The following is a 57671-nucleotide window of genomic DNA, read 5'->3' on the forward strand; positions in this document are numbered from 1 at the left end:
GTTCACGGCGGCGACTCCGCCGTCATGCTTGAGCAGCGTGGAGAGGATTCTGACAACCGTTGTCTTGCCTGCGCCGTTGGAGCCGAGGAGGGCGAATATACTGCCTTTTTCCACCTCGAAATCTACGCCCTTCAGAACATCAAGCTGCTTGTAAGACTTTTTCAGACCTTTCACTTCGATTGCATGTCCCATCCCGGTATCCCCCCCCTTTTACTTTGTTTTATCCGTCACCTTTTTCACGGCCTTGTTCACTTCTCGGTTAACGGATTCTTGATAGATGTCCGCGTAAGTTTTCGAATCTTTGATGAGATCGTCGCAGAAAGCCGCGACGTTACTGCCCGTCACTTCGAGCACGCCTTTCCCCGAGGCCGCGCCTTCTTCGAAAAGATCGACAATCCCCGAGAGCAAACCCGTTCCTTCGGTCAGTTCGACAGGGCCGACCTTAAAGAGATATTTTTGAATCTCTCGATAAACGATCTGATAATCTTTCGGGAGCGCTTTGACGCGCGCCACGTGCGCACGCCACTCTTTTTTGCCTTTGAGGATATCTTGTATTTTCATCGTTTGGTCCTCCCCCTATTTGCCTAATTTTTTCGCGATATTATGGTTGAGTTGCTCGCGCCACTTGTCTCGGTAAGATTTTGCTCCTTCTTCGCCGGCCAACGCCGAACAGAAGCCTTTGATATCGTCGCCCAAAACCTCTCGGACACTCTGACCGTCCGCCGCCGTCTCTTCGAGCAGGCCAACCACGCCATCGAGGATCGGCATGAGGTTGCGACCGGTGAAATCCGCGTGCGGCCAAAGATTGGCCTGAATCTCTTCCCATGCCGCTTGATAATCAGCCGGCAGCTTTCGGACGCGCGATTCGAAATTTTTCAATTCCTTCGTCATGTCGCTGCCGGTGATTTTTTCCCAAAAATTCATTGTTTCTCCTCCTTTAACTCGTTCATTTTTGAAGATACGAACTCCCATTTTTCCCAGAACTTCCGCAGCTCTTCTCGTCCCGCGTCGTTGAGCGTGAAAAATTTTCGCGGCGGCCCCATGTCGGAGGGCTTCTTGGCGATCTCTACCAGCTTGTTTTTTTCAAGCCGGATCAGGATCGTGTACACCGTTCCTTCCACAACGTCCGTGAAGCCGAGGGCGTTCAGCCGCCGCGTGATTTCGTAGCCGTAAGTTTCGTCGCGGCTTATGATTTCAAGGACGCAGCCCTCAAGGACGCCTTTGAGCATTTCCGTCAGGTTCTCCAGTACGATCACCTCCTGCTATTCTGTATGACTGATATTAAGTATTACTAACTACCACTATATTGTAATACGCAGTAGTTGGTCTGTCAATCGCGTCCCTTAAATAACCGTGATTTTTTTAAATGTCGAATTTTCGATTTCCCGGGTAATGACAAGGCACGCCCATGCGATTTTTACGGGTCGGACGGCCGATGTGCGCGATTCCCCCATAAACTGTATCCGATTGCCCCCTGACGGTTTCACCCCCTCCTTCTATAATCGAGTTGAAGCTGTCGGGATCGGCTGCTTTGCTCCATTCGAAAGGGAACGTGCGGAACTTCCTGGACTGCCAGACGGAGGACGGCTACATCCCGATGATGGTGGCCACCTTGGACCGCAACTCCGATCTTCCCGAGCCTTATTTGATCCAGAAGTGCAAGGAAGGCTTCATCACCAACATGCGCAAGCCGTTCCTGTGCCAGCAAAGCGGGCAAACCGCCGATGTGCGCCTTTTGGCTGAAGTAAGTTCGGGTTCTCGCCGTATTTGGATTTCGGGGTGACGAAATGGGGACGGTTTATTGCTCGAACGCAATAAATCGTTCGGCGCCTGCCTCCCTGAGTCGAAGTTATTTGATTTGGGTAATAAAAAGCCGTTTTTAGACAGCCCGCTTGAAAATACGTAACCAAGGCGCGCGTCGGGGCCGCTGAAGGAGTAACCGGGACGAGCCCAAGGAAAACGTTGAATAACATACGCTGGTCCGGCCGATTCGAGTAATCCGGCAACTTTAACGGACACAGCGGCCGCTATTGGGCTCATTTCTCGGCCTGCCCGATTTTAACGGACACCGATGCTCTTATTTGGGGAAAAATACCTCGTGCAGCCGTGACTGGATACCGATAAGAGCTCCTCTGTCCGTTACATTTTGCGAATGTCCGATATATCGCAAATAACGGCCGAGATGTCCGTTAGAATCATCACCACCGGCCCTCGCAATCCCATCCCTGCGAAACAGGCCCCCAACACCTTGATCGTGGATTTTGGGGTCCTTTCGTGTAGGAACGCGGCCAACGGATCGAGCCTATGGTTCCTGAAGCCTTGTCGGGTGCCCGCAACGGAACGGCTTCCCGTCTCGCGCGAGCCCTGTTCGGACAGTCCGTCATTTGGAGATCTTCCGGATCCGGACGGCCTGATACACCTTGTCCGGCAGCTCCAGGAGGCTGAGGCCGGAAGCCCGGATAGCGTTCCGTCCACCTCGGTGATCGTCATGTCCCAAGTGTCGATGAACTCGGCTTTATACGGCGACGTCCCGGATATAGGCCTCCGCCGGCCCGGCTACGAGATAGACGTCACGGAAAATGCCGCTCATCCGCCGTTGTCTTGGCTTTCCAAATAGCTGCCGTCCGACCATTGTTAGACTTTAACGGCCAGCACGTTCTCGCCGGAACCCATAACCCGCCGATCCGGAACTCGCTCGAATAGCGGCTTCCTTGGGCGTCACCGGCCAGTTCGCCGTTCACCCAACACGGACAGCCGAGCCCATGCCGCCGAACAGCAGGCGGATATCCCGTCCAGCCCAGTCCTCCGGTACGGCGAACGTTGTCCGATTAGCAGCCGACCGGCGTGTCCGGCACGTGGGGCGGGTCGATGAGACACATAAAAAGGCAAGGAGGCCGGACTATCGAAAATTCCGACCTCCAATGGAGAAAATTCCGAGGTATGCAAAGAACGGTTCACGGAGAATCATGAAACATGCTGCCCCGCAGCTGGCAACAACAAGGAGATCGCGGTCCCTTGGCCTACGGCGCTCGTAACGGCAAGGCGGCCCTGATGGTCTTCGATGATTTTCCTGCTCACCATGAATCCGAGACCCGTGCCGTTTTCTTTCGTGGTATAAAACGGGGAGCCGAGCAGCTTCAGCTTATCCTCCGGGATTCCGACGCCGTCGTCCCGAATCTCGATTCGCAGACGGGTCCTTTCGTTCTCGGCGCGGATCCGGAGCGTTCCGCCGTCCGGCATCGCCTCGATCGCGTTTTTCACGAAATTGATGAACGCTTGCTTCAGTTTGTTCTCGTCGCAGAAGATCCGAAACGGGTCGGCGGCGTAATGCGTTTCGATCGCGATGTTCTCCAGGTTCGCCTGCGCTTCCATCAGGGAGACGACTTGCTTGAGCGCGAGAATGATGTCGGCGTCCCGGTACAGATTCCGATTCGGTTTGGAGAACAACAGAAGCTCGGTGACGATCTCCTCGATCCGATCCATTTCCGCGGAGACGATCCCGAAGTACTCCTCTTTGGGATTCGCCTGGATGAGTTTCAGGAATCCTTTCATCGTGGTCAACGGGTTCCGGATTTCGTGGGCGATTCCCGCGGCCAACTGCCCGGAGACGCTCAGTTTCTCCGCCTGGATCAGCAGATCCTGCTCTTTCTTCCGGTGGGTGATATCCCGGATGATGGTATGAATGGCGGTTTCTCCGCGGTATATCGTAGGAATGGACAACGTTTCCGCCAGAAAGGGCTCCCCGTTCGCTTTCAAGAGAACCTGCTCGGTCAATTCCGCCGTACGGCCCAGTTCCACCTGGTTCAACCGCCGATTGATCTGCTCGATATAATCCTCGTGGACGAACCGGTAAGACGGCGTGGACAGCAGCCGTTCCTTGTCGCTCCCGAACAGCTCGGCCAACGCGTTGTTGACGAACACCCATTGCCGGTCCTTCGAAATGGCGACGGCGTCCGGCGATTCCTCTACCAGCCTGCGGTACACCTCTTCTCGCAGAATCAATTCCCGGTTGGCCCGTTTTTTCTCCAGGCTGGCCACGATCAACCTCGCAATGACGATAAACGAGCAATCGACCGCGAGGATAAAACCGATGAATGCGCCAACGTTAAAGTGTAACGACCGATTGAAATGATGGATATAGACGTAATCGGACAGCGCGTAAAGCAGCAAGCCTGCGGCGAATCCCGCCGCCCGCCGCGAGAATGAGAGACGTCGGGTGGCAACGGAACAGGCGCACATGATCAATCCGAAAACGCAAATGATGCCCAAACCTTGCGGAAGCATGGAAACGACCGTCTTAAACGTCTGCAGCGTAACGTGGCCTTGGGAAAGTTTCCAGAGGGAGTATAGCATTCGGTAGAGGACAAATAGCAGCAGCACGAGAAGACCCATGCGCCAAGTGAGCACGAAAAACCCCATCGTTAAAGGCAAGATGCTGAGATTGAGGACCAGCCCCTCCGATAATCGGAAGTCGAACAGGGTACACAGAATGGAAGAAGCGAACAAAGTGGCAGCCAGCCAGACGTGATTCCAAGTCGTCTTCATCACCGGCTGCCCGCTCGAATTCCCCCAGATTTCGATTCCGAACAACGGAAAAAACACGCAAAGCAAATTAGCCAAAAGATAGCTTGCGTCCAACAAATTCCTTTCGCCCCTTGACTGGTTGATACCCTAAATTACACCGGTATTCGACAAGCGAAACGCTTATTCGACGCCCATGGGGTTTAGGTCTGCCTTCGCGGACTGCGAACGAATCCGCGGATTCGCGGGCGATCCGCCGACAAAACGGATTCCAAATTAGAGGAAAAAATGAATAAATGTCGAAAGAGGTAAAAACGGCTTCGTTATCATATGGAGCACAGAATCCGTCGTTGTCGACTGTTGCAGAGGAGGAACTTCGTCGTGGGCCAAAACGAAAAGCCCTTTATTCACGGCGCGATCGTCGTTCTTGCGTTGATGGTCTTTTTTCCCGTTGGGATCGTTCTGATCATTGCCCGGCTCATCAAGCATCGGAACGTGACGCATCTGAAAATTTTGGACAGGAAACTTTGCGCTCATCTCCTTTTGATCGTTTTTCTTATGATGAGCATCGTTTTCTTAAGCACGATGTCCTCCGACGATCAAGGCGGGACACTGCCCGCATTCTTCGTCTGTATCGTGATTTTCCTCTTGCCAAGCCTTTATCTCTACTTTAGGGCCTATCAGTTGAAACGGATGATGCACGCGCGCTTCGAGCGGTACCTTTCCATGATTTATACGGAAAGGCTGACTTCCATCGCGCAAATGGCCGCGAACGTGCAGTGCGATTTGGCTGTCGTCGTCCATGAATTGCAGCACATGGTCTTTTGGAACAAGCTTCCGGGCGTATTCGTCGATGCCGCCCTTGGTCAAGTCGTATCGCTGCAGAACGGCATGCAGAACGGCGTGCAAAACGTCATGCAAAACGTCATGCAGAACGTCATGCAGAACGGCATGCAAAACGGCATGCAGAACGTCATGCAGAACGTGCCAAACGTGCAAAGCGTGACCCAGTCCTTCGTCACGATTACGGAATACCTGGTCACCGATAAGGATAAGGAGAAGGACGAAGCCGCCGCCGCCGCGGAAAGCCCGCCGGTTCCGAAAACGGTCGAATGCACGAACTGCGGAGTCAAGATCCTGTTGCAGCCCGGGGAGAGCCGGGAATGCGAGTATTGCCATACGGCCGTCAGTTACGCTTAGAATTTCGGAATGATCGTTCCAGCGCATACGCCCGGAAGCAGAAAGGCGACCCCATCAGGGTCGCCTTTCTGCCTTTCATTCCGCCTTACAGCTTCGCCAGGTCCGCCAATACGGCGTCCATCGCGCCGGGGGGCACGCGGGCCATGCCGTTCTCGGCCACTTGCTTGAGGCTGGACGTGCTCATGAACTTCAGCATCGGGCCTTCGAACAGATGGGGCAGATGTTTCTTCAGCACCTCCGTCGCGGCCTCGTCGTTCAGCACGTCGCTGAGCACCGTGTCGTACGTGTACGCGGTGCGGAACAGGTCCGCGTTCTCATAGCGGAACGAATAGCTGCCGGAGCCGACCGTCAGCGTGACGCCGCCTTCATGCTGCGATACGGACAGGATGCCGTCCGCCGCGTCAAGCGGCTTGCCGCTCTCCGTCAGGCCGGCGGCGGAAGCGCCTCGCAAGACGACGATCGCCGTCGCGTTCGCGGGCACGGCCGCGTTCACTTCGATGCGGGCTCCGTCCGCTTTCCAGCCCGCCTCGATTTTCCCGTAAGGAGACAGATGCGATGCCTCGGCGTACGACAGCGACTTGCCGCCGAACAGCGGCTCGATCCGGATGCGCTTGAACGCGGGTACCGCCGGGTCCATATCGAGCCCCGCGATCTTGCGGTACATCCAGTCGCCGATCGCGCCGTACGCGTAGTGGTTGAACGAGTTCATGTCGTCGCTCCAGAACGAGCCGTCCGGCTTGATGCTGTCCCAATGCTCCCAGATCGTCGTGGCGCCCTTGGACACCGAGTACAGCCAGCCCGGATAGCTCTCCTGCAGCAGCAGCCGAACGGCGGTGCCGTGATAGCCGTGGTTCGACAGCGTGAAGCACAAATACGGCGTGCCGACGAAACCGGTCGTCAAATGATACCCGTTCTCCACGATCAGATCGTTCAGATCCTTGGCGACGCGGGCTCTTACGCGCTCTTCCGCCAAGTCGAACATGAGCGTCAGCACGTGCGCCGTCTGGGTCGGCGCCGCGACCCGCCCGGTCGCCGTCAGGAACTCTTCCCGGTACGCCTGGACCACGCGTTCGTACAGTTCCCCGTACTTCGCCTCGTCTTCCGCGTAACCGAGCGCCTTCGCCGCTTCGCGGACCAACCGGGTCGAATACGCATAATAGGCGGTCGCGATCAACTCCCGCGGCGTCGCGCCTACGTAGCTGTCTTCCTTGGCGTCGAGACCGAGCCAATCCCCGAAGTGGAAGCCCGTGTTCCACAAATATTCGTTGTCGCCCTGCGCCCGGATGTAAGCCACCCAAGCCTTCATGCTCTCGTATTGTTCGGCAAGCAGCCGCCGGTCCCCGTAGTACTGGTAAACGGTCCAGGGACAGATGACCGCGGCGTCGCCCCAAGCGGCCGAGCTGGCTCCGCCGGCCACGTCCGGGATGACGAACGGCACGCCGCCGTCCGGATGCTGCTCTGCTTTCAAGTCGCGTAGCCACTTCGTGAAAAAGGGCGCTCCTTGGAAATTGAACAAGGCGGTCGAGATGAACACCTGCGCGTCGCCCGTCCAGCCGAGCCGCTCGTCGCGCTGCGGGCAGTCGGTCGGCACGTCGAGGAAGTTGCCGCGCTGGCCCCAGCGGATGTTGCTCTGCAATCGGTTGACCCGGCTGTCCGAAGTCTCGAACGCCCCGGCCGGCTCCATGTCCGAATGCAGCACTTCGCCGACGAACGCATCCAGCGGAAGCGAATCGCCCGGATACCCTTCCACCTTCACGTATCGGAAACCCATAAACGTAAAATGGGGAGCGTAAGTTTCCGTTCCTTTCCCTCGCGCCGTGTACTCCACCGTCTGTTTCGCCGGGCGGAGGTTGCCGAAGTAGACGTTGCCGTCCTTGTCCAGCACCTCGGCGTGCCGCAGAGTGATCTTCGCGCCGGCAGGAGCTTGCACCGTCATCCGAACGCGTCCCACCATGTTCTGCCCCATGTCGAGCACGCGGTCGCCCGCCGGAGTCACGAAAGCGGACACCGGACGAACCGTCTCCGTCACGCGGGTCGGCCAATTCTCTTGGGGCACGAGCACGTCTATCGGCAAATCGAGCGCTTCGGCGGGCTTCCATTCCGCGTCCTCGAACCCGCCCTCGCTCCAGCCGTCCTGCTCCAGCCGGGCGTCGTACGTCTCGCCGTGATAGATCGTGGCGTACAGGACCGGGCTGAGGGCGCATTTCCAGGACGCGTCGGTGACGACGACCTCTTCCGTGCCGTCTTCATACCGCACGTGCAGTTGCAGCAGCGCCGCTTTCCGGTTGCCGTACCGGAAATTCCGGTTCTCGAACCCCATGCCGCCCCGGTACCAACCGTCTCCGAGATGGATGCCGATGGCGTTCCGCCCCGGCTTCAATAACTCCGTCACGTCATAAGTCTGAAACTGCAAGCGATGCTGATAGCTGGTCCAGCCGGGGGCCAGAACGTCGTCCGACGCCTTCTTGCCGTTGGCAAACAGCTCGTACACGCCCGCTGCCGTGGTATAGACGCGGGCCGATGCGATCCCGTTCTTCAGTTCGAATTCCTTGCGCAGCAGGAAACCGCCCTGCGAGTCGGGATCAATTCCCGAAGCGTGCGGCGCAATCCAATTCGCCCGCCACTCCGACCGGTCCAGCAGCGTCGTCTCGAACCAAGCCGCTTCGCTCCAATCCGATTCACGCCCCGCGATATCCCAGACTTTCACCCTGTAAACGTAACGAGTGCGGGGCTCCAGCGAAGGTCCGCCATACTCCACTTGAATGGAAGCGTCGCTGTCCGTATCCCCGGAATCCCAGATCGGCTCCTCGAAATTCCCGTCCGCCCCGGCGACGACGATCCGGTACCCCTTCTGCATCGTGCCGCGCGTATCCGAAACGAGCCGCCACCCGAAGCGCGGGACGCGCACCCCGATCCCCAGCGGATTCCGGCGGTATTCGCAGGTCAGATCCGCAACTTGCAAAACGCCCATCGAACATTCCCTCCATCCCATGCCCGCATTCGGCCTGCCGATTCAGCCTTTCACCGAACCGGTGGTCATGCCGGCCACGATTTTTTTATTGAAGAAGATAAACAGCAGCAGCGGCGGAATCGTGATCAGCAAAATGTCCGTGAACAGCAGATTCCACTGCGAGAGGAACTGGCTCGTGAAGTTGTACAACGTCAGCTGTACGGTCGCGTTCTTCGCGCCCGGAAAGAAATACAGCGGATTCGTGAAGTCGTTGAACACGAACACCGCCTGCGTCACGACGATCGTGGCGGTCACCGGCTGCAGCAGCGGGAAAATGATCGTGAAGAACAATCGGTACCCGCCGTATCCGTCCACGACCGCCGCCTCGTCGATTTCGCGCGGGATCGCGGCCATGAACCCCCGGTACAGCATCACGCAGAACGGAAAGCCGAGCGCGACCTCCACCAGGATCAGTCCGATCATCGTTTTGAACAGATGGATCTCGTTCAGCACCCAGATCGTCGGCACGATCGCCGGCGGAATGATCAAACCGGCCAGCACGAAGAAGCTGATCCAGGGCGTCGCCCGGTCGTTCCGGCGCTGGATGACGAAGGCCGCCATCGAGCAGACGACGACCATCGCCGCGAGGGACAGAACCGTAAGCACCGTGCTGTTCCAGAACGCGCGAAGCAGCATGTGGTCGCGGAACGCGACGACTTCCTTGACGTTCTGCCACAACTGGATTTTCGACGGCCACGCCAGGTTCATTTCCGATGCCTCCGGCGCGCTCTTCATCGCGGTCAGCAGCACGAAATACAAGGGAATCCAGAAAATGACGACGCTGGCGAGCACGGCGAACGTTTCGACGCCGATTCGGCGCAGGCTGCGGCTCACAGGTCCACCTCCTTGCGCGTCAGGTAGCGCGACAGCGGATAGACGATGGCCGTGACGAACAGGAACAGGATGACGTTGCCGGCCGTCGCCAAGCCGTAAAAGCCGCCTTGATATTGTTTATAGATAATCGAGGCGATCACGTCCGTCGCGAAGCCCGGTCCGCCTTTGGTCATGGCCCAAATCAGGTCGAACGACCGCAGGCCCCCGATGAAAGCGAGAATGATGACCGCGTTGGCGGCCGGACGGCTGAGCGGCACGGTGATGTTCCAGAACTTGTTCCAAGCGTTGCCGCCGTCGATCTGCAGCGCCTCGCTGTATTCTTCCGGAATGGCCAAAATGCCGGCGATGTAAATCACGGTGGCCAGTCCGACGCCTTTCCACACGTCGACCGCCGCGACCGACAGAAGCGCGATGCGCGTGTCCCCAAGCCAATCCGGTCCTTCGATGCCGAACAACGCCAGCGTCGTGTTGATCAGGCCCGTCGTCGGATGCATCATCATGCCGAACGCGATGCCGACGGCGATCGTGCTGACCAGCACGGGGAAGAAAACGACGGAGCGGAGATAGTCTTTCGTGCGGATTTTGCCGGTCAGGAACACGCCAAGCAGCAACCCGGCGACGACCTTGAGCCCGCAGGTGACCGCCGCGTAGATCAGCGTGTTTTTGAATCCGATGCTTAAGGACGGCTCCTGGAAGAACGTCTTGAAGTTTTCAAGCCCGATGAAATCCCATTTGAACAGCGTCCACCGGGTCAAGCTGAAGAAAAAGGACATGACGGTCGGAACGATGAAAATGACGGTGTAGACGATGGCCGCGGGCAGCAGAAAGTTGTAGGTATAGATCCTTTTGAATACCTTGGTCATCCCGATTCCTCCTCTTACGGCGAAACAGCCGGCCCCGCTATTGGCTGGCAGGGCCGACTTTCTTGTTTCCCGCTGGGCAGTTCAGCGATTACCAGCCCGCAAGACCCAACTGCTGCGCCTGCTTCTTGACGTCTTGGTCGTAGAGGGCGGCCGCGTCCGCCGCTTTCCGCTTGCCGGATCCGACTTCCACCGTGATCTGCTCGAGGCTCGGACCTTTGACCGGGGACAGGAATTCGAGCGCCGGAGCGGTCTGGTTATTGTCGAAATACGGAAGCATGTCTTTCACGACTTGCGGCGTGTCGTCCGGAAGCGCGGCGCCTTTGATCGCGTACGGGCCGGACGGCTTGGAGACCGTGCCCATGATGCTGACGCCTTCGGCGGAAGCGACGAACTCCACGAACTTCTTCGCTTCTTCGGGATGTTCGGTGTTCTTGTAAATATAAGCGCCTCCCGGCATCCAGACGGTCAGGCCGTTCTGATCCGCGCTGTCCCCCGGCTGGGCGAAAAATCCGATGTCGTCAATCTTGTCGGGATTGTTCTGCACGAGAGCCGGGACGGCGAAGGTCAACATCGGATAATGGGCGCCTTTGCCTTCCGCCAGCATCTTGAGGCCCGCGTCGTACGTCGTCGCCAGGAAGTCCTTGTTGTAATAGCCGACGGTTTCCTCCAGCTTCTGGAAGCCGCGGAGCGCGGCAGGCGTCGTCGCGTACTTCGCCTTGTTCCCCGTGTAATCCGCGGCGAAATTCGGCACCTGCGCTTGGACGTTGAAGTAATCCGCCAGCATGATCAGCTGGGACGTCCACGTGTCCTTGTAGGACCCGATCATCGCCGTAATGCCCGCTGCTTTGATTTTTTTGTTGTTCTCCATGAGTTCCGCCCACGTTTTCGGTACGGACAGGCCGAGCTGGGCGTAAATTTTCTTATTGTAGAACCAGCCGCCGCCCATCGTGGAGCCGACCGGGGCGCCGTAAATTTTGCCGTTGATCGAGACGGTCGGCTTAAACGAGTCGATGACGTTCGCTTGGAACGGCTCGTTCGTCAAATCGATCATGTTTTGCTCCGGGTTGAGCGCTTGCATGAGAGAACCGGAGTTGTAGAAGAAAACGTCGTTCATGTCGCCGGTGGCCAGTCTCGTCTTCACGAAGTTGTCGCCTTCGCTGCCGGTAGGGCGGGTTTCCGTTTCGATCGTGATGTTCGGGTATTTGGCCTGGAACGCGTCCACCAGCGCTTTCGTGTAGATGACGGTGTCCTGGTTGTTGTCCACCAGCAGCGTCAGCTTGACCTTCTCTTGCGATTCGCTCGGCGCGGGCGCGCTGGCGGAAACCGAAGCGCTGCCGGACGGCGAAGCGCCGGAGGCGGAAGGCGAGGATTCGTTTTCCTTGTCCGACGAACCGCCGCCGCATGCGGCGAGCAGGCCGGAGAGCATCAGAACGCTGGACAGCAAAGCGAAAAATTTCCTGGGTTTGCTCATTCGTTGGTCCCCCTGATCGTTCGAAGTGAGTTGCCGCGCAAGGGCCCGGGTACCCTCGATCCCAGTGTAAGACGAAAGCGCATTCGCCGGACAGTGCCGCCTTTTTTGGATTCCGGTTCCGATTTTTTTGGATCGGATGTTCACGATTCTTTGTACTGGCCGGGGGTGCAGCCCGCGTATTTCTTGAACACCTCCGTGAAATGGCGGTGCGTCAAGTAGCCGACTTTCTCGCTGACCTCGTTCACTTTATGCCCTTGGCGAAGCAGCGTCTTCGCCAGCTCCATGCGGTACCGGGTTAAATATTTAATGTACGTCTCCCCCATCACTTCTTTGAACAGCACGCTCAAATAAGTGGCATTCAGACCGACGTGCTCCGCCGCTTCCTGCAGGGAAACGTCGCGGGAGACGTTCTTCTCGATGTACAAGCGGGCCTTCTCCACGGCCGCGTGTTTGGTCAACTCGCGCGCCTTCATCCAGCTGTCCGCGATCGTCTCGATTTGACTCCGGAACCAGTCCGTCAGCTTCCCCCGCCTCGCCGCATCCCGGATCTCGACGTGCGGCATGTAAGAATCCCCGGACGAGGGGCCGAAGTCGGGCAACGCTCCGTGCTCCCGGGCGGTCTCCAGCGTCAAATAAATCAGCTTGAGCATTTCGCGTTCGGCTAAATCCGGGTCCACCCGCTCCGTCCGGATCCAATCGGCGAATCGATCCACCTGTTCCATCAGCAGCGCCTTGCTGCCCGCGCGCATGCTGAGGATGATCGCTTCCTCCCGCTCCGTCAACTCTCCCGGTGAAGCCGTCCGTTCGCCGAGTTCGCTGAACGGAAGAAATCCTTTGATGCCCAGAAACAAAGCGGATTTCAATGCCCGCAGCGCCTCATTGCAGCTGTCCGGCGCTTCTCCCGCTTCCGTCCGGGCCGAGCCCAGTCCTACGGCGATCTCCGCGTTTTCCAATTCTCCGGATATATCGTCCCAGTACGAATTCGATAATGGAACCAGGCAAAATACGACGGCCAAATAATTTTGCCCGCTGCGCAAATAGACGGTGCGGTACGCCGGATTTTCCGGCAGCGCGAACGGTTCCGCCGCAGCCAGCACCGTGAACTCGCATACGCTCGCGGCTTCCGGACCGAAGCTTTCCCTCCATTTGGCCTCCGCCGGCCGGCCGAACGCAATCAGGTCCCCTACCGCCTTCTCGAGCAGCTCCGGGCGGCTGGCCGCCCATTTGCGTTCGAGCGTCCGCACCTCTTCTTTCCGGTCGATCAGGCCCAAGGCTTTGCGCAGCGCCCGTTCGATGCTCTCTTCCGTGATCGGCTTCTCCACGTAATCCGTCACGCCGAGTCCGATCGCCCGTTTGACGTATTCGAACTCGTTAAAGCCGCTGAAGACGATGCAGCACGTCTCCGGAGCTTCGGCCAGAATCTCCTCGATGAGCTGGAGACCGTCCATGCCTGGCATGCGGATATCGGTCAGCACGATGTCCGGCCGCACGCTCCGGAACGTCCCGAGCGCCGAAACGCCGTCGCCCGCGGTGCCGGCCAGCTCGATCCCGAGCCCCTTCCAGTCGACCAGCGCGCTCAGCGCCTCCAGCACGATGTACTCGTCGTCGAAAAGCACCGCCTTAAGCATGCTCCCTTACCTCCTCGGCGAACGGTTTGATGCGGAGATCGATGCGGGTTCCCATTCCCGGCTTGCTCGTCACGCGGAACGAACTCGACGGACCGTAATACAGCGTCAGCCGTTCCCGTACGTTGCGGAGGCCATAACCCTGTTCGGTCTGCTGAACGTCTTCCATGCCGACGCCGTCGTCTTCGACGGTAAAACAGAGGAAATCGCCGTCCAAACGCCCTTCGATGCGGATGCTTCCCTCTCCCATTTTGGGCTCCAATCCGTGATAGATGGCGTTTTCGACCAGCGGCTGAAGGATCAGCTTGAGCATTTCGAATCCCATGATGGACGGATCCACGTCCGTCACATAGCGGAAACGGCCGTTATAGCGGATGTTCTGGATCGTCATGTAATGCTCGATGTGCTTCAGTTCCTTGTAGACGGGAATCGTCTCCCGGCCTTTGTTCAAGCTGAGTTTGAAGCTCTCCGACAAGGCGAGCGCCATCGCCGCGGCCTCCTCCGTTTTCTTCAGCCGGGCCATCCAATAGATCGAGTCCAGCGTATTGTACAGAAAATGCGGCTTGATCTGGGCTTGCAGCGCGCGCAGCTCCGCTTCCTTCTCCTTCAGCTCCGAATGGAAGAGCCGGGCGTCGAGCTCCTGGTTTTCGAGCGCCATCCGCTTGAACGTCTCGCCGATCGCGCCGACTTCGTCTTCCTCGAAGCTGCCTCCGAAGTCGCGCTTGCCTTTGTTCCAATCGACCATCATCTTTTTGAGCTGAAGAAGAGGACGGGTAATGCTTCCCGACACGATGAAGGAGATGACCAGGGCGACGAGCGCGATGCCGGAGGCGATCCAGGCGGTGGCCGTGCCGATCCGGTTCGACTGCTTGAGCAGCTGGCTTTTCCGGATGAGATGGACGAAGGTCCACTGGGTGGTCTGATTCCGGTATTCGCTGATCAGGTACCCTTGTTCATGCAACTGTCCCAGGATGTTCTGCAGGTTGCCCACGGCGACCGGAATCGCCGTCTCCGACGAGTCCGGGTACACGATCAGGGCCGGGTCCGCGGAGGAATCGATCGCCAGAAACTGCCCGTTATCCCGGCTCCCGTTAAACACGCTGCCGAACATCGTTTTCGATAGATTCATGACGAGAAGCCCGATCGGCTTCCCTTCCAGGCTGTCGGAATCCCGGAACAGCTTGACGGTGGAAAACGCGTTTTCCTTGTCTCCCAGCACGTTGTACCCGAAGAAGACGACGCGGCCTTGGGCTTCATAAGCTTCCCGGTACCATTCCGACGCTTCGATCCTTTGCTTTTTGTCCGGGGTTTCGTATTGTCCGGCGTCGTCCGACCGGCCGAGGCAGTACGTCTGGAAATGGAGATCGAAGATGCACATGGATTCCAAATAGCGGGTGTCGAAGGAGTTGCTGTTGATGATCCGCTGGAGCCGGCTGATCGTCAAGGTGTTCGCTTCGAGGAGCTCCAGGCTGTTCTTGATTTCGCTCTTCCGGAGATCGTTGCGGATCTCCTCGTCCAGCACGATGAACCGGTTCAGGTTCACGATGTTGCGGAAAAGCAAATCCGCCACTTCGCTCGAGGTCTGGAGATGGTTGTCGTTCGTTTTCGTGATGTTTTCCGTGAGGGTGCTCTTGGCGATGTTGAAGGAGACGTATCCGAGCAGGAAGAGAGGCGGCAACGAAAGCAAGATCATCGTGGCGAAAAACCGGCTGCGGACTTTCCGGAAACGGAAGCGGGACATCAGCTTGCGGATTCTGCCGGCCATGGCGTCTCCCCCTGGAAAAGACAAGCGGCCTTTGAGGAAGATCCGGCCGCTTGTTGGTTTATATTCCATCATTGTAAGGCATGATCGCGCGAATGTGGAAGCGCTGTTTTTTTGGCGGAGACGTCCGTTTTTTTTGGGTCCTTCAAAATCGGATATGAATCAAAAAATTCATTCCGAAATAAAGTTGCTTATTATAAGCGCAATAAAAAGAAATGATAAATCGATTTAGGCAAACTTTCTTCCATTTTGAAATTAAGTAGCCTACAATGAAAGAGAAGGGAGAGAGGGAGCGTTGAACGAAAAATGGAAGCGGCTGTCCGGCATATTCCTGACGTTTCTGAAAATGGGGCCTTTGACGTTCGGCGGGGGGTATGCGCTCATTCCGGCGATCGAAAAGGAAGTCGTGGACGGGAAACGGTGGCTTCGTTCCGAAGAGATCGCCGACGTTTTCGCGGTATCGGGGTCGGTACCCGGCGCGGTCGCGGTCAATTCGGCGACGTTCATCGGTTACAGGATCGCGGGCGTCCCCGGCGCGATCGCGGCGTTGCTGGGCATTGTTCTCCCTACCTTTTGCGTCATGGCGATATTGACGGTCTTCTACGTCCAGTTGAAAGACAATCCGAAAATCGAATCCGCCTTCACCGCGATCCGGGCCACCGTCGTCGCCCTGATCGCCTACTCTGCCATTAAAATCGGGCGAACGGCCATCGTGGACTTCGCCACCGGAGCGCTCGCCGTAATCGCGGCGCTTCTGCTGTTCTTCGGTCATCTCCACCCGCTGCTCGTCATCGTCATCGGAGCGGCGGCCGGCGTCGCCATCGTGAAAATCCGCGAATTCAGAGGACGGACTCCGACGGAGAAAACGCCAAAGCCCCAGGAGAATGAACCCGTTTACGATTACATGATATAATTCAGACGATTGGGGAAACTTCGATGCTGATCCAACTCTTCGTCACGTTCTTCCTCGTCGGGCTTGTCTCGTTCGGCGGCGGTTATGCCATGATCCCCCTCATCCAGGAGGAAGTATTGAACCGGCATCAATGGATGAGCGCAGACCAACTCTCCGATATCGTCGCCGTCGCGGGGATGGCCCCCGGACCGATCGCCACGAATATCGCGGTGGCCGTGGGACATCACCAAGCCGGCTGGCTCGGGGCGACAGTCGCGCCCATCGCCGTCGTTTTGCCGTCCTTGATCCTGATTCTCGCCGTCGGCAAAGTTTTTCAGCGCCTTCGGGATCACTCGCTCATGAAGTCGTCCTTCTACGGGCTCCGCCCGGTCGTGGCAGGCATGATCGCCTATGCGGCCGTCACGTTCGCGCAAAACGCGGGCATGTTCGGCCGATTGTCATGGTTTGCGTGGAGCCAGATCGGCATTTTCGCCGGTTCTTTAATCGCCTTGTTTTTCCTGCATAAACATCCCGTTTCGGTCATCGTGCTGTCCGGTTTGGTCGGCATCGCCCTATACAGCTGACCGTTTCACCCGACCGCAGTCGAACATGAGAGGAGCCTCCGCGCCATGGATTCGAACCAACCGTCCTGCCATTGCTGTGCCGCCCCCCGAAACCCGAGTCCCTCCGAAACCGGGAATCCCGAAGATGCCGCCAAGCCGGAGGATTTCGCTTCAACCGCCGCACGTCCCCGGCCCGAGCTGCAGAACGGCATGGTTTTCATCCCCGGCGGGGAATTTTGGATGGGCACCGACACGAAGGAAGGCTTCCCCGCCGACGGAGAAGGACCTCCGCGCCGGGTCCGGGTCGACTCGTTCTCGATTTCCGCGCATGCGGTGACGAACGCCCAATTCCAAGCGTTCGTGGAAGATACCGGTTACGTCACGGAAGCCGAAAAGTTCGGCTGGTCCTACGTGTTTCACCTGTTCGTTTCGGACGCCGTCCGCGGCCGGGTCGGCAGCGTTCCCGCCGGCACTCCCTGGTGGTACGTCGTGAACGGCGCCTATTGGGCCAAGCCGGAAGGGCCCGACTCGAGCATCGGGGAAAGGATGGACCATCCGGTCGTCCACGTCTCCTGGAACGACGCCGAAGCCTATTGCCGATGGTCCGGCCAGCGGCTGCCGACGGAAGCGGAATGGGAATACGCCGCCCGGGGAGGACTGGAACGGAAAACCTACCCCTGGGGAGATCTGCTCAAACCGGACGGACAGCACCGCTGCAACATTTGGCAAGGCAAATTCCCCGTCAAGAACAACGCAAGCGACGGCTATGCCGGAACGGCTCCCGTGCACGCTTACGAGCCGAACGGCTACGGCCTATACAACATGTCCGGAAACGTCTGGGAGTGGTGCGCCGATTGGTTCACCCCGGCGTATCACGGAGTCACTTCGACGGTGAACCCCCGCTTCGACGAGCCGACCGGCAGCCGATCCATGCGCGGAGGCTCCTATCTGTGCCACCGCTCTTATTGCAACCGATACCGGGTCGCCGCGCGAAGCAAGAACACGCCCGACAGCTCCAGCGGCAACACCGGCTTCCGGGTCGCGCAATCCTGAATGGGCCTGTTCCAATAACGCGAAAGGGACTCCCGCCACGGGGAGTCCCTTTCGCGTTGCGTCGATTCGCTCTAGGCGCGGAATGGTCAGTGCGCCGCCGCCTTCCTGGCCCCGGGTTTGCCGCCCTTGCGGCGGAACATTCTGTCCCAAGCCTTGTGCAGCAGCGGCATCGCGTAACCGTCAAGACCGAAACGTCCGGCGTTGGCCCCGGCGGTGAAGATCGCGACGCCCAGGACGAGCAGCCACGGGTTCGTGCTTACGGTGCCGGCGACGAGGACCAGAACGTTCAGCGTCATCCCGAAGACCGCGGCCGTCAGCGTCAGTCCGCCGACGATGAGCCCGACGCCGATCAGGAATTCGCCGAGCGGGATCAGGAAGTTGATCAGCTTTACGTTCGGCAGCGCGAAGCGTTCGATAAAGTAGGTGTAATTCGGGAACAGTGCCGCTTGCGTGGCTTTGTCCGTCACCGGGTGCGCGACCGCGTTCTTGAGGAAACCTCCCGCGTCGAAACCGCCCGTCAATTTGTCCCAACCGTGGTGCATCCATTCCCAACCGACATACAATCTCAGCAGCGTAATCGCGGCAGCCGCCCAAACGTTTTCCCTGAACCATCTCAACAGCATGATGGCCATCTCCCTCTGCATTCCCCGTTGAGGGGATCGAATCTTTTCCTTGCATCTTCAATATGGGGGATGCCGCGGATTCCGAATGTGAAGTTCGTCACGTAAATAGGAATCCCCGCCGTCCCGTATGCGTAAAAAATCATAATCACGTTGGGAGGTGGAGTCGTTGAGCATCGAAGAGGCGATTCAAGAAAGGTTCAAATGCTCCAAATGCGGAGGCGCGGAGTGCCGCACGAAAGAAGTGGCGATGACGGGAACGGGGCTTAGCAAAATGTTCGACATTCAGCACAACCATTTTCTTTTCGTATCCTGCGAGAATTGCGGTTTCGTGGAAGTGTATAACCCCGACGTGCTCGAAGGCAAAACCAGAGGGCAGCTCGGAACCGTCCTGGACATTCTGTTCGGATAACGGGTTAGCGGAGCAGTCAAAACGCGAAAAGAGAGGGACCGTTCAGGGCCCCTCTCGACCATTAAATGCCGGCATTCAAAAGGTGAGTTATGGATCACCTGGAGCAGATATTGTTTTGCCGGGTTTGTGTAAGAAAATTACATAAAAGCATCGCAGCAACGGGATTATAGCGGAGTTGTGTAAGAAAATTACATAAAAGCATCGCAGCAACGGGATTTCGGCGGAGTTGTGTAACAAAATTACATAAAAGCATCGCAGCAACAGGATTTCGGCGGAGTTGCGTAAGAAAATTACATAAAAGCGTCGCAGCAACAGGATTTCGGCGGAGTTGTGTAAGAAAATTACATAAAAGCATCGCAGCAACGGGATTTCGGCGGAGTTGTGTAACAAAATTACATAAAAGCATCGCAGCAACAGGATTTCGGCGGAGTTGTGTAAGAAAAGTACATAAAAGCAGCGCAGCAACGGGATTAGAGCGGAGTTGTGTAAGAAACTTACATAAAAGCGTCGCTGCAACAGGATTTCTGCGGATTTGTGTAAGAAAATTACACTAAATCATCGCAGCAACGGGATTAGAGCGGAGTTGTGTAAGAAACTTACATAAAAGCGTCGCTGCAACAGGATTTCTGCGGATTTGTGTAAGAAAATTACACAAAAGCATCGCAGCAACAGGATTTCGGCGGAGTTGTGTAAGAAAATTACATAAAAGCATCGCAGCAACAGGATTTCCGCGGAGAGCTATCCGACCCATTTTTAACAGGAAGAGAGGGACCGTGTTCCGTCCCCGGAAAATCGAGAGTTACATGGCGAGATCCCCTTCCGTTTTTCATGAAAGCGCTTGCCATGGCGTCTCGAAATGATTTCTATTTTTTTCCCGCGGTTCTCATGGCCATCGGCGAAACTTGGTAGTACCCCTTGAACGCCCGAGTAAAGGAGTACAAATTCGGATAGCCCAGCGAGTAAGCGATCTCCGTCACCGTCGCGTCCGTCTCTTGAATCAGCCGCTTGGCTTTGTCCATGCGAACCTTCTGGATGTACTTCTGCGGGGGCATGCCGACCTGGCCTGCGAACGCGCTTGCGAAATAAGAGCGATGCACCCCGGCGAACTCCGCGACTTGCTGCACGGATATTCCTTCCGTGGCGTGAAGCTCCATGTAATCCAAACATTCCCGGATCCACCCTGCCGGCTCTTCCGAAGCGCTCGTTGCCGTATCCGGAATCAGCGCGGCGAACATCCCGTAAATGCCGCTTTGGAGCTCCAGCGAGACGACCGGACTCCACCTTTCGGCGCCTTCCAGCACTTGCAGCGTCCGGTCGACCGATTTCCAGGCGCGCGGGGTGACCGCTTCTTTGCGGTATGGCCGCTCCGGCGTCACCCCCGCCAATTCCAACAGCGGCTTTACCCTTTCCCCGTCCAAGGCCAGCCAGCACAGCTGCAGCGAAGGGTCCGATCGAATCGCCGAATAGTGGTAGGTCCGTCCCGGGAACAGGCAAAACAGGTCGTTCTTTTGCAGTTCGACGCTTCGGCCGCCGAATTCGAAACGCGCCTTTCCCTCGAGCACGAAATGAAGGCTGAAGCACTCGATCCTTTTCGGTCCTACCTTGTATTGGGGCTTGGCCCGGCTTCGTCCCGCGCGAACCGGCCACATGCCTCCCTCCCGATCCAGCGGGCCGGGCGTATAGTAGAGGAATCGCGCGAACTCGTATTCGTATTCCTTCAATCGATCCGTACCCATCGACACCACAGCTCCCAAACACAACAAAATGACAACTTTAATGCAACACGAAGCTATTTTTAAACTCCAATGAATTCAATATTATCATATAAGGAGGGGATTCCACTTGTCTAGACGACCTAACATTTTGCTCATCACCAGCGACCAACAGCATTGGAATACGATCGGAGCGTTCCAGCCGGAAATCTCCACGCCGAACTTGGACCGCCTCGTTCGGGAAGGCACGACGTTCGACCGGGCTTATTGTCCGAATCCGACCTGCACCCCCAGCCGGGCGTCCATCATCACCGGCACGTATCCCAGCCAGCACGGCGCATGGACGCTCGGCACGAAGCTGCTGGAGGACCGCCATACCGTGGGCGAGGATTTCCGCCGGGCGGGGTATCGGACGGCTCTGGTGGGCAAGGCGCACTTTCAGCCTTTGAAATCGACGCCGGAATACGAGTCGCTCGAAGCCTACCCGACGCTGCAGGATCTGGATTATTGGCGGAACTTCGAAGGCCCGTTCTACGGCTTCGACCATGTGGAGCTGGCCCGCAACCATACGAACGAAGCCCATGTCGGACAGCACTACGCGTTATGGATGGAGGAGCAGGGGTGCGCCAATTGGCGGGACTATTTCCTGCCTCCGACCGGAACGATGGATCCCGCGGCGACGTACAAATGGCCCATACCGGAGAAGTACCATTACAACGCCTGGATCGCCGAGCGGACGGGCGCCCTCATGGAAACGTACCACAAGGAAGACCAGCCGTTCTTCCTGTGGGCCAGCTTCTTCGATCCGCACCCGGAATATTTGGCCCCGGAGCCTTGGGATACGATGTACGATCCGGAGAAGCTGACGATCCCCGCGCTCGTGCCGGGCGAGCATGACCGCAATCCGCCGCATTTCGCGATGACGCAGGAAGAGAATCCGGATTTCTCCGCATGGATGGAAACCGGGTTCGGCATCCACGGTTACCGTTCGCACCATTATTACGAATACGGTTCGAAATTCCGGCTGACCGACGACGACAAGAAGAAGCTGGTAGCCGTGTACTACGGCATGATCAGCCTCATGGACAAATACATCGGAAAAATTCTCGATAAACTGGATGCACTGGGTCTCGCGGAGGACACGCTGGTCGTCTTCACGACGGACCACGGCCACTTCTTCGGCCAGCACGGCCTTCAGGCGAAGGGCGGATTCCACTACGAGGATCTCATCCGGCTGCCCTTCATCGTCCGGTATCCCGGCAAAGTGCCCGCGGGCCAGCGGTCGCAAGCGATCCAATCCCTGGTCGACCTGGCGCCGACGTTCCTCTCTTTCTGCGGCCTTCCGATCCCGCGTACGATGACCGGGGTCGACCAGAAGGACGTATGGCTCGGCGCGCGGAAATCCGCAAGGGATCACGCGATCTGCGAATTCCGCCACGAGCCGACGACGATCCATCAGAAGACGTACGTAGACGAACGCTATAAACTCACGGTTTACTTCAATCAGACGTACGGGGAAATTTTCGATTTGCGGGAGGACCCCGGCGAACTCCGGAATTTGTGGAACGAACCCGGGTACGAGGGGCTAAAGTCCGAACTCCTGCTTAAGTACGCGTGGGCCGAGCTTGGCAAAGAGCCGCTTCCGATGCCCCGGATCCATCACGCCTGAAGCCGCGTCGGCACGGAGAAGCCCAAGCCCGGAACGATCGGGCTTGGGCTTCTCGTTTGACGGGGCCGGGACGAGGTCCACGTCGCGCGGCGGAACCGAATGGGCGCGCACATTCCGGACCGCTCGCCGCGAATCGGACGTTTAAATCCCGGCCCCGAGGTAAAAACTAACAGTCATCCAAATCCTGGATGGAAAAGGGTGACCTCCCGCATGGCCTCGGCGAAGCTTACGAACCGTTTGGACGACACCCTTCAAGATCTGGATCGGGAATTGGGGAAGAACAGCGATTTCAAGGTTCGCCGATTTCGCGTCTTCGGACGATACCCCGCGGCGATGCTGCATTTCAGCAACATCAACGATCAGGAACTGATCAACACGAACATCCTGAAAGCCCTGATGTACCTTCCCCCGCATCTTCCGGAGACGGACCGGACTTCGGAGCAATTGAAATCCGCGATCCTTCAAGACGCCTTATACCATAGCGAAAGCAAGTTCGAGCGCGAGATGTCCGCCGTCGTCGTCGCCCTCCTCCGGGGCGATACCGCCGTCGTCGTCGACGGCCTGGACGAAGCCTTGCTGATCGGCACGAGGCAAATCGACAAACGCGGCATCGACCAGCCGGCCACGGAGCAGGTGATCCGCGGGCCCCGGGAAGGCTTCATCGAACCGCTGGCCACGAACATCGCTTTGATCCGCTACCGGTTGCCGACGAAGTCCCTGCGGGTCGAGACCCTGGTGCTCGGGGAAAGAAGCCATTCGCAAATCGCCGTCTGTTACTTGGAAGACGTCGCGAGCCCCAAGCTGGTATCGGAGGTCAAAAAGCGCTTGTCCAATATCCGCCTGCCTGCCATCCTGGATACGGGTTACCTGGAACAATACATCGAAGACAACAATATTTCTCCGTTCCCCCAAGTCCAATACACCGAAAGGCCGGACAAGGTGGTCGCCAATCTGCTGGAGGGCCGCGTCGCCATCCTGGCGGACGGCTCTCCGTTGGCGTTGGTCGTGCCCACCGTCTTCAACCAGTTCTACCAAACCGTCGAAGATTACACCGAACGGTTCCTGCTCATGAGCGCCATTCGGCTTGCGCGACTGGTCGCGTTGATCTTTTCCCTCATCTTTTCATCCCTGTACGTGGCGATCATCTCCTACAACCCCGAGCTGATTCCGACCGAATTCGCCGTCGCCGTCGCGGGCGGGCGGGCCGGCGTCCCGTTTCCGGCCATCGTCGAGGTGCTCGTGATGGAGATCACGATGGAAGTACTCCGGGAGGCGACGATCCGCCTGCCCCAGCAGGTCGGCGGCGCCCTGTCGATCGTCGGCGTCCTGGTCATCGGCCAAGCGGCGGTCGCCGCGGGCTTCGCCAGCCCGATCACCGTCGTCATCATCGCGCTTACGACGATCGGCTCTTTCGCCACGCCTGCCTATAACGCCGCGCTGGCCTTGCGGCTGCTGCGGTTTCCGATCATCGTCATGGCCGGCGTGTTCGGCTTGTACGGGATCGTGATCGGATTGATCCTGATCGTCAACCATCTGCTGTCCTTGAAATCGTTCGGGGTTCCCTATCTGAGTCCGCTGGTGCCGGGCAATTTCAACGGCATGAAGGATTTGCTGATCCGCGCGCCGCTCTTCAGCATGAAGAAGCGGCCCGCCTTCCTGTATCCGCGGGATGCCACGCGCCGGAGTTCGGCGTCCGTGTCTGCGCTCAAGGAACCGCCGTCCGACGTGCTGAGTCCGGCGAACAACAGGGAGAACGATCCGCCAAAGGAGCCGCTGCCATGAGATCCGACCGTGAAATCACCATGATCCAATTAGGCTCGGTCGTTTCCAGTTCCATCATCGGAGTCGGCATTCTGCCTCTCCCGCTGTTCGCGGTAAGGGCAGGGGGAGCCGGCGCCCCCCTCGTCGCGATGCTCGGCTCCATGATCGGGTTTGCGGGGATCTGGCTCCTGGTCGCCCTGGGCAAGCGTTTTCCGCGGGAAACCTTCGTGCAATACAGCCAGTCGATCGTCGGCAAATGGCCAGCGGCGGTCGGAAGCCTGCTCATCATCGTCTATTTCACCGTTCTCACCGCGTTCGGCGCGAGGGAATTCGGCGAGGTCGTCATTACCTCCGTGCTGAAGAACACGCCGGTCGAAGTCACCGTCATCGTCATGCTCCTTTTGACGGCCGTTTCCTGCCGGCAGGACTTGACCGCCTTCGCTTACATCCAGTATTTCTACTTGCCGGTCATTCTCGTTCCGGCCTGGCTGATCGTGATTTTGTCCTTGAAAAACGCCGACTTCATCAACCTTCTTCCCCTCTGGGGCAACGAGCCTCAGGGCATCTGGAGAGGGGGGCTTTCCATCGCCAACCTGTTCCAGACATCGTTCGTCATTTCCTGCATCATCCCGGCCATGAAGCATCCGAACAAAGCGTTGATCCCCTGCGTATGGGGGACCGTGCTTGCCGGGGCGATGTATGTGGCGATCGTGGCGGCGGCGGTCGGGGTATTCGGAGCGGAGGAGATCCGGCTGCTGCTCTGGCCGACGCTCGAGCTGGCCAAGACGACCTCCCTGCCCGCCAACGTGCTCGAACGGATGGATGCCGCCTTCCTGTCCATATGGGTGACCGCCGTCTTCACCACCCTGCATTGCAGTTACACGCTGACCGTGGTTTCGATGGCGGATCTGTTCAAGCTGAAAGATTACCGGGCGCTGCCGATCTTCCTGCTTCCCCTCGTCTTCATGCTGGCGATGCAGCCGCAAAGCATCGTCCAAATGTACACCACCATCCATTTCATCGGGCAATTGGGTTTATTGCTTACGATCGGCTATCCCGCGGTTCTGCTTCTGATCGCCCTCGCCAGGGGAAAAAGGAGTGACGGAGTTGACCGGAAATCGCTGGAGAAGAACGGCTTGCCGGATCTTCCCGCTTCTGATTAGCTTCCCGTTGCTCGGCGGCTGCTGGGACCGCCTGGAGCTCGAGGAACGGGCCGTCATACTCGGCGTCGCCGTCGACGATGCGGAATCCGGACCGGCGGAAGAAGGCGACGTAACCCATATGCCCGATTTCGAGCCGGCTCCGGAGCAGCCGATGTACCGGCTCACCGTCCAAATCGCCTTGCCGGGCAGAATCCCGCTCGGTCCGGGCGGCGGAGGCGGAGGCGGCGGAGGCACCAGCAAGCCGTCGGAAACGGTCTGGATCGTCGGCGTGACCGGGCATACGATCGACGACGCGATGATGAATTTGCAGCAAAAGCTGTCGGCTCCGCTTTTTCTCGGGCATTTGCGGGTCATCGTCGTATCGGAGAAAATCGCGCGAAGAGGATTTTCGAACCTGAACGATTATCTCCGCCGCAATCCCGAGGTGCGGAGAATGGCCTGGATGATGATTTCCGCGGGCAAAGCCGAAGAGGTGATCCGGACCCATCCTCCGTTGGAACGGGTGCCGACCATGTACGTGATTTCCACGCTTGACAATGCGGCCCGGACGGGCAAATTCCCGCAGACGTTCGCGGGCATGTTCTGGAGCAACTCTTCGAAAAAAGGCCAGGAGGGCGTGCTTCCCTACGTGAGGCTGAAAGAAGAACAGACGCTGGAAATCGCGGGTTTGGCGATGTTCCGCTCCGACCGCATGGTCGCCTCCTCGAGCCCTCTCCAAATCGCGGCATACATGGGCATCAAACATATCAACCCGGGCGGCTATCGTGGCATCGTGCAGATCGGCGGCGATTCGCTGACGATCTATTCCACGCACCGCAGCTCCAAAATCCGGGTTCGGATCCGGGACGGTCAGCCCGCGTTTACCGTCGACATCGGCATCGAAGCCAACGTGGAGGAGAAGTCGAACGAATCCGTCTCGCTCAGCAACGAAACCATTTTAAGGGAATTGGAAAAAATCGGGGGACAATCCACACAGGAGCTTTATCAAGGCCTCGTGGAAAAAACCCAGCAATACGGCTCCGACATCTTCGGTTTCGGCGAATACGTCCGGGCGAAAAAACCGGGATTCTGGAACGCGCAAGTCAAGACCAAAGAGAAATGGCAGCGGATGTATAAGGAAGCGTCCATCGACGTGAATTTGAAAATCCATATCCGCAGAATCGGCATGAAAGCCGAATGAACGGAGGATGGCCTCTTGGTATCCGGATCGACGTTAAGCTATTCCGTCATGCTGTGGATCGCCACCGGCTTGTTCCTGCTTCGGATCGACGCGGTCGGCTTCAAGCTCGCCCGTCTGGAAACGGAAAGAAAGTCGACCCGGTTCGCCGGTTGGTTCAACCTCGCGGTCGGCTGCGCGCTGATGGCGTGGGTGATGTTCCGTTGAACGCAAAGAAACCTCCCTTCGGGTGAACCGGACGGTTCCGGCGCCCCTGCGAAAGGGAGGTTTCTTCGTCTAGAAAAAAAAGCAGTGAACGACTCTAGGCGGCAAGATCCGGAATCAATGCCCGGCCCGCATGGCCGCGGTTTCTTCCTCGTTCGGTCCGTACACGCCGGGAGGAACGAGTCCGGCCTGGCGCATCAGGACCGTCATCTGGCCGCGGTGATGGATTTGATGGCGTACGACTAACTCGAGCAATCCGGCATACGTCATGCTCCGTCCGAAAAGCTGCAGCGTCTCGGACAGCTTCGCGTCCGTCCATTGCGCCTTCAGCGCGGCGACGGCGGAGTCGCTGGCCTTGCGGTAGCCGTCGGCGATTTCTTGGGCGCGATTCGGCATCGAGGCGTTGAATGCCGGGCCGTCGACCTGCACGCCGCCTGCGGCGAGCATGCCGGTCACGCTGGTCGTCAAATGCCAGGCTAATTCGCCCAGCTTTCTTCCTTTGGTCTCCGTGACCGCCTGCGTCAAAGACGCGTCCGTCAAGGCAGAGAGCACGTTTAGCGTAAGCGAGGACTCCTGCGCCCAGTCGTCCGCGAACTGTTGGATCGATTGGTACATCCGTCTCGGTCTCCTTTCGGGAATAGGTTGGCAGAACCATGATAACACTCGAAAGAAGCCGTCCGCAAATGCTTCGCCAGCACCGTCAGCACCAGGAAGAGGAAAAAAGTTCCGGCGTGACCGGCCGATCGTTCCGAACCGGAAATGACGTACGCCGCTCCGGTACTGCCGTCCCCGAACGCAAGCTCCATTTTCCGGATGCGATCCCGCCCCGCCATGCCATGGTCCCACCCCCACGGGCGGCGTTCCGAGCCGTTCCCCGGATCCGACGGTTCGCCGTTCAACCCGGTCGCGTCATAGCCTGGAGAAGCGAAGGTCCGATTGCCGTTCCGCGTGACGACGAGCCCCGCCTGCAGCCCGCGCAGCCGTTCGTCCGCTTTGGCCAGAAAGGCGGGATCGGCGAACCGGTCGGGTTCCGTCTCCGCCAGGAACGCCAGGCCCGCGATCCATTCCTCCCGCTGGTCGTAGGCGTGCCGCGAATCGGGAGAACCGTCCTTCCAATTCGAAGAGAGCAAGCCCGCGATCAAGGCGAACAGAAGGACGGGGATAAACGTCATCGCGAGATAGGAAAACACGAGCCGGGTCTTGATGGACATGGATCGGCCTCCTTCGCTCGCCGGCTGCTCTTCTTCCATCCTAAAGGGAAAGTCTAAAGCGGCTCTAAACCAAATCTTAAAAAAATATAAAACCGGCTGTTAGGGCGAAAAAAATAACGGTGCCGAGAGCTTCGCCCCCGGCACCGTCTTCGTCATGATGTTCACAAACACTCTCGGGCTTTCCCGTCCTAATCCAACTTCAAAGCGTCGGCGTAAGCCATCGCTTCCTGGGCAGCGTAGAGAATGAGGCCGACGCACCAGGAATGGGACAGCGTCAGCATCATCCCTTTGGGCTGGAAGCAGTTCGTGTTGTAGAACCGCTCCGTCACCATGCCCTTGTACGCGTTGAAGTCCCCGTCCTCCCGGGCGATAAACTGGAGGAAACACGCGATGTGATCGCGGGTCCGGTCCAGGTAATAGGCGTCCCCGGTATATTTCCACAGGCGGAGCATCTCCGGCACGCAGACGAGCCCGTAGTTGTGGAGATGCTGGTTGGACGCCGAGGCCTGGTCCGCTCCCCGCGAGCGGTAATCGTACTGCCTGAGCAGCGTGAACTCCGGGAACTCCAAATTGTACGTATAGCGGAACGTCATCATCCAATCCGCCGCGCTCGAAGCGAGCTTCAGCCATTCCGGGTCGCGGTCGGATTCGTACAGCAGCACGTAGGACATGACCGCGTTGTAGGCATCCTCCGACGTCGGCGTCAGGTGGACGTCTTCCGGCGCGCCGTAAATGTACTCGTCCAGCACGAAACGCTTGTAGTAACCGCCGGCTTTGCGAGCCGCTTCGGCAAAGGCCGCTTCGCCGAAACAGGAAGCCCCTTCGAGCAGCGCGGCGATCCACAGCAGTCCCCCTGCGCCGTCCCATTCCTCGACGTCACCGGTTTCGCAATGGTAGTAGGAGCCGAAATTGCCGTCCTCCCGCTGGTGAGTCCGCGCGTACCGGAGATTCGACAGCACGGCCTTCTCCCACTCCGGGTGCGAATGGCCTTGGCTTTGCTCAAACGCGAGCGCACGCGTCATGAACAGGGTCGCTTCCGCGATCGTGCGCGCCTGCAGCCACGTCGATTTCGGATTCCAGCCCGCCGTCCAGCCTCGGCCTTCGACCCAGGACGCCCAGAACGTGCCGTTCGGCGCGATGCCCGACGCGACTTTGTCGAGCACGCCGATGCCTGCGTCGACGTAGGAGTCGTTGCCGTGTCTCCGCCCGTAGGCAAGCAGGGCGTAAGCGTACGGGGCGCCGCTTACCCATCCGACGTGCATATGGGGACGGTCGCCCATTCCTTTGACGTTGTTGTTGAATTCGCGGTCGAACGCCGCCGTCTCGTACAGCAGCTGATTTTCGGGGTGATAGTGCCACGTAAACAAGCCGTACGCGGTCAATTCGGCCGCCTTCTCCAAGCCCATCCAAGGATTCAGCCCATGCTTTTCCTCGTGGAGGCGGTACATCCGGCGAAGGAACGGATCGTAAGCATGGGGGGCGGCTTCGGCCGCATACACCTTCCAGCGCAGCGTCACCGTTTGTCCCGGCTCGAACCGGTACGCCTGACGGTCCGCCGGGGCAGGCACGGCACCGCCGACGAACGTCACCGGCTCTTCGCGGTAAGGAAAGTTCAGCCAGATCGAGGTTCCCTCGGCGTTGCCCCGGAAGCCGAGCCCGCCGAGGCCGAGCTCCGACGTCTCGTCCGCGCACAGCGCCCCGCACATGCCGCCGTTCCAGACGAATACAGCCGGAAGCGCCGCCCGGTCGGCGCGGAACGACCAGAAGTCCGACACCATCTTCGCGGGATCTCCGCCGTTGTAATCATAGCGGGGATAAGGGCGCAGGTTTTTCTCGAAGCGGTTTTCCTTGTAAAAGGCGCCGGGGATCATCCAATCGGGACGTCCCGGGCCGATCAGCCCGCATCGGACCGTCAGTCCGTAATCGGCTGGCCGATCGCCTTTGTACGTCAGCGTCAGGGTGACGTCGAACCCGCCGCCTTCCCCGGACACGGCGGTCCAGGCGGTATCGGCTTCGAATAACGCGGATGCTCCGGTTGCCCGGAATCCGTCTCCGGTCGGCTGGACGTCCCGAATCGGGACGTCGCCGGCCTCGCCGGACTCTGGGCTCCACGCCTCAAGGATCGAGGAGAACCGCAGGTACGTATCGCCGTCCTGTCCGTTTGGAGGGTACAACCGGATTTCAGACCCGGCCGCCGATTCATTGCGCATAACGCTCCATTTCATGACGCTTCACCTCGGAGTTTTTCCTGTCGTTAACTGAATACGCTCGCGGTCACGACCCGGTGGTAAGCGCCGCAGCCGAGCGCGCCCTCCGGCATTTTCCACGGCGCGTCGTAATACAGCCGCTTCTCTTCCAATTCTTCGATCCGGTCGATCGTCCCGTCCAAAAATTGCCCGATCCGGTGGCGCGCGGTCTCCAGCCGGGAGAGCACGCCTCCATAGCGGATGTCGAGGACCTCCCAGCCGAACGGCTTGTTGAACGCCAGCCACAGCGCCCGGTGCCGCTTGCGCAGCTGATCCGTCTCTTCCGTCAGGCTTTCCAGCTCGGAGGCGATGGCGTTCAGCTTCTCCCGGTCGCGTTCGTCGTATGCCGCTTTCAGCCGGAGGCCGGCGTCCCATTTCCGCACCAGCACCCGGGCGAGTTGCGCGTAGAAGCCGAAGATTCGGCGCCATTCGCCTGCGCGTTCCGCGGCCTGCTCCATTTGCGCGGCCAAATCGGCGTAATGCTCCCGCAGCGCCGGAAAAGGCTTGACGTTCTCGTCGAACAAGCCGATCAACACGTCTTGCCAGAGCAGGAACTTGGACGGATTGGATTCGTGCACGTTGCCCTCGGAGACGCCCGGCGTCTCGTCGAATCTCCGAAGCGCGAAGAAATCTTCCAGCTCTCCGCCCGCGCACAAGCGGAACCGCTTGGCCAGTTCTTCGCGGTCGACTTCGTCCGCATACCCGTGCTCGGCGAACAGCTGCAGCCCCGCGAGGCCGGCCATGATGCTGGTCTCGGCGCCGTTATCGCCCCACATCGTGGCGAACACGTCGCGCACGCCTTCGTCCTTGCACGCCCGGAGCGCGGCTTCCGTCGTCAGGAGCGTCTTCCCGTAGTTCGGGGCTACGCTTCCCCAGGTCCAGACGCCGCCGGCGAAGACGGGCATGGAACCGAACGCCTTGTGCTTGCGGATGAACGCTTGATAGAAATCGGCGTCGCGGTGATAGTAGTCCCAATAGACGAAACGGACGTTCCCGGGCATCCCGGCGATGACGTCGTCCGGCACGACGGCGTCCGAATCGTAATAGTTGCCGGTTTTGGATCCGAGCCGGAAATACATGTCGCTCCAGATCATCGGGGTCAGCCCGAATTCCCCGCAAATGTCCACGACCTTCTTCAGATGCTCGTTCATGATGTCGAAACGTTTGCGGTATCCGTTTTGGTCCAAATACCGGCCGAGTCCGAGTTGATGGGCTTCGTCCATCCCGATGTGGATCGTCCGGCTGCGCAGCGGCTCCGATGCCGCGCGGATCATGTCGCGGATGAACGCGTACGTCTTATCGGATCCGGCCAGCAGAATGTCCGGCGTGTCGCGCATGTCCGCGGCATAGTTCCATTTCAACGCTTCCGTCAGATGCGCCAGCGTCTGGATGCAGGGCACGAGCTCGATGCCTAGGCTGGCCGCGTAATCGTCGCAGGCCTTCATTTCTTCCCGCGTATATCTTCCGCGCATGTAGCCGAAATAGGGATAGTCGTCGATTTCGAAGGTATCTTCGGTGTACAGCATAAGACGGTTCAGCCCCATCAGCGCCATGGCGCGGAGCAGCCGTTTCACCGAACCGACCGTGAGGACGGCGTTGCGGGAGACGTCGATCATCGCGCCGTTCGTCCCGAAGCGCGGACGTTCGACTCGGCGGAAGGTATTTTCCGCGGACTCCCGTTTCAGTTGCGCCCACAGCCCGAGCGCCCGGAAGAAATGGATCGGCCGATCGTACCGGATGCGGCCTCTCCCGTTCTTGAACGAAGCTTCCAGCGTGCCGTCGCCCGATTTTTCGACGATGATTTCAATGCCTTCCGGGTTCGGGGAAATCCCCAGTTCCCCGGCCAGAAGCCCGATCCCCGTCTCCAAACCTTCCAACTTTCCGTTCAAGCGCAATTCCATCGTTTTCGCCACCTCCGTATGCTTACTGCGCCGCGATCCGCCGGAGCAGCGTTTCGCTGTTCGTTTCCACGTCCAGCTTGTCGGTCGCCGGCTGCGGAACCAAGCGATTTTTCTCCGCTTCCAGCCACCGCCGCCAGGCTTGCTTGTCCTCGCCGAACGCCCGTCCGCTCAAACGTTCCAGCTGCAGGAGCGCCTGTTTCGAGAGCAGGGAACGGGCATCGTTCACGTAAGCGATCAGAATCCCGTACCCGCGCGGGGAGCCGCACCGGGCGAGCGCCCGGCCGAGCGCCAATTCCAGCATGGCCCGCCGCTCGAGGAAATAATCCGGCTGATAACCGGTCTCGGCTTGAAGCCCCTGAAGGAGGGGAATGTCATGCAGCTGCTTGAGGATCGGCACCGCGTCGGGATCCCCCAGCCGCTCGGCTCCCTGGCAGACCGCGTCGACGAAGTAGTATAGTCCCTTGTGCGTATCCTTGAAATCGTCTTCCGTCGGATGAAGCAGGTCCGCCACTCTCTGCCAGGCGGGCAGACTCCGCTTGTCCCGGGCTTCCGCCAGCGAGTAGAGCAGATAGGCCGCATCCGGCATCGCGCCGTGGTCCGGGGGAAGCTGGACGTACATGATTTCCGCGGTGCGAAGCGGAAGCCCGGAGCCTTTCAGGTCTTTCATGATCTCCTCGATCAGTACTGGCACGCCGGCGTTCGAGCCGAGCATCGCCAGCGCTTGGGCGATCCGGATCCTCCGGAGTCCTTCCGCGCCGGGCAGCGCCCGCTCGAGGAACGGAACGATGCGGGGGCCAACCGAGCAAACCTCGACGAACGGGATCGGATCCCGATAGACTTCGTTCATGCGCATGTTGGAGTATTCGTACAGCGGCCGGTCCGCTTCCAGGGAATCGACGAGCCGCTCCAAATCTTCGTCGCGGTAAACGATCGGAGAGAGCTTCCGGGTCAGGATGGACGCCGGAATCAGCCCGGCGTGCGCCAGCCGGGCTTGCAGCTTCGCGACGTCGATGGCTCTCGGCGTCGTGTCTCCGCGGACGGCCGCTGCCGCCGCGAGCGCCGCCGCCGCGCCGAGATTCTCGAGGTCCGCCTGCATGCGGATGGCGGGCAAGGCGTCATGCGTCGCCGAGATCGCCTTTCCGGACAGGAGAAGGCCTTCCAGCCCCCGCGGCAGCAGCATCGAATACGGGATTTCGATCTCCAGGTTCGGCGGGATCAGCCCCACGTTGACCCAATCCGCTCCGCTGACTCCTTTGACGTCGTGATTGCTGAAATGGACGTTCACGACGTCCGGCCACTTGCGGTGCAGCAATTGGTCGGACAGCTTCATGACCGTATCGCCGAGGATATGGCGGCTTTCCCGGGTGGCGACGTAGATGCCGTGATCGTGGCAGCCGTTCCCCCGCCTCCGTCCCGCCAGGATGGCGCGCGTGTAATCGAAAACGTCGGACACGTCCACCATGCTCGTGAAATTGTTCTGGATCTTATCGGGCGCCTGGAATTGCGCGAGCGAGTACCACATGACGGTGTGGTCTTTCTCGGAACCGTAGACGTACTCCGCGCCGGCGAAAGCGGCCACGTCCCCGTCTCCCGTGGCGTCGATCACGGCTTTCGCCGTCACGATCCGCGGGCCCCACCGCGTGGCGACGATCGCGCCGCAGACGCGGTTGCCCCGGACGAGGGCGCCGAACGTCACCGCGTTCAGCACCGGCTCGACCCCGGCTTCCAGCGCCTGCCGCAGCAGCACGTGCTTCTTCGCTTCGAGGTTCCACTTGTGCCCTTTGTACCGAAGGTCCTGCTGAAGGCGGAGGACCGCTTCCTGCAGCTTCTCGGCATAACCGGCCTTGCGGCCGAACCAATAGCTGTCCACGCCGCCGTAAGTGCCCGTCCCGCCGAGTCCCGGGTTCAAGTCGACCAGCACCGTCCGCATCCCTTCCCGCGCGGAGGCGGCCGACGCGCATGCGCCGCCCGATCCGCCGCCCGCGACGAGGATGTCGGCTTGCGCGAGCACGGGAACGTTCGCGGCGGAGACGCGCTCCATCGGCCAGCGGCCCTGCCGGCCGTCCAGGATGGGAATGCGGACCTCGACATCCCGCAGCGGATCCTCGGTCCCCGTTTCATCGGTGCGTACCGGCTTCGTCGGTCCGGCTGCCGCCTGCACGGTGCCGGACGCTTCCTGGCCGGCGTTCCCGTCCGCATGCTCCGTGATCCGGCGGCCTAAACGTCCCCCCGCGAGCGTACCGCTTCGGGCGTCCAGGCAAGCCGGCGAGCCGTCCCGGAGCGCCGGAAGGAAAAGCGACCATACGCCCGGCTGCCGGGTTTTAGCGTCAGCCGGGGTCGAGCCGGCATCATCCGCGGACGCCGCACTCGCCGCCCGTCCATCCTCGCTGCCGTCGTCCGTCAACGTCCGTGGATCGACCGGTCCGTAGAGCTCGTGCGAAGAAGCGCTCAGCACCGCTTTTTCGAACGCCGGAACTTCCTGCATCAGATGGATCGCCAGCTTCATCCCGATTTCGCGCCCCGCGGCTTCCCGGCTGCGATTGGACTCGAGCGTATTGTCGCCCGGCGCGGTTATGGCGAATTCGACGAATACATGGCCGTCGTCCCGGTATCCCCGGCGCAAACGCGCTTCGCCCGAGGCCGCCCCGAGGCCGGCCGGGATCGGCAACCGCTCGGGGGCTTCCCCGCCGAACCGGACGCCGACGAATTCGAGCGTCCGGTAGTACAGCGCGTCTCCCCTGCCGGCCGCGGACACGTCTTCCCCGCACAGGGCGGCAAGCAGGGCCGTTTCGGTCGCATCCACCGCTTGCTTGCAGCGGATCAGCTGGCGGCCGGATTTATTGGCAATGACGAGGCCGGACAATTTCCCCCCGTCCGTCTCGACGCCGACCGGGAGCGAAGCGTACAGCAGCCCGATCCCCCGTTCCTCCAGAAGCTCTTCCAGGCTCGATTTCAGCCGGTCCGGATGCAGCGGAACGAGGTTCCCGCCGCCGTTCGCCTGCTCGATGTCCTGGTCCCGCAGCACCCGCCGGATGAGCTCAGGCGGCTCCGCTTCGTCCTCTTCCGATTCCAGCCAGGGCCGAAGCGTCGCGGTCAGCTCCCGGCCCAAATAGGTGCGCGGCTCGATCACCATCACGCGGCGTCCCGCTTTCGCCAGCTCGAGCGCGCAGGAGAGGCCGGCGAAAGAGCCGCCCGCCACGACCGCGTCGACGCGGGCAATCACCGGCAGCTCCGTTGCCCCGATCGTCAAGCCCATTCTCGATTCCTCCATCCCTTCAGAATCCCCCGGTTGATAAAAGGAAAGCCGCCGGTTAAGGCAGCTCCGATTGTTGAAAAAAACCTTAGACGCGTGAACCGCTGCAATCGCGCACCACATGCTCTCTATTCCGCAGGGTTCATCTTCTAACCGCCGCAATAGCGCACCACGTGCTCTATTCCGCAGGGTTCATCGTCTAACCGCCGCATTAGCGCACCACGTGCTCTATTCCGCCGAACAATCCACCCATCGCCAAAATAACGTACCACATCCGCTATTCCGCCGAACTTTCCATCCCATCGCCGAAATAACGTACCACATCCGCTATTCCGCCGAACCAACCACTCAGCCAACGAAATAACGTACCACATCCGCTATTTCGCTGAACCAACCATCCCATCGCCGAAATAACGTACCACATCCACTATTCCGCCGAATCGCCGGGGTCACGATCGTGCTGGTTCCTGAGTGACGGGGATATCCCCGTCGCTCAGGAAAATCCCGATTCGCCAGGCGCTGCGGAGGCGTAGGTCGGCCCATGCCGCCGGTTAAGGCAGCTCGATCTCGATCGTCGCTTCGCCGTCCGCGCCGGAGCAATCCGCTTCGTACAGCGAGCCGCCGGCTTGCTCCCAGCGGATCTCCTCCCCGTCGCACCGCACGCTAACCGGCGCCGCGTCCGCCGCGAAAACGAACTTGCCGCCTTCGCGAAGCTTCAGCACCGACCGATTCCCATCCTGCCGCAAGCGGAGCACGGCATGCGACGATACGTATTTCTCCGCGAGCCCGATCGGAACGACGGGTCCGTCGGCCGGGACAATGGTATACAGAGCATAGCCGCCTTCCGGAAGCCGGAACGGCACCCGCTCGTCCGCCCCGACGAAAGCCAGGCTGCGGGTGAAATGTTCGTACACCGCGAACCGCTTGCCCGCGAGGCCCGGAACGTCCCGCGGCCCGACGCCGCCTTCCACGGGTTCGGGCGACGTATGGATATGGAACGCCGCCACCACGCCCGCGCCGGACGCGCCGGCTTTGTTCCAGATTTTCAGCGGCACCGCTTCTTCGGCGGGGTTGCGCAGCAGGCAATCCTCGGTCGGCGCGGGCGTGCCGTCGCAACGGATGATGCTGCCGTCCCGGTAGATCAGCGGCCACAGTTTCGCGGGGTCGGTCTTCTCCAGCGCGTCGCTGACGTAGACCGGTCCGCCGCTGACGGAGCGGAGCACCGCGTTCTGGACGTCATCGTGGTTGCGGGTCCAGTACATGTCCCAGTCTCCCCAGTAGAACGCGCCGTGGTAAAACGAGTTGTAGGCGTTCTGCAGCGCGTGCTCGGGGAATCCCCGCTTCTCCTGCGGCACGAAATCGTCGCTGTTGCGCGATACCGCGGAGTTCGGGCGGTGCCAAATGTTTTCGGCCGCCATGCCCATGCAGTTGATGATCGTCTTATCGAAATGCAGCGCGACGGAAGCCTCCAGCGCGGTATGCGCGGCCGAAGCCGCTTCGCCGATGGAGCGCTGCCCCTTGAAGAAATTCAGCACCGCGCTCTGGCTGTCGACTTTGACGAAATCGACGCCCTGTCGGCGCAAATACCCGTGCCAGGCATTCCAGAACCCGAAGCCGCGTCCCGCCTCCGGGTACGGCACGAGATGGCCGCGCGGCACTTGGAACAGCGAATCCCGCGTCTCTCGGGCGATCGCGCTGTCGGGGTCGATGCCTCCCCAATAACCGGCGATCGTGTGCCAGACGCCGACGTGCCGGATGCCGTGCGTTTCCTTCAGCTCGCGGATCGTATGGGCGAGCCCGTTCGGGAATTTCCCCGGGTCGGCGTCGAACGCGGCAAGCCTTCCGTCCCGGATTTCCGACCAGCCGTCGTCGATCATCACCCAGCGGACCGGCAGGCCGAGCTTCCGCAATTCGTCCGCCTTGGCCAACAGTCCTTCTTCGTTCACCTGATGGTAAAAGGCGTCCCAGCTGCACCAGCCGAGACCGTCCAGGATTTCGGGATACGTCTTCGCTTCGCGGGGAAGCGTGGGGAAATCGAGCGCCTTCAAAGCGGCGCCGACACTATCCCCAACGAGCCCGTACGGGTCTTGGCCCGCCGCCAAGGCGAACGCCAAAGTGCGGATCTCCGTGTAACCGTCCTGATAAGTAGACACGCGAAGCGAGAAGCCTTCCGCCGAGCCGGCCGCCTCGGTCCGGCAGACCGGCCCTACGGCCGGCAGCAGATATCGGTAGCCGGAGGACGCGCGCCAGAGCAGCGATTGCGTCCGGCCCGGCAACGCCGCGGGATCCGTGGAGAAATGGGGCCGCGTCCACCAATCTTTATGCTGGTAAAGGGCCAACAAGCCTTCGATCGGTTCGGCCGGGGAAACGGTGACGACGATCCCCCCTTCGGGAGCGAAACACCGCTGCTTGCCGAACGCGTTGTCGTTCCGCGCTTCCGCTTCTACCGAAGCCAGCATGACGTTGCCGTAGAAACGCAGGATAAGCCGCGCGCTGACCCATTCCTCCGCGTGGCGGAAACGGCAAACGGCTTCCTCGTAAGATCCGGCCCGGTCCGTGCCGGCCGAGCGTTCGATCCCGTCCGGGATCAGCGCCGCCGGCGGCGCCGCGGGATCCAGGCGGACGGAAAGCCCGAACGCTTCCGCGATCCGCCCGATCCGTCCCTCCGATTCATGAAACAAACCTTCCTCGCGATAGCTGATCATGGCGCCCCTCCGCGTTAATATTGGCTGACGACTTTGGAAATGTAGCGGAAACCGTCGACGTCGTATCCTTTGGCCGACGCGATGTTCTCCGCGAGCTGCATGAGCGGAAGCACGGTCGTGATTTGCGGCATAAGCCCGCTTACGCCCGGCAGCACGAGGATCCGATCGGCCGGGATCTTCGCAGGCGCGGCCGCGCGGTCCGCGATCAGATAAACTTCCGCCTCCAGCGAAGCCAAAAACTCCGCATGGCCGAGCGATTCGTCCAGGCTGTCCGCTCCGGCGACGATCACGATCGGCAGACCGGGCTGGACGACTTCGACGTTCCCGTGGCGGAATTCGGACAGCGACATGCCTTCGGCGTGTTGGAACGTTTTCTCCTTGAGCACGAGCGCCCCTTGCTGGGCCGTGACGCCGAACTCCCTGACGCCGAGCAAGTAGAATTTCTCGCGCTTCGCGAGCGCACCCGCCCAATCGGCGATCTTCCTATCACTCCCGGAGAGCGTGTCGCGAACGGCGTCGGGCAATGCCGCCAACGCCTGCCAGAACGCCTCGTTTTCCCCCGCCGCGATCGCGTTCAAAATCAGCAGCGTGGCGGCGTACGACTTGGTCGCCGAGCTGACTTCTTCCCCAGCCTCCATCAGGATCGTTTCATCGGCCAACCTGGCGAGCGCGGAATCGCTGGCGTTGGTGATGCCCCAGACGGGAACCCCGCGCCGCTTCATAGCCTCGATCGCCGCCTTGGTCTCGTAGCTTTCGCCCGATTGGGACACGAGAAGAACCAGATCGTCCGCGCCGAGGAACGATTCCAGCAGAGAGACGTCCGCTGCGGGCACGACGTGCGGCAGAAAACCCGCTTCCTTCAGAAAGGCGTATTGGCCGACCTTGCAGGCGTTCAGCGAAGCGCCCGTTCCCATCAGGATCACATGGCGGCGGGAACGCAGACTTTCGTGCAAATGCCCGAACCGCGACCGGTCGGACCGCGCGAACGCGAGACTCACTTCATGGGTATCTCGGATTTCCTGCCGCATTCTGGAGCTCATGGGTTTCCCCCTTCTTCCTTGTTATTCGCCATTCGGAGCAAATCGAACCGGGACGCGCTCTTCAGCAGGCTTTCGCCGCGCATCGGGAACTTGGCGCCGCGGATTTCGTCCAGGCCGAGCAAATACGCGCCGACTACAGGTTCGTATAAAGCGTCGACAACGTTCGCCTGGGGCGCTTCCATCGCCAGCTTCCCGGCGATCGACCGCTGCAGGATCCGGTCCTTCGCCTTGAAAATGCTGCCCGACAGCACCACGTCCGTCCGCAATCCGGCATCGCCGATGCGGCGGAGCCCCGCGATGGCGTAACGCGCGACCGATTCGCCGTGCCGTTCCAGGATGCCGACCGCGGCCGGATCGCCGGCCCTCGCCGCTTCGAAGACGAGCGGCGCGGCGTCTTTGTACGGCCGCAGCTTCCCGTTGATCCGGCGGAATAGCAGTTCGTCTACCGTGGGGACGCGGTAAAAACCGAGGACGAGCCCGGTTAAGCGGGTGGGCGGGCCGATGCCGGCGTGCGCGTTGCAAACCGCGACGACCGCGGCTTTGCCGATCGACGTTCCGCCCATGTCCTCGTCGTTGACGTAGTATCCAAAGATAAACCGCCCGCCGTCCGGCGTCTGCACGGCGGCGTTAAAAGCGGTGCCGGCGCACAGCACGACGCCGTGGCCGGCATCCGTGCCGCCGCGCTGCGCGATGACGCAGTCGTTGCATACGCGCACGGAAGGGACGCCGATCGTACGGATCAAGGCGTCCTCCAGCAGCGGGTATTCGTAATCCCAATCGGCGCCGGTCAGCCCGCCGACCAGCAGCGCGATATCGGCAGCCGACGCGCCCGCCTGGCGCATGGCCTCACCGCACGCCGACCGGACCATGGACATCGCCATGTCCATGCCGTCGCTGGAGTGGCAGGCTCCCCCGGCGTACCCGACGCCGAGAATCCGGCCCGCGTCATCCCCGACAAGGGCGGCCGTCTTGGTGGAGCCTTGATCGACCGCGAGCAGGAAGGCCATGCCGCTCACCGGTTCCCGAAAAATCGGGGCAAGTACGCTTGGTTCGCATCGAGCAGTTCGTCCAGCAGCGGCACGGCGATCTCGTACTCGCCGACGAGCGGGTTCGCCATCAGCGCCTGCAGCGCCTTTTCCTTATCGCCGTGGACGGCGGCTTCGACCGTCAGCTGCTCGTAATTTTTCACGGCGCTGACCAGTCCCCAGCCGAACGCGGGAATGTCTTTCAGCGGAATCGGATGGATGCCTTTCTTGTCCACCTTGCAGGCGATCTCCACGACGGCGCCCGGCGGCATGAGCGGAACCGCGCCGCGGTTCGGCACGTTCACGACGCCCCACATGTCCGTGTCATTGTGGAGAGCTTCCATGATGCCGAGCGCGACCTCGGAATAACCGCCGCCGCCCCGCTTGGCGAGCGCCGCCGGTTTTTCGCGCTGATTCGGATCGGCATACGCCTCGAACACTTCCTTTTCCAGCAACTGAACCTGCTCTCCGCGCGTGAGCGGCGCTTCCAGCTGCTCCTTGACCCGGGCCTTCCGATGATAGAAATATTGCAGATAAGGGCTGGGCAGAATCCGGAGATGCTTGACCATTCCTCTGTCCAGGCTGAACGTCTTGTCGGCCGCCAGGTCGAATTCCTCGTCCGTGATCGGACGGCCGTCGACCGTAATGTTCCAGGCGTAGTTGAGGTGGTTCAATCCGTAGAAGTCGTACCGGACGGAAGCCGGATCGACGCCGAGCGCCTTCGCCGTCCAGTAACGCGGGAACAGGCCGCCCGAACAGAGGCCGGCCATGTTCGCTTTCGAATATTTCGTGACGGCCTCCGTCACGAGGCCGGCGGGATTGGTGTAGTTGATGATCCAGGCGTCCGGGCTGTACCGCTCGACGTCCCGCGCGATGTCCAGCATGACGGGGATCGTGCGCAGCGCCTTGGCGAAACCGCCGGCGCCCGTCGTTTCCTGGCCGATCAGGCCGTGCTTGTTCGGGATTTTCTCGTCGAAAATGCGGGCCGCGTTGCCGCCCACGCGAATTTGCACGTTCACGAAAGCGGCGCCTTCGATCGCGTCCCGGCGGTCGGTCGTCGCGCGGATGCGAACCGGGAAATCCAGAAATTCCGCGAACCGCGTGCAAAAGCCGAGCATGATCTCGAGCCGCTTGGGGTCGATGTCCATCAGCACGATTTCCGAAATCGGAAGCCGGTCTTTCATTTTGGCGAAACCTTCGATCAATTCCGGGGAATAGGAACTCCCCGCTCCGATAATCGCAACTTTCAAACCGCTCACGAATCTCACTCTCCCTAGTTTGGATAGCCTCGCGGACCGAGGCGGCCGATTACCCCAGCATCGCCGCGGCGACGGACAGACTGGCCACGTCGCCGACGATTTCCCCGAGTCCGGCCGGGACGACCTGACAAGCTTTCCGATTGATGGACAGCGCCTCCCGCTCCAAATAATCCTTCACGATCGGTTCGAGAATGGAGAGCTGCCGCCCGTAAATGCTGCCGATGACGATGCGCTCCGGATTCAGCAGATCCACGAGAATGGCCAGCCCTTGCCCGAGCCGCCGGCCCACTTCGCGGTAAATCTCGAGCGCGAGCGGGTCGCCGTGCTGGGCCGCTTCCCCGACTGTTTGCGCCGTGACGTCGTCCAGTTCGGAGGCCGCCGCGCAGAACGACGGCGGATTCCCTTCCTCGATCGCGGCCTTCGCGCGGTCCTTGGCGAGCAAGGCAATGCCTCCGCCGCTGCAGAAGCCTTCGAACGAGCCCGCCTTGCCGTAGCCGAGGGGCCCGTCGTCCGCGAGCCGGATGTGGCCGACTTCCCCGGCCATGTCGTTCGTCCCGGCGTATAACTGCCCGTTCAGGATGAGTCCGGCGCCCATGCCCGTGCCGAACGTGAGGAACACCATGTTGCTGCAGCCTTTGCCCGCTCCCCATTTCCATTCCGCCAGCGCGCAGGCGTTCGCGTCGTTCTGCAGGCCCACCGGGACGCCGAACCGCTCCCGGACCGGGGTGACGCAGTCGATGCGGTCCCAGCCGGGCAAGTTCGGCGGCGACAGGACGATGCCCGACCGGCTGTTCAGCGGACCCCCGCAGCTGATGCCGATCGCTTGCAGCGGCTCTTCGGAATGTTTCTCCGCGAGCAGCCGCTCCATCGTATCCATTAACGCAGCGAGCGTCTCCTCCGGCGTAGGGGGAGTCGGGAAGCTTTGCCGGACCAGCAGTTCCATCCCCTGCTCCTTCACCCTGCCGAGCGTGACGGCGCATTTGGTTCCCCCGATGTCCATGCCCCCAAGAAGTGTCATGACGCGAAAAACTCCTCTTCCACCATAATGCAGAGCGCGTGATAAATCGGCAGGTGCCGCTCCTGGATGTCCGGCGTCGAGTCGTACGGGACGCGGATGGACACGTCGCAGAGATCGTTCATCCGTCCGCCGGAGCGGCCGGTCAGCCCGATCGTCCGCATGCCGATCGCCTTGGCCACGCGAAGGGCGTGCAGGACGTTCGCCGAGTTGCCGGACGTGCTGATTCCGAGCAGGACGTCGCCCGCCTGGCCGTAACCGTAAACCTGTTGGGCGAAAGCCAGGTCGGGCGCGGCATCGTTGGCGTAAGCGGTGGATAACGCCGCGTGGCCGACCAGCGAAATCGCCGGCAAGGCGCCCTGCAGGTACTTGGAAATATAAGCGGCGGATTCCCCGTCCACTGCGGCGAGCTTCTCCCGGAACGCTTCCGGGACGGGCCGCTGCTTCAGGAACCCCTTCATCAATTCGCCCACGATATGTTCCGCGTCGGCGGCGCTGCCGCCGTTGCCGCATACGAGAAGCTTGCCTCCGTTCCGGAAACCGGTCCGGAGAATTCGGTACGCTTGCTCGATCTGCTCCGAATTCGCTTGCTGCAATTCCGGATATTTGGCGTACAGCTTCCCGAGAATCGGATTCATCGCCGTTTCCCCCTCTCCGATGTTCGTTTCCGTCTGGATGGTTTTCCGTTTTATAAGTTCAACAAATGGTCTAAGGCTTTGAGGAAAAAGTCCGGTTTGCCGAAGCTGCCCGATTTCAGCGCGAGCAGCATCGGCCTTTCCCCGAAGGTCAGGCAGGACGGCAGTCCCGCCTCGATCTCGGAGACGATGCGCATGCCCCGCACGCCGAGCCGGGCGCAGACCGCCGCCGACGTATCGCCTCCGGCGACGATCGCCCGCCTCTGCCCGGTCGCCTCAAGCACCTGGGCCGTCAGCTCCGCGAGCGAGCCCGAGACGATCCGGGACACCTCGGTGTTCGACAATCCCCTCTGCCCGCCGGCGGCTTTCGTCCGGTTTACTTGCTCCGGGTCGTTCGCGGAATGGACCGCGACGTGCTTGCCGGAGCGCATGAGGCCGGCGATCTCCTCCGCCAGCGAAGCGATCCGCGCCAACCGGGTTTCCGGCTCCAAGAGCGGCAGGGTGTCCAACTCGACGACGCGGATGCCCGCCGCTTTCAGCTCGGAGAGCTGCGCCGCGGTCTGCGGCATCAGGCTACCGGCCGCGATGAACAGGCCGGCGTCCGTGCGTTCGGGAAGCGAAGGCGGCTTCGCCTTCGGAGGCGACGTCTCCGCTTCCAGCAACGCCAGCTCCTCGGACAAGGCGGAGCTGCCGCAGAGTACGCGCTCGCCGCTCGCCGCTTCGGCGATCGTCCGCAGCGAGGCCTGGTCGGCCACGTCCAGAATCAAGTAGCCGCCGGCCCGCTTCCGTTCCGCGATCGCCCGGCGCAGCGCCTCCGCCCCCTGGTCGATGACCGGCTGGTGGATCTCGGAGACATTGCGGCGGGTTTGGGCGCCCAGGATGCCGGACAGGTCGGAACGGGTCATCGGATGCACGGGATCGGCGCGGAACTCCGATTCTTCGAGCTTCTTGCCGTGGACGTAATGGATGCCGTTCTTCGTCGTGCGGCCGTTCTTCGGAAAGCCCAGCACGACGACGGCGAACGGTTCGTCCAGCGCGTCCAGCATCGCGTCGAACTCCGCGCCGATATTGCCGCGGAAGACGGAGCAGGTTTTATTCACGAACCGGGTGCACCCCAGACGCCGCAACTCCCGCGTCGCCTCCTGCACTTTGGCGTACGCGGTCTCCGCCGGATCGAAACGCGAGTCCGTGTCGAGAATGACGACGTCGGCTTCGTCCAGATTCGGATACGGTTCGCCTCCGGACGCGAAACTGTAGACATGGGCGGCATAGCCCGCTTTCGCGAACATGAGGCCGATGTCGCCCGCGCCGGTGATGTCGTCGGCCACGACGCCGATCATGCGTCCCACCTCCGGCGGGGACGGTATCCCGAACGTTCCAGGAAATCGTCGACGACGCCGGCCGGAAGCCGGTTCAATCGGGCGCCCGACGACTGGGCGACGACCCACATGCGGCAAGCGGTCTCCAGCGTCTGGAGCGCCATTCTCGCTTCCTTCGCCGACGTGTCGTAAACGAGCACCCCATGGTTTTCGAGCAGCAGCACGTTCGCCTCCCGCGCTTTTCGGCGCACCGCCTCGCCCAGATCGGCCGAGCCGGGGTGGCAGTAGGGCACGCGGACCACGCGCTCCAGATAGTACATCGTCTCTACGAACAAATCCGACGGTAGCTCCAGGTCCGAGCAAGCGAACAGCGTACTGTAAAACGGCGAGGCGTGCAGGACGGCGCCGATCTCCGGACGGCTCTCGTACACCGCCCGGTGCATCGGCATTTCCTTGGACGGTTTCTTCGCGGCCGGATCGACGAGCGTCCCGTCGAACCGGCATTCCACCAAGTCCTCGTCCGCGAGCTCGCCGAGAAACGTCCCGCTGGCGCTGATCATGTACGTATCCTCGCCCGTGCGGGCGCTGATGTTCCCCGCGTTCCCCCACGCCAAACCGTATTGCATCATATAAAGGCCGGTTTCCCGAAGCTGCCGTCTTGCCGTTATCGCGTCCAACATCGAGACTCCACCGCCTTCCTCAGCCCATCGTTATCGTTTCGAAATTCCATCCCGACAGCTCGAGCTTCCGCTCTCCCGCCGCCACGCCGCTCCAATCGACTTCGATCGCCCGGCGTTCGCCGGGCAGCAGCGTAAAATCGTTGTCCGAGAAGTAGGCGTATCCGCCGGCGCCCAGCGGGCGCGCGTCTTCCAGACGCACTTGCAGCGCCGCGCTGCCCCCCGGATTGGAGAGCTCCAGCAGCCAGCCGTCCCCTTCGCGGTCCCGTTTCGTGACGCGCACTTCCGTTTGAGGCAAGGCGAACATCGGCCGCATGTCTGCCGACCGGCTGAACGTGTAGCGATTGTCCGCCAGCAGCCGGCCCGACGCGTCGGTCAGCTCCAGCGAAAGGAAGAACACGTCGTCCCGCATGCCGTCTAGCGCCGCTTCGATGCTTCCGACTTGCACCGGCTTCCGGGACGGAATCGTCACGCCGCCGGAGCCTTCCCCGTACGCCGTGCCGCTCGCCCCGGCCAGCCGCCAGGAGGCGACGATCCCTTCCAGGGGCAGCTTGGACGAGCTTACCGTCCACAGCTCGGCCGTGAACCGTTCGTGTCCGGCCCATGCCATCCGGTCGAAGCGGGCCGTGATCGCCGTCTCCCGGTACGCCCGGGCAACCGAATAATAGACGGCTTTCGGATTCGCGTAATAATCGAGCGCCGACGTGCACCAAGCGTTCGGGAACGGTTCGTTGAACTGCCACGGCAGCGTGCCGCTGCTCTGCCACTTCCGCCGGCGGTTCGCTTCGAGCGCGTAGCCGAGCCCGGCAGCCTGGAGGAATTGGCTCGCCCGGACCATCGTCAGGACGTCCTTGATCTCCCCGCCGAACGATTCCTGCACCAGTTGCTCGTTGTTCCACCAAGAGCCCCGGTGGAAATACACCGGATTGTCCTTGCCCGCGGGCCATTGGTTCGGGGCCGAGATCGTCGCGTTCAGCGCCTTGAGGTTCGTCATGCCCTCGACGCCGAACTCGCTGTGCAGCAGGGACGTTCCGCGGTTGTACAGCGTATAGTGGGCGGTCAGCCCCTGGTGCTCCCACGGACCGTGCACGTCGTGCATGCCCGTCGGGTCGTTTTCGATATTTTCGAGGCTGTTCATGAACAGTCGACCGCTGGGGGAAGTCGGCAGCCAGAGCGCGCCGGGATGCAGCCGCCGCACCGCGTCCTTGAGCACCGCGAGCACCGGTTCGTCGTCGTCCAGCGGCGACCCGTCGTCCGCCTGCAGCTCGTTGCCTCCGCACCAGATCGCGAGCGACGGGTGATTCCGCTTGCGCGGGACAATCGCCTCCGCCTCCCGGGCCATCAGCTCCAGGAATTCCGGATCGGTGCTCGGCTTGTTCGCGATGCCGGAGCTCGATTGGATGAATTCCTGCCACACCAGGATGCCGTAACGGTCGCAAAGGTCATAGAAAGCTTCCTTCTCGATCAGGCCCCCGCCCCAGATCCGAAGCAGGTTCACGCCCGCGCGCCGCGCCAGCTGCAGCAGCCGCTCCAGCTTCTCCGGCCGGGGCACGCCGTACATCACGTCGATCGGCACCCAGTTCCAGCCCTTGATGAACGTCGGTTCGCCGTTCACGACCAGCTTGTAGGGCTTCGCGCCGTCGTCCGGGGTGTCGTTGCGTTCGAATCGCACCTCGCGGATGCCGAACTTGACCTCGCGTTCCGCGGAGGGCGATGTCCCGCCAACTTCGGTCACGGTCAAGCGGGCTTCGTACAAAGGCTGCTCGCCCGAGCCGTTCGGCCACCACAGCTGCGGGTCCGGCAGCTCGATCATCGCGTTCAGCCGCGTTTCTCCGGCCGCGACCGCATGCCGGCTTTGCGCGGAGGCGACGGTACGGCCATCCAGCGACAGCGCGACGTTCGCCTCGACGACCGCCGCCCGATCCGAAGCCAAAGCCGAGGAAACCGATACATAGGCGGCTCGTGCATCATCCGACAGCTGCGGCCGCACGTAGACGTCCTCCAGCAGCACCGGCCCGGTAACTTCCAGGTACACGTCGTCCCAGATGCCCTGGTGGATCATGCGCGGACAGAAGTCCCACCAGTACGTCATCCGGCTTTTATGCGTGCGCACGTAACGCGTTTGGCTCACTTGCGGCTGTTCGTCCGGCGCTTTCTCGATCACGACGGCCAGCAGGTTGTCCTCGCCATACCGCAGTTCGCCGCCGACTTCGAACACCGCCGGCGTATACATGCCTTCATGCGTGCCGAGTTGCTTGCCGTTCAGGAAGAATCGGGCTGCGTAATCGACCCCTTCGAAATGGAGCCGGATGCGTTGCCCGCGGAGCTTCTCGTCCACGGGAAACCATTTTTTATACACCCACGTGCGCTCCGGCACCCATTCGGCCAGCAGGCTGTTGCGCTCGAAATACGGATCCGGCGTTTCGCCGTTTTGCCAGACGTCGTGGAGAACCGTGCCCGGCACGGTTCCTTTCCGCCACCAGCGGACGTCCTTGGAGTCCGGCTTCTCCGCGTCGCGCCATACCCAATCCTCGCCGACGAAATCCTTGAACAGCCAGTCGCTGCCGTTCAGGCTGATCCGGCCGTTCAACCCCGGTCACCTTCCATTTCGAGCAAATTCGTCTCGACGGCCGGCGCGTTCGGGTCCGCCGGGATCCGCAGCGTTTTGATCTCGCAGGGACCGAATTCCGCCTCCACCGTCCGGTTCCATTGCGGGAAGCGCAGCACGGCTTTCGTCGTCTTCTTGGCCGACTCGTAGCAGCGCACGATGAGGTCGTCGTTGTCCTCGGCCTTCTTCACCGCGCTGACGATGATGTTGTCCCGGTCCACCGACAGGTACGAATCCTTCTGCGGCAGGGGCCCTTGGTGATACGTCTCGATGATCGCGACCGGCGGCTGGTTCAGCTCCAGCGTGCGTTTCACCGTGCCGGCCGTCTCCCAGCTGCCTTGATGCGGCAGCAGGCGGTACCGGAAGGTCTGGATGCCTTGGTCGATGAACGAATAGTGGCCGTCCTCGTCCGGCACGCGCGGCACGTGGTGCGCGTAGATCGGGCTGCGCAGCACGGTCAGGGCCAATTCCTTGTTTAGCATGCTGTAGCTGTATTTCGCGTCGTTGATCAGGGACAGGCCGTACAACGAGCCTTCGCCCCGGATGATGCCGGTATAGTCGACCCAGCCTTGCCCCGGCTCTTCTTCGCCGTTATGCTCGCGTTCCTTGAAGCCGTAGGGGATTTCGTAGGTCTGCTTGGTGAATTGCAGGTTGATCGGGAACACGAGCTTCAGCGCTTTGAAATGCTCGCGCCAGTCGACCGTCACTTTCACGTCGATATAGTCCAGGTCGCGGTACATCGTGAAGTCTTGCACGAGCGTCGAACGGCCGTATTCGCTCTTCGCGCGGATGACCGATTTGACCGGCCCGTGCTCGACGCGGCGCACGCTGCGCGCCTTGAATTCGCCGATCTTGTCTTGGAAATGGAACACGTCGTGGCTCCACGTATCCGACTTGTCCTCGATGACCGCCGGCACCGCGGCCGGTCCGTCGAACACGTCGAAGCCGGCTTTTTTGTCGTGCAGACGGGAGATGAAGCCCGTGTTCGGATCGAATTCAAGCCGGAAGCGGTCGTTCTCCATCGAATAATCGTTCGAATGGACGGACGGCGCCGCCAGCTTGGCCGGACCGTCTTCGCGGTTCAGCACCTTGTAAACGCGGTACCCCATCGGGGGCAGTTCGGCGATGAAGCTGATGCGCCACCGGCCGTTCGCCGTGGCGAGCGACTGTACGAGCTGGTACGGCACCTGCTTGCCCGTCTCGTCGACCAGCACCGTGTAATCGCGGATCGGCGAAATCTCGACCTCCACGTTCGCCCGGCTTTCCCAAGCGTGCGGATTGAACACGACGATCGGCTTCATGCCCTCTTCCTGCTCGATCCCGACGTTCCAGGAAAACGATTGGACCGCGTAGTTGAGGCCGCGCTCCGCGATCGACATCGCCTCGCCGTGCATGTTGCGGGCATCCTCGTAGGCGGGCTCGATGCTCGTGCCGGCCAGGATGTCGTGGAATTGGTTGAACAGCACGTTTTTCCAAGCGCGGTGGAAGTCCTTCGGGTATTTCTGCCCGTTCACGCGCTCGGCGAGCGCGGACCACTTCTCCGCCAAGATCAGCTTGTTCTCCGCCTGCCGGTTCCACATCTTGATGCCGCTGTGCGCGGCGTAGCAGCCGCTGGCGTGATGCTGGAGGTCGTCGTGAACGACGGGATGCTCCAGTTTTTCGACTTTCTTGAAAAAGTCGAGCGGCGAAGCGAACGTGAGGCGCGGGAACGAGGGATCGGCGTCCATGCGCCGGATGCTCTCGATGTTTTCCTTCGTCGGGCCGCCGCCGTGGTTGCCCACGCCGTAGAACACCATCAGGTCGTCCACCGGTTCCTTCAGCTCGCCGATGCAGCGCTCGACGTGTTTGTCCAGGTCTTTGCCCCAGGTGCAATATTCGAAAGGCAGCCGGTAAGCCAGCACGCGGGAGCCGTCGTCGGACTCCCAGACGAACGTGCGGGAAGGCAAGCCTTTTTCGTTCGGCATCGGGCGCATCATGACGTAGTAGTCCATGCCGCTTTTCTTCAGGATTTGCGGCAGCATGCCGTGGTGGCCGAAGCTGTCCACGTTGTAGCCGATTTTCGACATGACGCCGAATTTCTCGAGGAAGTAGCGCTGGCCGTACAAGCCCTGGCGCACGAACGATTCGCCGCCCGGGATGTTGCAGTCCGGCTGGATCCACCAGCCGCCGCAGAGGTGCCAGCGGCCCTCGCGGATGCGCTGGCGGATTTCCTCGAACATTTTCGGCTCGTTCTCCTCGACCCACTCGTAAAACGCGGCCGAGCTGGACGTGAACACGAAGTCCGGGTATTCGCTCATGCGGTCCAGCACGGAGCGGAACGTCGCTTTCGTCTCCTGGACGCCTTCTTGCCATTGCCACAACCAGACCGGATCCAAATGCGCGTTCCCGATCATGTACAGCTGCTTCTCTTTCATCCACGATCCCTCCAATGGGTCTGTCTGTAATCGGCTGCTCCTACTCCCGAACCGTCACGAGCGCTTCCGCCAGCTGGCCGAAGCGCGCGCCGTCCACCGTGACGTCCGCGGCCACCCGTTGGCGCCGCCCCGGCGTCCCCGGGGTGACGCGGAACTTGGCGCGTCCCCATTCGCCCGGCGGCAGCGTCACGACCGCCGCTGCCGGTTCCACGGTCCACCCGGGCGGCGCGTGGAGGCGAACCTCCGCGCGGGCTTCGCGCCGGTACGGGTTTTTCGCTTCCGCCTCCATCTCGAACGTCTGCCCTAAGCGGACGCGGGCTTGGTAAGGGGTGAGACGCGCGCCCGCGCCTTCGGCGCCGAAGTCGACCTCCTCCAGCGGGAGCAGGTCCCGATGAATCCGCGCCAGCTTCTCCCCCCGCTCGGCCAACTCCTCGTAGTAGCCGGGCTGTACCCGCAGCGGCGACCAATGGCCGGTGCAGATCCAGTCCGGCCGCAGCTTCGCGTACAACGCGGCGCTGTCCGCGAAATCGTCGATCCGATAGCGGTTCGGATAGACGTAATTTTCCATGATGCCTTCCCCGCCATGGTACTGGTCGCCGGCAATCAGCACCCGCTTGCCGTCGACTTCGAGGAAAATCGCGACGGCGTAAAGCGTATGTCCCGGCAGCGGATACAGCGTGAATTCGTACTCTTCCCAGCGGATCGGCTCTCCGAGCCCCAACTCCCGGTCGACCGGGATCGGGTCGTACCAGAGGCAGGGCAAATCGTAAAACTCCGGTCGGCGCAAAATATCGGAGAACGCGACCGCCGCCCACACCTGCGCGCCTTCTCGGTCCCGCAGCAGGTTCAGGCCGGCGACGTGATCGTCGTGGTAATGCGTCGGCACGACCGCGTCGATCTTCGTGACGCCATACTGCTTCTTGAGCGCTCCGAGCGTATACAGCCAAGGTCTGCGCGAGGACCGTTCCGTGCCGGCCGGCAAGCCCATGAGGAAATCGTGGCCGAAGTCGAAATAGAGCGCTTTGCCGCTCTTCGACAGCAGCACGTAATGGTAGGCGAAGCTGGTCCGGTTGCGGAGCAGGTGCGGCGTCACCTCTTCGAAAGGCCGTTCCCTCAGGTTCAGCAAGCCTTCGAACTGCCGGCGGAAGCGCAGCAGCTCCCAGAGACGTTCAACCAGCAAGTCGATCGCTTCCGACGGCTTTTCCATGACATGGCCATGCGAGGGAAGCAGCAGGTCCGGGCCGCGGTCTTTCAAGTCCAGCAGCGACAGCACGGAGTGGGCCAAGCCCTCCCCGCCGCCGTACGACCAGTGCGTCGCCGCCAGCGACCAGACTTGGCCGGGACCGTAGATCAAGTCGCCGGTGAACGCGACCGCGCGGCCGTCGATTCGGGACAGGAAACTGACCGAGCCCACCGTATGGCCGGGCGTCGGCACCACCGTCAAGTCGACGCCCGCATGGCGCACCGTTTCGTAATCCTTCAGCGTCCCGGCGATCGGCACCGGCTCGAGCGGCGAGAAGCGGTCCTGACGGACATTGTAGTTATTCATCAGTTCCCGGGCCTGCCAATACGCGTCGACTTCCGCGAACAGCTCCTGCTCGTTGTGGGGCACCCAGATCGGGATGCCCGCCCGGACGGCCCGTTCCAGCCCTTGCGCCTGGTCGCGGTGGTGATGCGTCATCAGGATCGCGGCCACCCGCGTCACCCCGATCTCCGCCAGCCGGTCCAGGATCTCTCCGCTGCCGAAATCGACGAGCACGGCTTCGTTGCCGTTCCTCGCCGCGTAGACCTGGCACGTATCCCGGAACGAATATAGGTTTTCGGACAGTCGTTGGAACATGTTCGGTGCCTCCTCGTTCTGGCGAATCAGGCGAATCAGGCGGTCCGGACGGGGTCGTCGGAACCGTCCCAGCCGTTCTCCCCGTTAAAAACCGGGACGCTCCCGCGTTGGACGCTTTCGGCGGCGAAAAGGAACATCGCCGTCGACCAGGATTGGCCGCCGTAGCCCATGGGGCGTCCGGACAAGCCGTGGAACCACTCGTTGAACTCCCATTCCCGCCGTTTGCCGAGCCGGTTCATTTCCGCCAGCTTGCCGAGCTGGTATTCCGCCTCCGCGTACCTGCCCGCCTTCACGAGGGCGGCCACGTAAAATCCGCCGATGAACGGCCAGGCTCCTCCGTTGTGGTAATGGTTCGGCAGGTTGAGGTTGCGGACGCGGTAATAATCGCGCCAATCCTTGTCGCCCGGCTGGATCGGCGGATACAGGCAGCGGACCGGGAACGGCTCGTTCAAGCCGCAGCCGTGGATGTAATCGAGGATTTTGTCCGCCTGCTCCGCGCTTGCCACGCCGAACAGAATCGCGAGCAGGTTGCCCAGCGTATCGAACCGGTCGGCGTAATCCCGGAATCCCATATAAGGCAAATAGAACGGCCGTTCCACCAGCTCCGTGTGCACGCGCTTCAGCGGGTACAGCCATTCCTTCCGCTCGTTCGCCACCCACTCCAGGTCGAGCGGCCGCTCCGGTCCGACCCACAGCAGCGCGTTGATCTTGCGCCGGACGTCGACCGCGCTCACCCGATACGCCTCGGACGGCTGGCCGAGCGCTTCGGCCATCTCCGCCATGCCCTTCCATGCCGCGTAATACAGCACGTTGTCGTACAGCACGTTATAGCGGTTGGCGAACAGGTCGGCCCAATCCATCGCTTCGTGCACTTCCAGCAAGCCGCATTCGTTGGAATCCTGGTATCGCAGCCAGAGCAGAGCCTTCTCCAGGCTGGGCCACGCCTCCCGCAGCTTGGCGAGGTCCTTGCCGATCCGATAGGCGTAGTAATGCCCCACGATGTACCACAAATTCCCGTCCACGCAACCCGCGTGGATCGTGTCCTCGACCGCGGCGCCGGTCTTGCCGCCCGGCTCCAGCTTTCCTCCGTGCGCGATCAGCGCCGGATCCTCCACGTCCGTGAAGCCGACGTTATGCGGGATTTTCCCGAGCGCGCTCTGGAAACGGCGAAGCGTGTCCAGCGACCGGCCGTGGATCGCGGCGCCTTCTTCGGCGGAGGCAAGCATCAAGCCGAAGCCGCAGATCATGCTGTCCCGCGCCCATACCTGCCGGTAGGCCTGGTTCGAGCCGAGCAGCCCCAGCTCGCCTCCGTTGCCGAGCAGCGTGCTCTCCGCATGGTTCCAGGCTTCCCGCACCAACGTTTTCCAAGCCTCGTCCGCCATCGTCGTTCTCCCCGTTTATCCCGCGAAAACCGCGGCTTTGCCTTTGCTGCCGAGGAAATTCGCGATTTTGTCGGCGACCGTGCGCTCGACGGCGGCCCGGCCGAGTTCGAGCGACTCCGGACCCAGCGCCTTGCATTCCGCGTTGGTCAGCCGCTCTTCGCGCCCAAGCGCGCCGAGGAATGCCAGCTCGAGGTCGGTCGCGATGTTCACCTTGCTGACCCCTCCGCCCGGCAGCGCGATCGCTCTGGCCATCATCTCGGCCGGCACGCCGGAACCGCCGTGCAGCACCAAGTGCACCGGAGTGAGCGCGCGGATGGCTTGCAGGCGGCCGTAGTCGATTTTCGGCTCGCGGACCATGTAGACGCCGTGCGCGGTGCCGCAGGAGACGGCCAGCGCGTCGACTTTCGTCTGCTCGGCGAAATACCGGGCTTCCCGCGGATCGGTGTACAATTCCTCGTCTTTGTCCGTCTCCACGAAATCCGTCGTGCCGATCATGCCGAGCTCGGCTTCCACCGAGACGCCGCGGGCGTGCGCGTACTCCGCCGCTTCGCGTGAGGCGGCGATGTTGTCTTCCAGGCTTTTCTCGGAGGCGTCGATCATGACCGACGTGAAGCCCGCTTCGATCGCCTCGACGATCGTGCCCATTTCCTTGGTATGGTCGAGATGAAGGACGATCGGAACGGTGATGTTCTCGCCGCGCACGCGGGCATAGAACTCTTCTCCGAATTCGGCGGGCGTGATGCCGTAGCGCGCGAGCTCCTTTTGCGAAATCTGCACGATCGCGGGCGACTGCGATTTCTCCGCGGCGCGCAGCACCGGCAGGATCATCGGCGTGTAACGGGGGGAGAAAGAACCCGTCGCGTATCCGTGTTTCTCGGCCATTTCCAACGCTTGCTTCAGGGTGATCACGTTCGAGGGTCTTGCCTGGCTCATGTACATCCACGCTCTTTTCTGTAGGAATATCTTCAGATGATCGTCTTGGAATAACGTCGTAAAGGTTGTTGCATCGGGACGTAAACTTCTTCGTACAGGCGTCGGTATTTTTCGAACGCGGCGGCATGCGGTTCGACGACGTCTTCGCTCCGCCGATCCGCCGCGGCCGTCATCGCTTGTTCCAGGTTCCCGTACACGCCGGCGCCGATGCCCGCCAGCATGGCGGCGCCCAGCAGCGCCGTTTCCGGATGGTCCGCGACGCGGATCCGGCGGCCGGACACGTTCGCCTTGATCTGCAGCCAGTGCCGGTTGCGTACGCCGCCGCCTGTCGCGACCGACTGTTCGATCGCCATGCCGGCGATCCGTTCCGCCGCGCGGCGGATCGATTCCATCTCGTAGGCCGTGCCTTCCAGGACGGCTTTGAGCAGATCCGCTTGCCCGAGCCGGGCGGTCAATCCCAGGAACGCCGCTTTCGCGTCGGGATCCGGAAGCGGCGCCCCGCTGCCGGACAAGTAGGGAAAATACACGATTCCGCTCGGCTCCTCCAAGGGCAAGCCGCTGAGCAAATCCGAAATCTTCTCGTAACCCGGCGAAGCATCCGACAACGCCGAGCGAAACCATTCGACGGATCCGCCCGACGCGGAGAGCCCGCCCATCCAGAACATCCGGCCTTCCGCCGGATGGAGGCCGAACGAGAGGCCCGACGCGAAGTCGCGCTCCGTCAGCCCCCGTTCGGGGAGGACGCCGACAAGCGTCTCCGCGGTGCCGATCGAGTCCATCACCGTGCCCGGCCGGACGACGCCGGCGGCGACGCTTGCCGCCACGTGATCGTGACCGGCGATCGCGACCGGCACACCGGCGGGCAAACCCGCGGCCGCCTCCGCCTCCTTCGTTACCCGGCCGACCGCCGTCCCGCTCGGCACCGCTTCGGGAAAGAGCGATGGACGCAGGCCGAAATGGCCGATCCATTCCCGGTCCCATTCCTTGCGGTCGATGCGGAACGCGTACGTCCGGGCCGCCAGCGTATAGTCGGTTGCCAGGGCGCCGGTCAGCCGGAAGGCCGCGTAGTCGGCGGCCGACAGCCAGACGGCGCGTTCGAGCGCAGAAGGCTCCTTTTCCTTCAGCCACAGCAGCTTCGCCAGCCCGTATTTGAAGCTGGACCGAAGCCCCGTCGCCGCGAAGCGCTCGAGCGGATCGCTGTCCGCCTCGACGAGCTCCGCCTGGGGTTTCGCGCATGGAGAATACCAGGGGATCAGCGGCGTCCGCGCCCGGCCGTCTTCGGCGTCCACGAGCAGTCCGGTCTCCGCCATGCTCGTCACGCCTACGGCGGCGACGCGTCTCGCCGCTTCGGGCGGGACCGCCTCGCGGATCAAGGCCGCGAGGTCTTCCCACAGCCGTTCCGGGTCGTAATACTCCAGGCCCGATTCGGCGTATTTCCGCGTATTCGCCTTGGCCGATCGCAGCAGGCGGCCGTCTTCGGCGAACAATGCCGCCTTGCAATGGGTCGTGCCGATATCGAGGCCGAGCAGCAGCCGATCCTCGCCCATGTCAGCCTGCCGAATCCGCCATCGTCCGGGCGACATGCGCCAAGCCGAGGCGCGGGCTGGTCAGGAATTTCGGGCGCAGCGGCTCCGGCAGCGACGGGAGGACGCGGGCCATCGAAGCCTGGGCCAACACGACGACGTCCGTCTCCTCGGCCAACCGAAGCAACAGCTCGGCCAGCACGCGGTCGTGGCCTTCGCGGTCGCCGTCCATCAGCAGCCGGTAAGCTTCGGAGGCGAGCCCTTCCCGGATCTCGACCGTCCGGCCGGCCTCCTTCGCTTTACGCTCGATCAGGCGTTTCGTCGGCCCCAGCGTCGAAGCCAGCGTCGCGGCGACGCCGATCCGGCGGCCCGCCCGGACCGCTTCCTCCGCCATCGCCTCGTCGATCCGCAGCACCGGCACGCCGACCTCCCTTCGCGCCGCTTCCGCCGCTTCGCCGACCGACGAGCATGCGCTCAGCACGCAAGCCGCGCCTTGCTGTTCCGCGAACCTGGCGTAAGCGGTCCATCGTTCCGTTACGTCACCGACGCGCCCGCCGTTCGAGGCCAGCTGCGGCAGGATCGAATCGTCCACGAAATTCAGGACGTCCCAGCCCGGCATGATCTCCGCCGCCAGCGTTTTCAACGCTTCGACGGTCACCGGCGTCGTATGGATAATGGCCAGCTTCGGTTTCTCCATTCCGGCTCCCTCCTCCATTCGAATCCAATCTCTCTCGCTTTATATGGATGCCGCCCGCGTCCGCGGGCTTCAGAATATTCCAACGTCAGGCGCCTCTCGAGGAGGCAGGATGTAAATCCGCACCGGCGGGAAGGATGCGTCGCAAACTTCCGCCGGTGCGGCCGATACCGCCATTCAGCTGAACTGCCGCCTATTCCGTCAAGCTCGGATTATTCGACCTTAAGCTCCGGATAGGTATTCTTGACTTCTTTCTTGAACGCGGCGACTACGTCGTCGTAAGGCGTGTTGTTGTCGATGCCTTGGGAAGCGACTTTCACCCATTTGGACAGGATTTCGTCGTCGTACTTGTTCGGCTCGCGAGCCGGCATGTTCTTCATTTGCTCGGCGAAACCTTTGAGGATCAATTGGTCGCCGTACATTTCGCCTTTGAACGTGTCTTGAAGCTCGTCGAATACGGCGGCGTTGCCCGGCATGTTGCCCGTTTTCTCCAGGTTGTACTTCTGCCATTCCGGGCTGGCGACGAATTTCAGGAATTCGTAAGCCAGTTCCTTGTTCGGGGACTTCTCGTAGACGGCTTCCCAACGACCGCCGTTATACCAGCCTTCCGGCGTTTTGGCGATGCCGTATTTGCCTTTCGCCTTGCCGTCTTTGTTGTCGATCATGAACGTCGCCCAGGAAGGCATGGACGTCAGGACGACGCTGCCGTCGTTCAGCGCGCTGCCCCAGCCGGAGGACATGAAGCCCAGTTTGGCGTCAACGCCTTCACTGCGGATTTTAAGCTGCGTGGCATACGTTTCTTGCCATTTCGGATCGATGTTCAGCTTGCCGTCTTTCACCCAAGTCTCGGTATTGAAAGCTTCGATGTCGAACAGGCCGCTGGCGCCTTGGATCAGATGAACCTTGCCGCCGCTGTCCTGGGCGACTTTCTTGCCCAGCTCGATGACTTTATCCCAGCTGTCGACCATGGCGCTGATTTGATCCGGATCGTCGGTGCCGAGATATTTCTTCGCGGTTTCTTTCACGTACCAGAAGCCGCCGGGAGACGAGTTGTCGGAAATCGCGCGGAGCTTGCCGTCCGCGGAACGGCCGTAAGCCGTCACGTAAGGAACGTAGGTTTTGACGAGATCTTCCCCGCCCATCGCCGACAGGTCGGCCAGGTAAGGGGACTCCAGGAATTTGCCGATGTAGCCGTGGTCCAGGTCCATGATGTCGGGCGCGTTCTTGCCGGATTGCAGCGCCGTCATCAGCTTCGTCTGATACTGGTCGCCCGGGAACACTTGCACGTCGACCTTCACGTTCGGGTGCTTGCTCATGAATTGCTCAGCCAGGATTTTGACCTGGTCGAAATAAGTCCAGACGACCAAATTGCCCGAGAGATCCGCCGGAGCGGCGGACTGCGTCGCGGGAGCCGCGGAGCCGGAGCCGGAAGGCGACGGGGAAGCGGAAGACGCTCCTTCGCCGTTTCCTTTGCCGCAG

Annotated in this window: 45 protein-coding genes (1 of these 45 running past the window's edge); 11 read left to right on the forward strand and 34 right to left on the reverse strand. The window is 61.2% G+C overall.

Annotated elements, in window-relative coordinates; genetic code table 11:
* From PTZ19_RS20115 to PTZ19_RS20130, 4 genes are all read right to left on the reverse strand, one after another.
* A partial coding sequence (locus PTZ19_RS20115) for an ATP-binding cassette domain-containing protein (protein WP_276357057.1) occupies nucleotides 1–192 on the reverse strand: 192 nt, incomplete at its 3' end.
* 18 nt (nucleotides 193–210) lie between these two features.
* A complete protein-coding gene (locus tag PTZ19_RS20120) occupies nucleotides 211–561 on the reverse strand; it encodes a DUF1048 domain-containing protein (protein ID WP_276357060.1) in 351 nt (116 codons plus the stop codon).
* Between the two features lie 15 nt (nucleotides 562–576).
* Nucleotides 577–924 (reverse strand): DUF1048 domain-containing protein, encoded by a 348-nt coding sequence (locus PTZ19_RS20125; RefSeq protein ID WP_276357063.1) that lies wholly within the window; start codon nucleotides 922–924, stop codon nucleotides 577–579.
* Nucleotides 921–1229, reverse strand: a complete 309-nt coding sequence (locus PTZ19_RS20130; RefSeq protein ID WP_276357312.1) for a PadR family transcriptional regulator — start codon at nucleotides 1227–1229, stop codon at nucleotides 921–923. Before PTZ19_RS20130 ends, PTZ19_RS20125 begins: the two co-directional genes overlap by 4 nt.
* 302 nt (nucleotides 1230–1531) lie before the next feature.
* On the opposite strand from PTZ19_RS20130, the gene PTZ19_RS20135 reads away from it, so the two are divergent.
* Nucleotides 1532–1783, forward strand: coding sequence for a hypothetical protein (locus PTZ19_RS20135; protein WP_276357066.1), 252 nt, complete (start codon nucleotides 1532–1534; stop codon nucleotides 1781–1783).
* 1181 nt (nucleotides 1784–2964) lie between these two features.
* Here PTZ19_RS20135 and PTZ19_RS20140 read toward each other — a convergent pair.
* Nucleotides 2965–4638: an ATP-binding protein gene (locus PTZ19_RS20140; protein ID WP_276357067.1), complete on the reverse strand. Its 1674-nt coding sequence runs from the start codon at nucleotides 4636–4638 to the stop codon at nucleotides 2965–2967.
* A 264-nt stretch (nucleotides 4639–4902) separates the two neighbouring features.
* On the opposite strand from PTZ19_RS20140, the gene PTZ19_RS20145 reads away from it, so the two are divergent.
* Nucleotides 4903–5721, forward strand: a complete 819-nt coding sequence (locus PTZ19_RS20145) for a hypothetical protein (RefSeq protein WP_276357068.1) — start codon at nucleotides 4903–4905, stop codon at nucleotides 5719–5721.
* Nucleotides 5722–5806: 85 nt separating this feature from the next.
* Here PTZ19_RS20145 and PTZ19_RS20150 read toward each other — a convergent pair whose 3' ends face one another.
* The 6 genes from PTZ19_RS20150 to PTZ19_RS20175 all read right to left on the reverse strand — a co-directional run bounded on the left by PTZ19_RS20150 (nucleotide 5807) and on the right by PTZ19_RS20175 (nucleotide 15289).
* Nucleotides 5807–8692, reverse strand: a complete 2886-nt coding sequence (locus tag PTZ19_RS20150; protein ID WP_276357069.1) for an alpha-L-rhamnosidase — start codon at nucleotides 8690–8692, stop codon at nucleotides 5807–5809.
* 42 nt (nucleotides 8693–8734) lie between these two features.
* Nucleotides 8735–9565, reverse strand: coding sequence for a carbohydrate ABC transporter permease (locus PTZ19_RS20155; protein WP_276357073.1), 831 nt, complete (start codon nucleotides 9563–9565; stop codon nucleotides 8735–8737).
* A complete protein-coding gene (locus tag PTZ19_RS20160; RefSeq protein ID WP_276357077.1) occupies nucleotides 9562–10428 on the reverse strand; it encodes a carbohydrate ABC transporter permease in 867 nt (288 codons plus the stop codon). Before PTZ19_RS20160 ends, PTZ19_RS20155 begins: the two co-directional genes overlap by 4 nt.
* 88 nt (nucleotides 10429–10516) lie before the next feature.
* Nucleotides 10517–11899 carry an ABC transporter substrate-binding protein gene (locus tag PTZ19_RS20165; protein WP_276357080.1) on the reverse strand — a complete coding sequence of 461 codons (1383 nt, stop codon included), beginning with the start codon at nucleotides 11897–11899 and terminating at the stop codon, nucleotides 10517–10519.
* A 140-nt stretch (nucleotides 11900–12039) separates the two neighbouring features.
* Nucleotides 12040–13527: a response regulator transcription factor gene (locus PTZ19_RS20170; protein WP_276357083.1), complete on the reverse strand. Its 1488-nt coding sequence runs from the start codon at nucleotides 13525–13527 to the stop codon at nucleotides 12040–12042.
* Nucleotides 13520–15289 carry a cache domain-containing sensor histidine kinase gene (locus tag PTZ19_RS20175; protein WP_276357085.1) on the reverse strand — a complete coding sequence of 590 codons (1770 nt, stop codon included), beginning with the start codon at nucleotides 15287–15289 and terminating at the stop codon, nucleotides 13520–13522. The genes PTZ19_RS20170 and PTZ19_RS20175 overlap by 8 nt, the downstream gene beginning before the upstream one ends.
* 292 nt (nucleotides 15290–15581) lie before the next feature.
* Between PTZ19_RS20175 and PTZ19_RS20180 the strand changes: the two genes are divergently transcribed.
* From PTZ19_RS20180 to PTZ19_RS20190, 3 genes are read left to right on the forward strand one after another with little or no spacing between them, the layout of a single operon-like run.
* Nucleotides 15582–16199: a chromate transporter gene (locus PTZ19_RS20180; protein ID WP_276357088.1), complete on the forward strand. Its 618-nt coding sequence runs from the start codon at nucleotides 15582–15584 to the stop codon at nucleotides 16197–16199.
* Between the two features lie 23 nt (nucleotides 16200–16222).
* Nucleotides 16223–16762 (forward strand): chromate transporter, encoded by a 540-nt coding sequence (locus PTZ19_RS20185; protein ID WP_276357091.1) that lies wholly within the window; start codon nucleotides 16223–16225, stop codon nucleotides 16760–16762.
* A gap of 45 nt (nucleotides 16763–16807) precedes the next feature.
* Nucleotides 16808–17794: a formylglycine-generating enzyme family protein gene (locus tag PTZ19_RS20190; protein ID WP_422615022.1), complete on the forward strand. Its 987-nt coding sequence runs from the start codon at nucleotides 16808–16810 to the stop codon at nucleotides 17792–17794.
* A gap of 86 nt (nucleotides 17795–17880) precedes the next feature.
* Here the strand turns inward: PTZ19_RS20190 and PTZ19_RS20195 are convergent, their stop codons facing one another.
* Entirely contained in the window at nucleotides 17881–18417 is a 537-nt protein-coding gene (locus PTZ19_RS20195; protein WP_276357094.1) for a DoxX family protein, read from the reverse strand.
* 166 nt (nucleotides 18418–18583) lie between these two features.
* Between PTZ19_RS20195 and PTZ19_RS20200 the strand changes: the two genes are divergently transcribed.
* Nucleotides 18584–18826: a zinc ribbon domain-containing protein gene (locus PTZ19_RS20200; protein ID WP_276357095.1), complete on the forward strand. Its 243-nt coding sequence runs from the start codon at nucleotides 18584–18586 to the stop codon at nucleotides 18824–18826.
* A gap of 863 nt (nucleotides 18827–19689) precedes the next feature.
* Here the strand turns inward: PTZ19_RS20200 and PTZ19_RS20205 are convergent.
* Complete coding sequence (locus tag PTZ19_RS20205) at nucleotides 19690–20547, reverse strand: AraC family transcriptional regulator (RefSeq protein WP_276357318.1); 858 nt, start codon at nucleotides 20545–20547, stop codon at nucleotides 19690–19692.
* A 121-nt stretch (nucleotides 20548–20668) separates the two neighbouring features.
* Between PTZ19_RS20205 and PTZ19_RS20210 the strand changes: the two genes are divergently transcribed.
* The 5 genes from PTZ19_RS20210 (at nucleotide 20669) to PTZ19_RS20230 (ending at nucleotide 26515) form a co-directional block, all read left to right on the forward strand.
* Nucleotides 20669–22207 carry a sulfatase family protein gene (locus PTZ19_RS20210; RefSeq protein ID WP_276357097.1) on the forward strand — a complete coding sequence of 513 codons (1539 nt, stop codon included), beginning with the start codon at nucleotides 20669–20671 and terminating at the stop codon, nucleotides 22205–22207.
* 210 nt (nucleotides 22208–22417) lie between these two features.
* Nucleotides 22418–23989 carry a spore germination protein gene (locus tag PTZ19_RS20215; protein ID WP_276357100.1) on the forward strand — a complete coding sequence of 524 codons (1572 nt, stop codon included), beginning with the start codon at nucleotides 22418–22420 and terminating at the stop codon, nucleotides 23987–23989.
* Nucleotides 23986–25131, forward strand: a complete 1146-nt coding sequence (locus PTZ19_RS20220; protein ID WP_276357101.1) for a GerAB/ArcD/ProY family transporter — start codon at nucleotides 23986–23988, stop codon at nucleotides 25129–25131. Before PTZ19_RS20215 ends, PTZ19_RS20220 begins: the two co-directional genes overlap by 4 nt.
* On the forward strand, nucleotides 25067–26311 hold the full coding sequence (locus tag PTZ19_RS20225) for a Ger(x)C family spore germination protein (protein ID WP_422615023.1): 1245 nt from the start codon (nucleotides 25067–25069) through the stop codon (nucleotides 26309–26311). Before PTZ19_RS20220 ends, PTZ19_RS20225 begins: the two co-directional genes overlap by 65 nt.
* Nucleotides 26312–26326: 15 nt before the next feature.
* The gene (locus PTZ19_RS20230; protein ID WP_276357108.1) at nucleotides 26327–26515 is read left to right on the forward strand and encodes a CLC_0170 family protein; all 189 of its coding nucleotides are present in this window, start codon (nucleotides 26327–26329) and stop codon (nucleotides 26513–26515) included.
* Nucleotides 26516–26629: 114 nt separating this feature from the next.
* Here the strand turns inward: PTZ19_RS20230 and PTZ19_RS20235 are convergent, their stop codons facing one another.
* From PTZ19_RS20235 to PTZ19_RS20335, 21 genes are all read right to left on the reverse strand, one after another.
* Nucleotides 26630–27127, reverse strand: coding sequence for a DinB family protein (locus PTZ19_RS20235; protein WP_276357111.1), 498 nt, complete (start codon nucleotides 27125–27127; stop codon nucleotides 26630–26632).
* Nucleotides 27067–27723: a hypothetical protein gene (locus PTZ19_RS20240; protein ID WP_276357115.1), complete on the reverse strand. Its 657-nt coding sequence runs from the start codon at nucleotides 27721–27723 to the stop codon at nucleotides 27067–27069. Before PTZ19_RS20240 ends, PTZ19_RS20235 begins: the two co-directional genes overlap by 61 nt.
* Nucleotides 27724–27911: 188 nt before the next feature.
* On the reverse strand, nucleotides 27912–29948 hold the full coding sequence (locus PTZ19_RS20245) for a hypothetical protein (protein ID WP_276357119.1): 2037 nt from the start codon (nucleotides 29946–29948) through the stop codon (nucleotides 27912–27914).
* 29 nt (nucleotides 29949–29977) lie between these two features.
* Nucleotides 29978–31870, reverse strand: coding sequence for a beta-N-acetylhexosaminidase (locus tag PTZ19_RS20250; protein WP_276357122.1), 1893 nt, complete (start codon nucleotides 31868–31870; stop codon nucleotides 29978–29980).
* A 22-nt stretch (nucleotides 31871–31892) separates the two neighbouring features.
* Nucleotides 31893–35141 carry an FAD-dependent oxidoreductase gene (locus PTZ19_RS20255; protein ID WP_276357125.1) on the reverse strand — a complete coding sequence of 1083 codons (3249 nt, stop codon included), beginning with the start codon at nucleotides 35139–35141 and terminating at the stop codon, nucleotides 31893–31895.
* Nucleotides 35142–35674: 533 nt separating this feature from the next.
* The gene (locus tag PTZ19_RS20260; RefSeq protein ID WP_276357128.1) at nucleotides 35675–37828 is read right to left on the reverse strand and encodes a Sip1-related alpha-galactosidase; all 2154 of its coding nucleotides are present in this window, start codon (nucleotides 37826–37828) and stop codon (nucleotides 35675–35677) included.
* A 14-nt stretch (nucleotides 37829–37842) separates the two neighbouring features.
* Nucleotides 37843–38868: an SIS domain-containing protein gene (locus tag PTZ19_RS20265; RefSeq protein ID WP_276357131.1), complete on the reverse strand. Its 1026-nt coding sequence runs from the start codon at nucleotides 38866–38868 to the stop codon at nucleotides 37843–37845.
* A complete protein-coding gene (locus PTZ19_RS20270) occupies nucleotides 38865–39875 on the reverse strand; it encodes an N-acetylglucosamine kinase (RefSeq protein ID WP_276357134.1) in 1011 nt (336 codons plus the stop codon). Before PTZ19_RS20270 ends, PTZ19_RS20265 begins: the two co-directional genes overlap by 4 nt.
* Before the next feature lie 5 nt (nucleotides 39876–39880).
* Nucleotides 39881–41152, reverse strand: coding sequence for a 6-phospho-beta-glucosidase (locus tag PTZ19_RS20275; protein WP_276357138.1), 1272 nt, complete (start codon nucleotides 41150–41152; stop codon nucleotides 39881–39883).
* Nucleotides 41153–41201: 49 nt separating this feature from the next.
* Nucleotides 41202–42170 carry an ROK family protein gene (locus tag PTZ19_RS20280; protein ID WP_276357141.1) on the reverse strand — a complete coding sequence of 323 codons (969 nt, stop codon included), beginning with the start codon at nucleotides 42168–42170 and terminating at the stop codon, nucleotides 41202–41204.
* Nucleotides 42167–42805 carry a D-sedoheptulose-7-phosphate isomerase gene (locus PTZ19_RS20285; RefSeq protein WP_276357144.1) on the reverse strand — a complete coding sequence of 213 codons (639 nt, stop codon included), beginning with the start codon at nucleotides 42803–42805 and terminating at the stop codon, nucleotides 42167–42169. The genes PTZ19_RS20280 and PTZ19_RS20285 overlap by 4 nt, the downstream gene beginning before the upstream one ends.
* A 50-nt stretch (nucleotides 42806–42855) precedes the next feature.
* Entirely contained in the window at nucleotides 42856–44142 is a 1287-nt protein-coding gene (locus PTZ19_RS20290) for a four-carbon acid sugar kinase family protein (protein ID WP_276357147.1), read from the reverse strand.
* Nucleotides 44139–44801 carry a class II aldolase/adducin family protein gene (locus PTZ19_RS20295; RefSeq protein ID WP_276357148.1) on the reverse strand — a complete coding sequence of 221 codons (663 nt, stop codon included), beginning with the start codon at nucleotides 44799–44801 and terminating at the stop codon, nucleotides 44139–44141. Before PTZ19_RS20295 ends, PTZ19_RS20290 begins: the two co-directional genes overlap by 4 nt.
* Before the next feature lie 19 nt (nucleotides 44802–44820).
* Nucleotides 44821–47388: a glycoside hydrolase family 2 protein gene (locus PTZ19_RS20300; protein WP_276357151.1), complete on the reverse strand. Its 2568-nt coding sequence runs from the start codon at nucleotides 47386–47388 to the stop codon at nucleotides 44821–44823.
* On the reverse strand, nucleotides 47385–49820 hold the full coding sequence (locus PTZ19_RS20305) for an alpha-mannosidase (protein WP_276357154.1): 2436 nt from the start codon (nucleotides 49818–49820) through the stop codon (nucleotides 47385–47387). The genes PTZ19_RS20300 and PTZ19_RS20305 overlap by 4 nt, the downstream gene beginning before the upstream one ends.
* A 40-nt stretch (nucleotides 49821–49860) precedes the next feature.
* Nucleotides 49861–51660, reverse strand: coding sequence for an MBL fold metallo-hydrolase (locus PTZ19_RS20310; protein ID WP_276357158.1), 1800 nt, complete (start codon nucleotides 51658–51660; stop codon nucleotides 49861–49863).
* A gap of 35 nt (nucleotides 51661–51695) precedes the next feature.
* Nucleotides 51696–53042 carry an amylo-alpha-1,6-glucosidase gene (locus PTZ19_RS20315; RefSeq protein WP_276357161.1) on the reverse strand — a complete coding sequence of 449 codons (1347 nt, stop codon included), beginning with the start codon at nucleotides 53040–53042 and terminating at the stop codon, nucleotides 51696–51698.
* A 15-nt stretch (nucleotides 53043–53057) separates the two neighbouring features.
* Nucleotides 53058–53975 (reverse strand): class II fructose-bisphosphate aldolase, encoded by a 918-nt coding sequence (locus tag PTZ19_RS20320; RefSeq protein ID WP_276357165.1) that lies wholly within the window; start codon nucleotides 53973–53975, stop codon nucleotides 53058–53060.
* 32 nt (nucleotides 53976–54007) lie between these two features.
* Nucleotides 54008–55522, reverse strand: a complete 1515-nt coding sequence (locus tag PTZ19_RS20325; RefSeq protein WP_276357167.1) for an FGGY-family carbohydrate kinase — start codon at nucleotides 55520–55522, stop codon at nucleotides 54008–54010.
* A 1-nt stretch (nucleotide 55523) separates the two neighbouring features.
* Entirely contained in the window at nucleotides 55524–56195 is a 672-nt protein-coding gene (locus tag PTZ19_RS20330) for an aspartate/glutamate racemase family protein (RefSeq protein WP_276357170.1), read from the reverse strand.
* 209 nt (nucleotides 56196–56404) lie between these two features.
* On the reverse strand, nucleotides 56405–57671 hold the 3' portion of the coding sequence (locus PTZ19_RS20335; RefSeq protein WP_276357173.1) for an ABC transporter substrate-binding protein. The gene runs 65 nt beyond the window's last position; 1267 of the gene's 1332 nt are visible here — the last part of the coding sequence; its start codon lies off the right edge, out of view — the gene reads right to left on this strand; its stop codon occupies nucleotides 56405–56407.

The organism is Cohnella caldifontis, from assembly GCF_029360585.1.
GTDB lineage: Bacteria > Bacillota > Bacilli > Paenibacillales > Paenibacillaceae > Cohnella > Cohnella caldifontis.

What these genes read in the sequence shown, in the direction of transcription:
- PTZ19_RS20120 (WP_276357060.1), bottom strand. Translation starts at nt 561, where the DNA reads ATGAAAATACAAGATATCCTCAAAGGCAAAAAAGAGTGGCGTGCGCAC.
- PTZ19_RS20125 (WP_276357063.1), bottom strand. Translation starts at nt 924, where the DNA reads ATGAATTTTTGGGAAAAAATCACCGGCAGCGACATGACGAAGGAATTG.
- PTZ19_RS20130 (WP_276357312.1), bottom strand. Translation starts at nt 1,229, where the DNA reads ATGCTCAAAGGCGTCCTTGAGGGCTGCGTCCTTGAAATCATAAGCCGC.
- PTZ19_RS20150 (WP_276357069.1), bottom strand. Translation starts at nt 8,692, where the DNA reads ATGGGCGTTTTGCAAGTTGCGGATCTGACCTGCGAATACCGCCGGAAT.
- PTZ19_RS20160 (WP_276357077.1), bottom strand. Translation starts at nt 10,428, where the DNA reads ATGACCAAGGTATTCAAAAGGATCTATACCTACAACTTTCTGCTGCCC.
- PTZ19_RS20165 (WP_276357080.1), bottom strand. Translation starts at nt 11,899, where the DNA reads ATGAGCAAACCCAGGAAATTTTTCGCTTTGCTGTCCAGCGTTCTGATG.
- PTZ19_RS20170 (WP_276357083.1), bottom strand. Translation starts at nt 13,527, where the DNA reads ATGCTTAAGGCGGTGCTTTTCGACGACGAGTACATCGTGCTGGAGGCG.
- PTZ19_RS20175 (WP_276357085.1), bottom strand. Translation starts at nt 15,289, where the DNA reads ATGGCCGGCAGAATCCGCAAGCTGATGTCCCGCTTCCGTTTCCGGAAA.
- PTZ19_RS20185 (WP_276357091.1), top strand. Translation starts at nt 16,223, where the DNA reads ATGCTGATCCAACTCTTCGTCACGTTCTTCCTCGTCGGGCTTGTCTCG.
- PTZ19_RS20190 (WP_422615022.1), top strand. Translation starts at nt 16,808, where the DNA reads ATGGATTCGAACCAACCGTCCTGCCATTGCTGTGCCGCCCCCCGAAAC.
- PTZ19_RS20195 (WP_276357094.1), bottom strand. Translation starts at nt 18,417, where the DNA reads ATGCTGTTGAGATGGTTCAGGGAAAACGTTTGGGCGGCTGCCGCGATT.
- PTZ19_RS20215 (WP_276357100.1), top strand. Translation starts at nt 22,418, where the DNA reads ATGGCCTCGGCGAAGCTTACGAACCGTTTGGACGACACCCTTCAAGAT.
- PTZ19_RS20220 (WP_276357101.1), top strand. Translation starts at nt 23,986, where the DNA reads ATGAGATCCGACCGTGAAATCACCATGATCCAATTAGGCTCGGTCGTT.
- PTZ19_RS20235 (WP_276357111.1), bottom strand. Translation starts at nt 27,127, where the DNA reads ATGTACCAATCGATCCAACAGTTCGCGGACGACTGGGCGCAGGAGTCC.
- PTZ19_RS20240 (WP_276357115.1), bottom strand. Translation starts at nt 27,723, where the DNA reads ATGTCCATCAAGACCCGGCTCGTGTTTTCCTATCTCGCGATGACGTTT.
- PTZ19_RS20245 (WP_276357119.1), bottom strand. Translation starts at nt 29,948, where the DNA reads ATGAAATGGAGCGTTATGCGCAATGAATCGGCGGCCGGGTCTGAAATC.
- PTZ19_RS20250 (WP_276357122.1), bottom strand. Translation starts at nt 31,870, where the DNA reads ATGGAATTGCGCTTGAACGGAAAGTTGGAAGGTTTGGAGACGGGGATC.
- PTZ19_RS20255 (WP_276357125.1), bottom strand. Translation starts at nt 35,141, where the DNA reads ATGGAGGAATCGAGAATGGGCTTGACGATCGGGGCAACGGAGCTGCCG.
- PTZ19_RS20260 (WP_276357128.1), bottom strand. Translation starts at nt 37,828, where the DNA reads ATGATCAGCTATCGCGAGGAAGGTTTGTTTCATGAATCGGAGGGACGG.
- PTZ19_RS20265 (WP_276357131.1), bottom strand. Translation starts at nt 38,868, where the DNA reads ATGAGCTCCAGAATGCGGCAGGAAATCCGAGATACCCATGAAGTGAGT.
- PTZ19_RS20270 (WP_276357134.1), bottom strand. Translation starts at nt 39,875, where the DNA reads ATGGCCTTCCTGCTCGCGGTCGATCAAGGCTCCACCAAGACGGCCGCC.
- PTZ19_RS20280 (WP_276357141.1), bottom strand. Translation starts at nt 42,170, where the DNA reads ATGACACTTCTTGGGGGCATGGACATCGGGGGAACCAAATGCGCCGTC.
- PTZ19_RS20285 (WP_276357144.1), bottom strand. Translation starts at nt 42,805, where the DNA reads ATGAATCCGATTCTCGGGAAGCTGTACGCCAAATATCCGGAATTGCAG.
- PTZ19_RS20290 (WP_276357147.1), bottom strand. Translation starts at nt 44,142, where the DNA reads ATGATCGGCGTCGTGGCCGACGACATCACCGGCGCGGGCGACATCGGC.
- PTZ19_RS20295 (WP_276357148.1), bottom strand. Translation starts at nt 44,801, where the DNA reads ATGTTGGACGCGATAACGGCAAGACGGCAGCTTCGGGAAACCGGCCTT.
- PTZ19_RS20305 (WP_276357154.1), bottom strand. Translation starts at nt 49,820, where the DNA reads ATGAAAGAGAAGCAGCTGTACATGATCGGGAACGCGCATTTGGATCCG.
- PTZ19_RS20310 (WP_276357158.1), bottom strand. Translation starts at nt 51,660, where the DNA reads ATGTTCCAACGACTGTCCGAAAACCTATATTCGTTCCGGGATACGTGC.
- PTZ19_RS20315 (WP_276357161.1), bottom strand. Translation starts at nt 53,042, where the DNA reads ATGGCGGACGAGGCTTGGAAAACGTTGGTGCGGGAAGCCTGGAACCAT.
- PTZ19_RS20320 (WP_276357165.1), bottom strand. Translation starts at nt 53,975, where the DNA reads ATGAGCCAGGCAAGACCCTCGAACGTGATCACCCTGAAGCAAGCGTTG.
- PTZ19_RS20325 (WP_276357167.1), bottom strand. Translation starts at nt 55,522, where the DNA reads ATGGGCGAGGATCGGCTGCTGCTCGGCCTCGATATCGGCACGACCCAT.
- PTZ19_RS20330 (WP_276357170.1), bottom strand. Translation starts at nt 56,195, where the DNA reads ATGGAGAAACCGAAGCTGGCCATTATCCATACGACGCCGGTGACCGTC.